This is a genomic window from Arthrobacter sp. efr-133-R2A-120, assembly GCF_030209835.1.
In the GTDB taxonomy this organism is placed as follows: domain Bacteria; phylum Actinomycetota; class Actinomycetes; order Actinomycetales; family Micrococcaceae; genus Arthrobacter.
Genome location: NZ_JARVRF010000024.1, coordinates 1 through 57671, shown reverse-complemented (window position 1 = coordinate 57671; position 57671 = coordinate 1). Strand labels below are relative to the sequence as shown.

The window sequence follows — 57671 nt, the reverse complement described above, 5'->3', positions numbered from 1 at the left end:
CGCTGACGGCTTCTGTCGACTCCACCGGGGGCGGAGCGGCAGGCAGCGTCTACATGAAACTCATCCTCACCAACTCCGGTACGCAACCCTGTGTCCTCAATGGCTTCCCGGGCGTCTCACTCACGTCCGGACCCACGGGCGATCCGATCGGCGCCGCCGCCGCGCGCGACGACACCCAGCCTGTGACGGAAGTGGTCCTTGCTCCGGGGAAGGCCGGTTTCGCCCAACTCCGCTACACCCAGGCCGGCAACTACCCCGAATGCACCCAGGCACCTGCCGCGGGCTTCCGGGTCTACCCACCGGAGGACACTGCCTCGCTGTTCATCCCGCAGCAACGCACGGCCTGCAGCAACACCAATATCAACCTCCTGAGCGTCCAGGCGTTCCAGGCGGGGTAGGCGGTCTAGCCCTGAACCTTATTGTGTCGGTGCGGTGAGGCATGATGGAGGAATGCAGGAGCAGAAGCTACCGGGCGGTCCTGGCCGTACGGCCATGGACCGCTTCAGCCGTGCCACGCGCGAGTGGTTCCTCGGTGCTTTCTCCGCGCCCACACCTGCCCAGGACGGTGCATGGAAGGCCATTTCTTCGGGATCGCACGCCCTCGTGGTGGCGCCCACCGGTTCCGGCAAGACGCTCGCGGCATTCCTGTGGGCGCTGGACCGGCTCTTGTCCGTGTCCCCTATTGTTTCGGCTGACGCTATTCCGGGGCTTGAGGGCCCGACTGCACGTGCCAAGGCTCCCAAGCGCAAGACCCGAGTCCTGTACATCTCACCCCTCAAGGCACTCGGTGTGGACGTTGAACGGAACCTCCGCTCGCCGCTGATCGGCATCACGCAGACCGCCAAACGGCTCGGGCTGCCGGCCCCCGTGGTGAGCGTCGGCGTCCGCTCCGGAGATACGACGACGGCGGACCGCCGCGCGCTGCTCAGCCACCCGCCCGACATCCTCATCACCACGCCCGAGTCCTTGTTCCTCATGCTGACGTCCAAAGCCCGGGAGACGCTCAGCGAGGTGGACACCGTAATCGTCGACGAGGTCCACGCAGTTGCAGGCACCAAGCGTGGCGCGCACCTCGCGGTGTCATTGGAACGGCTTGATGCGTTGCTGCCGAAACCCGCCCAGCGGATCGGCCTCTCGGCCACCGTGGAGCCGCGCGAGCTCGTCGCACAGTTCCTCGCCGGTTCGGCACCCGTGGAAATCGTCGCACCGCCGTCGCACAAGAACTGGAACCTCAGCGTCAGCGTTCCTGTGGAGGACATGTCGGACCTGGCGGGAGCTGCGGGTGCCTTCGACTCCGGGCCGGCCTCCGGATTGCAACCTCAAGCGTCCATTTGGCCGCATGTTGAGGAGAAGATCGTTGATCTTGTCCTGTCGAAGCAATCCACCATTGTCTTTGCCAACTCCCGGCGCCTCGCGGAGCGACTCACAGCCCGGCTGAACGAGATCTACGCGGAACGCCAACTCATGGCGGTGGATTTGTTCTCTGTCCCGGCGGATTCGGTGGTGGACTCGGGGTTGCCGTCCTCGGGGCTGCCGTCCTCGACGGCGACCCCCGCGCACATGATGGCCCAAGCTGGAAGCACGAGCGGCGCCGATCCGGTCCTGGCCCGCGCGCATCACGGTTCCGTATCCAAGGACCAGCGGGCACTCATCGAGGACGACCTCAAGTCCGGCCGGCTGCGGTGCGTTGTAGCCACGTCTTCCCTGGAACTGGGCATCGATATGGGCGCGGTGGACCTTGTTGTCCAGGTCGAGTCGCCGCCGTCGGTGGCGAGCGGGCTGCAACGGGTTGGCCGCGCGGGACACCAAGTGGGTGAGATTTCCGAAGGCGTACTCTTCCCCAAGCATCGGGCAGACCTCGTCCACACCGCGATCACCGTGGAGCGCATGCTGAGCGGCAAGATCGAACGCCTCCATGTTCCAGCCAATCCCTTGGACATCCTGGCCCAACAAACGGTCGCCGCCACCGCGCTGGGAAGCATCGATGTCGAGGAATGGTTCGCCACCGTGCGCCGCTCCGCTCCTTTCGCCACTTTGCCCCGCTCAGCTTTCGAAGCCACCCTGGACCTCCTGGCCGGACGGTATCCTTCGGACGAATTCGCCGAACTCCGGCCGCGCATCATCTGGGACCGGAACGCGGGCACCATCGAAGGCCGGCCGGGAGCACAGCGCCTTGCCGTGACCTCAGGCGGCACCATCCCGGACCGCGGGCTCTTCGGCGTGTACATCATCGGCACCGAGAGCGAGGGTTCCGGCTCCGGTTCTGGTTCCGGCCAGGCCGGTGGGGCGTCCGCACAGGAGCCCAGTCCGGCGTCGCGCGCTGCCAAAGGCGGCCGGCGCGTCGGCGAGCTCGACGAAGAAATGGTCTACGAATCACGCGTCGGAGACGTTTTCGCCCTGGGGGCGACCAGCTGGAAAATCGAGGACATCACCCACGACCGTGTCCTCGTCTCGCCCGCCTTCGGCCAGCCCGGAAAACTCCCCTTCTGGAAGGGCGATTCCCTGGGCCGGCCGGTGGATCTCGGCCGCGCCCTCGGAGCATTCGTGCGCGAGCTCTCCGCTTCCGATCAAGGTCCAGCGCTGGAACGCTGCAAGGCCAGCGGGCTGGACGACTACGCCGCCGGCAACCTGCTCCAGTATCTGGGCGAACAGAAGCAGGCCACGGAAGTGGTCCCCAATGACCGGACGCTCGTGGTCGAACGGTTCCATGACGAACTCGGCGACTGGCGCGTGGTGCTGCACAGCCCCTTCGGCATGCCGGTCCACGCACCGTGGGCACTCGCCGTCGGGCAGCGCCTTCAGCAGCGCTACGGCCTGGACGGTTCCGCTATGGCCGCCGACGACGGCATCGTGCTGCGGGTGCCGATGATGGAAGACGAGCCTCCGGGGGCTGAGCTTTTCCTGTTCGATCCGGAGGAACTTGAGCAGATCGTGACGGCGGAGGTTGGCGGAAGTGCCTTGTTCGCCTCCCGCTTCCGCGAGTGTGCCGCGCGCGCTTTGTTGTTGCCGCGGCAGAATCCTGCGAAAAGGCAGCCGCTCTGGCAGCAACGGCAACGCTCGGCGCAATTGCTGGATGTTGCCAAGAAATACCCTTCCTTCCCTATCGTCCTCGAAACCGTGCGCGAATGTTTGCAGGATGTCTACGACCTCCCCGCGTTGAAAGACATTGCCGCCTCGATCGAACGCCGGGAACTGCGCTTGGTACAGACCACCACGCAGCAGCCATCCCCGTTCGCCAAGTCGCTGCTCTTTGGCTACGTGGCCCAATACCTGTACGAGGGCGATTCCCCGCTCGCCGAACGCAGGGCCGCGGCTTTGGCCCTCGACTCCACGCTCCTGAACGAGCTCCTGGGCAGGGTGGAACTGCGCGAACTCCTGGACGCCAAGGTCATTGAGGCCACCGAGCTCGAACTCCAGCGGCTGGCGCCGGATCGGCAAGTCCGCGGCATGGAGGGAGTCGCGGACTTGCTGCGCCTGCTGGGCCCCTTGAGCGTCGAAGAAGTGGCTGCCCGATTGCAGCCCGAAGGGGTGGAAGCCTCCCCGGTTGGTTCCCCGGATTTGCCCGCGTTGCATCCGGCGGCCGCATCGCATCTGGCCGCCCTGCGTAAGGCCAACCGTGCCCTCACCGTGACCCTCAGCGGCGTTGAACGATTCGCGGCCATCGAGGATGCGGCCCGGCTCCGGGATGCCATCGGCGTTCCGCTGCCCATGGGGGTGCCGCTCGCCTTCATCGAACCCGTCCACGATCCACTCGGGGATCTGGTCTCCCGTTATGCGCGAACCCACGGGCCGTTCACGGCCGAGGAAGCTGCTGCGAGGCTGGGACTGGGTGTCGCCGTCGTGGGCACCGCGCTGAAACGCCTGGCGGCGGACGGCCGTGTAGTTGAAGGCGAGTTCCGGCCGCACCCGAGTGCGCCGGACGCGGTTCCCGATGGGGCGGCGGAGCTGTCGGAGGCGCCGGACCTCCCCGCTGTCCCGCTCCACGGAGTCCCATTCGGCAGCGAATGGTGCGATTCCGAAGTGCTACGCAAGCTCCGGCGTCGTTCGCTGGCTGCGCTGCGCGCCGAAGTGGAGCCGGTGGACGCTGCTGCGTATGGCCGGTTCCTGCCCGCCTGGCAAAACGTGTCCGTGCCTTCTGCCGGCCGTTCCCGGGGTGCCCCGGCACTGCGCGGGCTGGACGGCATCATGACCGCCGTCGATCAGCTCTCCGGCGTCCCCGTTCCGGCGTCAGCCTGGGAGCCTTTGGTGCTGGCCAGCCGGATCTCCGACTATCAACCGGCCATGTTGGACGAGCTCATGGCCGCAGGCGAAGTCTTGTGGTCCGGAGCCGGCTCGCTACCCGGGAACGACGGCTGGATCAGCCTCCACGTGGCCGAAGCCGCGGAACTGACGCTCAACCCGGACCCTGATTTCGAGCCCGGCGATGCCCAGCTCCGCCTTCTGGAATACCTGCAGGGCGGCGGGGGCGCCTATTTCTTCCGGCAACTCACCGAGGTCGCCGGCGGCATGGATGCTGTCCTCAGCGACGACGCCGTGGTCGCCGCCCTATGGGATCTCGTCTGGGCCGGCCGCATCACAGGCGACACTTTCGCCCCCGTCCGTGCGATGATCGCAGGCGGCCGCACGGCACACAAGCAGCCCGCCCGCCCGCCGCGGGCCAGGTCCCTGCGCATGAGCAGGCTCGGCCGCTCGCACGGCACGGGCTTGATGGGATCGCCAGGACTCACTGGCGGACGCTACGGCTCGGTCACCGGAACGGCTCCCACTCCCCCGCTCGCCGTTGGACGCTGGTCGGCATTGCCGGCTCCTGAGATCGACCCTACGATCCATGCACGCGGCACCGCCGAACTCCTCCTCGACAGGTACGGCGTCGTGACCCGCGGCTCCGTCATGGTCGAGAACATCGTGGGCGGATTCGGGTTGATGTACAAGGTTCTCGCGCGCCTCGAAGAAGCCGGGCGGTGCCGCCGCGGCTACTTCATCGAGCACCTCGGAGCCGCCCAGTTTGCCGTGCCGGCGACTGTGGACCGTTTGCGTTCCTTCACGGAAGATGCCCAACTCGCCAAGACCGAGCCTGTCGCCTTGGCCCTGGCCTCGACGGATCCCGCCAACCCGTACGGGGCGGCCCTCCCCTGGCCCGCGTTGGCAGTCGACGCCGGATCGGGTCACCGTCCGGGGCGGAAAGCAGGGGCCCTGGTGGTGATGGTCGACGGGGCATTGGTTTTGTACGTCGAACGCGGTGGGAAGACCTTGCTCACTTTCAGCCATGACGACGCCGCTCTGGCGGCTGCCGCTGCGGCGCTCGTAGGCGTGGTGCGGCGGGGAGCAGTGGACAAATTGATCATGGAAAAGGTCAATGGCCATGACCTCCTGGACACCCCCGTGGCATTTGCCCTTGCGGCTGCCGGGGCGTATTCCACGCCGAAGGGTTTGAGGATCCGTGCCTGAGGGCGACTCGATCTGGCGGGCTGCCGCGGAGCTGCACGGTGCCCTTGCTGGGCAGACGCTGGTCTCCTCGGACTTCCGCGTGCCTAGGTTTGCCACGCTGAACCTGGCCGGATGGACCGTGTCCGAGGTGGTGCCACGCGGTAAGCACTTGCTCATGCGTTTGCTGGAGCCGGCGGCTTCGCCGGACGCAGCCGGTTCGGCGGCGGCTTCGCCGGACGAGGCCGGTTCGGCGGCGGCTGGTTCGGCGGCGGCCGGTTCGGCGGCGGCCGGACGGCCCCGGCGCGCCTTGACCATCCATTCGCACTTGAAAATGGAGGGAAGCTGGCAGGTCTATGCCCCCGGCGGCCGCTGGAGGAAACCCGGCCACACGGTCAGGTGCGTCCTCCGCACAGCGACGGCCGACGTCGTCGGCTTCTCCTTGGGAATCCTGGAAGTAATCCCAACCCCGGACGAAAACCGGGTAGTGGGGCACCTTGGCCCGGACCTGCTCGGGCCGGATTGGGACGCTGACGAGGCGGTCCGTCGGCTGCGGGCCGCCCCGGACACGCCGATCGGCGTCGCACTGTTGGACCAGCGGAACCTCGCCGGCATCGGCAATATCTACCGTTGCGAGGCGTGTTTCCTGGCTGGGGTGCATCCGGCCGCGCCGGTGTCGGCTGTGAAGGATCTGGCGGCGATGCTGACGGAGGCCAAGGGCCTGCTCGAGGCCAACTTAGGACCGGGGCGAAGGATGACGCGTGGCACCGCGTTCCCTGGGGTCCGGGGGATTCCCCGCTCTGGCTATTGGGTGTATGGCCGCGAGCACCAGCCGTGCCTTCGCTGCGGTACGCCCATTCGCCGCGGGCTGCTGGGACCGGCGTCGGGGTTGGAAGACCGGACCACCTACTTCTGCCCGAAGTGCCAGCCCGCCCTTTGATGCTGCCCGATTCCCTGGCGACACTGGAATTCCCCAGCGACGCCGGAATTCGGGTGCGTAGGGAATTTCGCCCGTCGCCAGGAAGAATCCGCGTCACGGAGCGGCTGGCACCGCTTCGGGGGCAGCCTTGGGAGCCTTGACCGGAACCGTGAACAGGGGCAGCAACAGTTGCACGACTGGTCCAATGGCCAAGGCGTAGACCACGGTTCCCACGCCGACAGATCCACCCAGCAGCCAACCCACACCAAGCACAACAACCTCGATCAACGTGCGGGACAAGCGCACGGACCAGCCCGTGCGGCGGGCAAGTCCCGTCATGAGTCCGTCCCGGGCACCCGGGCCAAGTCGTGCGCCGATGTAGCACGCGGAGGCGATGCCGTTGAGGACTACGGCGCCGGCGAGCATGGCGATCTGGCCACCCAGGTGCGAGAACGCGGGGATCAGCGCCAGGCCGATGTCCGCAAAGACACCCACCAGTACGGCGTTAGCGAGGGTTCCGAAACCGGGCATCTGCCGCAGCGGGATCCAGAGGAGCAGGACCAGGAAGCTGACAACAACCACGACCGTGCCGATGCTCCACCCGATCTTTCCCGCGACGCCCTGGTGGAAGACATCCCAGGGATCCAGGCCAAGGCCGGCCCGGATGAACATGGCCAGGGAGATCCCATACATTGCGAGGCCGATCAGGAGCTGGGTGATTCTGCGGGTCATCATGAAACCATGCTCCCTAAAACTGGCATTGCTTTCCATAGCCAGTTTGCGATACTGGTCTTATGCCCGGATCCCTGAACCCTACAGCCATGGCGCGTCTCCTCGGTCCATGGAACACTGGCGCCGCTCCCGCTTATCGCGAGCTTGCCGACGTCGTACGCCTTTTGGTGATGGACGGGCGCATCCCGCTCGACGTCGCACTGCCCAGCGAGCGCGCGCTTGCCGTCACCCTGGGGGTCAGCCGGACCACCGTCACCGCCGCGTACGCCAGCCTGCGCGAGCAAGGATTCCTCAGCGGCGGCCAGGGCAGCAGGGGTCGGACGGGCATTCCGCACCGGACGGTTCCCGTCAGCGGACCGGGACTGGCCGTCCCGGATGGGATTCTTGACCTCGCCTATGCTTCACTGCCGGCCACAGGCGAAGTGGTGCACCGGGCTTTCGCTGATGCGTTGATTGACCTCCCGGCACTGCTCCCCGGTTTTGGCTACGACGCGGTCGGCCTCCCGCCCCTCCGGGAAGCCATCGCGGACCGCTACACGGCAGCCGGCATTCCCACAACGGCCGCGCAGATACTGGTGACTTCGGGGGCCCAGCACGCGCTGAACATCATCTTGAAGACCCTCGCCGGTCGGCAACAGAAAGTCCTCGTGGAGCATCCCAGCTACCCCAACGCGCTCGACGCAATCCGCGCTTCCGGCTCCCGCACGGTTCCGGTGCCGATGCCGCCCGCAGCGGATCCGACGTCGGGCGGTGGCGTCGAGCCTGCCGCAGAGCCGACGTCGGGCGGCTGGGATATCGACGGCATGGTCGCCGCGATGCGCCACCAACGCCCGGCAATGGCCTACCTCGTGCCAGACTTCCACAACCCCACTGGGCGGATCATGTCCAACCTTCAGCGCCGCCGGCTGGTCCGCGAGGCGGCAGGGACGGGCACTGTCCTGGTGGTGGATGAAACGCTGCGCGAGCTGAACCTCGACGACGTCAGCACCTCGCCGCTCGCGGCGTTCAGTCCGGCGGTGGTGACCATCGGTTCGCTCAGCAAATCGCATTGGGCCGGACTCAGGACCGGATGGATCCGTGCTGAAGAGGACCTGATCAGCCGCTTTGTGCAGACCCGGACAACGATGGATCTGGGCGGGCCCATCGTCGAGCAATTGGCTGCGGCTCGACTGCTCCGGGCCTTCACCGAACCTCTGGACGCCAGGCTCGCGGAGCTGCGGCGGAACCGGGAAGCGCTGCTCGGACTACTGGCCGAGCACCTGCCCGATTGGCATGTGGAACGTCCGCGCGGCGGGCTGACGGCGTGGTGCAGGTTGCCCACACCGTCGAGTACGGCGCTCACCGTCGTCGCCCCGGACTTCGGCGTGCGCCTGGCGGCAGGGCCGCGCTTCGGCGTCGGGGGCGCTTTCGAGCACTTCATGCGCGTCCCGTACACCCTCGCACCGGCCCAGCTTGAGACGGCGGTGCTGGCACTGCGCGATGCCCAAGCCCGGATCGACGCGTCGCCGCAGCTCCGCAGGACCTTGAAGGCACCCAAGGAAGCCGCCGCCGTCGCGTAAGTCCCGCCGTCGCCGTCGCCCCTCCCCCACCCAACTGGCTCGCATTTGTTGTCGTTTCGAGCCCTCAGAACGACAACAAATGCGAGTCAGTTGGGTTGCCCGGCACCCATGCGCTGCTTGGCAGTGTTGGTGCCCGGACCGACCGGGACATGCGAGGTTGCTTTTGGCCAGGCCAAACTGCGGCATGCCGTTGTAGACCGCCTCAATTCCCGACGCCGGCACCTGATAGGTTTCGTGCCACACGCCAATGTCACCGCTTCCCGAGACTTCCTTCATGAAACGTCGCCACGGCCCCAAATGAGGCGAGTCCCTGTCCGCCGCAAATCGCCTCAGATGCTCGGGGCTCTCCCAATAGCTGAGGAGCATGGTGGTACGCCCGAACCACTGTTCGCAGCCGAGCATTCCGGACTCGGGATGTGCTGCGAGATGGCGAAGCATGGTGGGCATTGCCGATGCCACGCGCGCCACTTTGCCGATCTTCCACCAACGGTTGGCCCGCATTCCGATGAGGAAAACGGTCACCGACTCGCGCCCAGTGTCCGCCGTGAAGCGTCCCGGGAAGATTTCCTGTGCCATGTGAACCCTTCGGTCTGGGAACGGTAGCTCAAGTTCCGCTCATTGAGTTTAATAACGTTGTTACGAAACAATGTTATGAAACACTTGGAGGCATGGCAAGACCCATCGTTCATGACCAGCTCGTCCGGCAGCGGCTTCTTCAGGTGACGGCCGAACTCGTTGACCGGGATGGCCCCGCGCGGGTCACTCTCCGCGACGTTGCCGCGGCCGCCCAGACCTCAACCACGGCGGTCTACTCACTTTTCGGAGGCAAGGCGCAATTGCTGACGGCCGCCGTCGACGACGGATTCCGCTCGTTCGGCGACTCGCAACGGCTCGCCGAAAACAGTGGGCTCCGAGGCTTGGGGCTCGCCTACCGTTCCTGGGCACTGGAACACCCGGCCTTGTACCGGCTCATGTTTGGTGGCGCACTTGCCAGCTATGTGGACTGCAGCCCGACGCCGGCAGTCGCCTCGGAAGCCATGCTTCCCCTCATGGAGGCGGTGACCGCCGCGCAGAAAGCGGGGACCGTCCGCGCCGCCGAGGCCACGATGATCGCCATGTCCATCTGGGGACAGGTCCACGGACTGGTCAGCCTGGAGTTGGCGAACATGGAAGAACCCGGAACCGATTGGGAAGGGATCTACGACGCGGCGTTGGATGCCGTGGCGCGAGGCTGGCAATGACGCCCGAATTGCCGTGCGACGCGCAGACGGCCTGAGGACTCCGGAATTCCGTAGTCGTCAGACCATCTGCGTGTCGGCCAGCTTTTTGCGAGTCGCAGTTCTAGGCGTACACCTTCTCCAGGAACCCACCCCAGGCCTTCGCGGTCAATTCGGAATCGCTGCTGCCGCTGAAATCGTGCACCGTCATGCCCACGGGTGCTCCGAAGGAGTTGCGGCCGAAGAAGCGGTAGAGCGTGTCGGCCGTCCGCAGGCCCAGGAAGTGCTGGTTGGAGAAGTCGAGCTCTCCGCTCAGCCGGCCCACGCCGTCGACGTCCACCTCAACCGTCGAACCCTGCGCAACGCCGTCCACGCCGAGGGCCTTCTTCAGTTGCACGAAACCGTCGGGTGTCTGCGAGGCCGCCGGGCCCTGGATATCCGTGAAGACCACGGGCTTGCCGTCAAAGTACTGAAGGTACTGGCCCAGGGTGTGCAGGTAGAACTCGGTGTGCTTGCTGGCGCCGTCGTACTGCCCCTCCCAGTTGTCCGCGAAGATGCCGCTGTGGACATAGTGCAGCTTGGCCCGGCCGCCGTCGAGCGGTTCGAGCACGTGCTCCAGCTGGTTGAACCAGCCGTCCGGCCCGTCCATCCGGATCACAAGGTGGCTGGGGTACTCGTCCACGGTTTTCACGGCCGGCCACTGATCCGTGGGAAACATCCACGCCGAGGTGTCCTGGGTGACAGCCTGCCAGACCCGTTCAGGAGTGCCGGGCAGTTCGGTGTCGGCCACGATTTCGAATTCACGGTTGTCAGTCATTGTCCTGTTCCTTTTCTGGAAAGTGCTGCGTGTTTGTCTTGAGTGCGGGATGGAGTACGACGACGAGCCGGTGCTTGCGTGCGCCGCTCGCTCTTTCGGTCGAAGCACCGGTTCCGCCGTCGTGGTATTTGTCCACAAGCCGCGTCACCGCGACGCCGAGCTCCTCGGCAAAAGCGGCGCGGTCCGACGCCGATCGGAAGGTGATTTCGCCGTCGATCGCGAAGCTCGCAAGCTTTTTCTTGGCCGCGGCCGCGCCCGCTATCAGTTTGCCCATCTCCTGGACCGTCCGGGCCGCGAGAGCCAGGAGCCAGAAGGCGGAAAAGCGGTCCGAGAAGCGTCGGGGATCCGGCGCCACGGACGCGAGTGCCACCGGCGAGATCAGGTACGACGCCGCCGTCGCGCGCAAAACGCGTTCGGTGACGTTGCCCTTCTTCCGTTCCTCCACGAGCTCGACGAGTCCATGCCGTTCGAGGGCCTTGAGGTGGTAGTTGACCTTCTGACGTGGCAGGCCCACCTTAACGGCCAGCTGCGTGGCGGAACCGGGCTCGGCCAGTTCCTGCAGGATGCGGGTGCGGATCGGGTCCAGCGACGCTTCCGCCGCGGCGGGATCCTCGATCACTTCGATGTCCAACATGCCTCTATTCTGCCTACCGACAACTTTTATTGTCAATAACTTTTTTCTCGTCGGAAAGTTGCTCGCGCCGTCTTGCGGGACGTCGTACCGGCCTGTACCGCAGCGGTCAACCAAGGAGTACCCTGCGGGTATCACTGTCCGCGAGGTGCAAGATGAGGTTCAATAGTCCGCCCGCTGAGTCCGGAGCCGATCGGCCACTCAGGCGTCGCAAAGGGCGGATCCGGGCTTGGGCGTTGCGGCGTCCGGCCCTCGCTGCCTTGTCCATCGTCGCGGTCATCGCACTTGTGGGTGCTGCCGTCTTTTTCGGCGCCTTTTGGTCCCGGACGTTGGTGGCGGCCGGCACTGGGGCCGGGGCCGGCGCCGCGGCAGGGGCTCGCGCCGGCGCCGGCGCCGCTGCGGCCTCGGCTGCGGCCGGCACGTCCGCGGTGGATACAGGGATTTCGAAGATCCAACATGTCATCGTCATCATGCAGGAGAACCGTTCGTTCGACAGCTACTTTGGCACCTTCCCCGGAGCGGCCGGGATACCGATGCAGAACGGTGCCCCCGCGGTGTGCGTTCCCGATCCGGCCAGCGGATCCTGCGTGAAACCGTACTACGACCCCTCTGACCGGAACTCCGGTGGCCCGCACAGCCAGAGCAATGCCACGGCGGACATCGACGGCGGGAAAATGGACGGCTTCATCGCCCAGGCCGAGAAAGCCTCGAACAACTGTGCACCGAACGCCCCAGCCTGCGCGGGCGGCAACCAAAGCGACGTGATGGGCTACCACGACGCGCGTGATCTGCCCAACTACTGGGCGTATGCCAGGGACTTCACCTTGCAGGACCACATGTTCGAACCCAACGCCTCCTGGAGCCTGCCCGAGCACCTATACATGGTCTCGGAATGGTCGGCCAAATGCAGCCGCGCGGGCGATCCACAATCCTGCGTAAACGCCCTCCAGAATCCGGGCAGTCCGCCGGACTTTACCACCTCGATCCAGTCCACCCTCATCGGCAAATGCCGGGCCGGCCTGCAGAACAAGGCCTGCCAGGATGCACTCGCTGCTGCCGGGATCACACCGGACATTGCCATGCAACTGCACACACTCATCACGCAAAACTGTGCCGGCTCCGATTCCTACACGACTTGCCAGGCCGCGATCGACAAAGCAACCTTCCCCGAAGCGCTCAAGCAAAAGCTGCTGGCCGCCGCCAATCTGCTTGCTCCGCCTGACTACGCTTGGACCGATCTGACCTACCTGTTGCACAAACAGAACGTGCCCTGGGCGTACTACGTCTTCAACGGCACCGAGCCCGACTGCCAAGATGACGCGGCCATATCCTGCGCTCCCGTAGCCCAGAACGCGAAGACACCGGGCATTTGGAATCCGCTACCGTACTTCGACACCGTGAAGCAGGACGGCCAGCTAGGCAACATCCAGTCCCTCACCAACTTCTATACCGCCGCCAAGAAGGGCACGCTGCCTGCCGTGAGCTGGATCGACCCCACCGGATCCGTGAGCGAGCACCCCCCGGCGTTGATCAGCACCGGGCAGGCCTACGTCACGGGCCTCATCAATGCCGTTATGTCGGGCCCGGACTGGAATAGCACCGCCATTTTCCTCTCGTGGGATGACTGGGGCGGTTTCTACGACCACGTCACCCCGCCCACCGTGGACCAAAACGGCTACGGACTCCGTGTCCCTGGAATCGTCATCAGCCCCTACGCCAAACAGGGCAACATCGACCACCAGATCCTCAGCCACGACGCCTACGCCAAGTTCATCGAAGACGACTTCCTCCACGGCCAACGCCTCGACCCGGCCACCGACGGGCGGCCAGATCCCCGGCCGGATGTCCGCGAGAACAACCCCCAGCTCGGCAACTTGGTGAACGACTTCAACTTCAACCAGCAGCCCATCAAGCCCGTCATTTTGCCAGGCGGCACAACGTACTGAGCGTGCGGGGGTGCCACCTACAGGCGATGGGGCGCCAGACACGACGGGCCTTGAGGCAGCCCTCGGTAGAATGGACCGGTGATGCAATCCCCCCTTCCCGTGCGCGACGGCGTCAACGCCACCCGTCTGCGCCTTCCGGACGAGGGGCCGTGGGACACCGCGATGGACTACATGATGCACCGCTGGGGCCATATCGACCCCCAGGGCATCGAGGACAGGTTCGACGCCGGTGAAATCGTCGGCGAGGGCGGGGCGCCCCTTGACCGCCGCACCCCCCTCGAAGAACACACCTTCATTTGGTACTATCGCACCCTCCCACCTGAGACCCGGCTGCCGGTGGAGATCAACATCCTTCACCAGGACGAGCACCTCCTGGTCGTCGACAAGCCCCACTTCCTGCCCACCACTCCGGGCGGAGCCTACATCCAGGAATCCGCGCTCGTCCGGCTCCGGAACCAGCTGGACCTGCCGGACCTCATCCCGATGCACCGGCTCGACCGAATGACCGCCGGCGTATTGCTGCTCTCCACCAACCCCGAGACCCGCGGCAAGTACCAGGTGCTCTTCGAAAAACGGCAGGTGCAAAAGGAGTACGAGTGCGTCTCCGCGGCGGCACCCGCCGCAGGCTTTCCCGCCGTCGAATTCCCCGCCGTCGTGCGCAATCGCATGACAAAATCCCGCAGCTACCTCCTCGCCGAGGTGATCGACGGCGAACCCAACGCAGAAACCCGCATTGAGCTGCTGAGAACGTTCGACGGCGGCGCTCACGACGGCGGCGCCGCCCGCCGAGCGCTGTACCGACTTGAGCCCCACACCGGCAAGACCCACCAGCTTCGCGTGCACATGGCTTCGCTCGGGCTGGGAATCGTGAACGACGCGTTCTACCCCGAACTCCTGGACAAGGCCCCGGACGACTACTCCAAGCCGCTGCAATTGCTCGCTCGCGGCATCCGCTTCGTTGACCCCATCAGCAAACAGTCCGTGGAGTATCGGAGCCGCCTCGAGCTAAGCGAAGCCCACCCCGCCTGACGCCCCCTCCAAACCCTCGCTCACCTGTGGCGCCCTTTCCCCAAACCCTCGCTCACCAAAATGAGGAACATGTTCAGCTTGGGGTCACATCTGAGCGAGCGTCCGGCCAAACACCCACATACGTGAGCGAGCGTCCCCCCCAAACACCCACATACCTGAGCGAGCGTCGGTATCCAGCGCGGGGCGGGGAAACAGCGGCTCGGTTCCACGTTGCCCGCCGGATCGGGCGTATATGCTCAGTCTTGCCGGCCCGATGACCGCGGGCGGAGTTCGGTCTCGCGAAAAGGAACCACATGGCCCACGCTGAAAACGAAGTCTCGATCAACCGCTCCGCAAACGACGTCTACGCCTTCTTGGCGAACGGGTTGAACAATACGCTGTGGCGTCCGGCAGTTAAAACCGTCGCCCTCGCAAGCGGGGAAGCAGGCAACCAGGGGGCCGTGTACTCCCAGACGATGGCAGGCCCCGGTGGCCGCACGATCGCCGGCGACTACGAGATCACCGCGGCCCAGCCGGGCAAGCGACTCGATTTCCAGGTCATTGCCGGCCCGGCCCGCCCAACAGGATCCTTCACGCTGAACGACAACGACGGCGGCACAACCGTACGCTTTACCTTGGATCTCCAACCCAAGGGCTTCATGAAGCTCATGGGGTCGATGATCACCAAGACCATGGAGGTGGAAGTCGGACAGCTCGGACAGCTGAAGTCCGTGCTTGAGGCGCAGTCCGCCTAACCCCGCGGGCGAAAGTGCGCGCCACTGTTCCTAAGCCCCGAACACGCTCCGGAACACGTCCGTCGTCTCCGCACTGAACAGAACAAATTCGACGAGTTCCAGACCACTGGAGTGTTCGGCGTCGAACCCGCTGACGACGTCGAGCGCTACTGTGGCGACCTCGCGCGCGTCCCAGCCGTAGACCCCCGCACTGATTGCGGGGAACGCAACAGAACGCGCCCCGAGGGAAGCGGCCACCTTCAAGCTCTGGCGGAAACACGAAGCCAGCAGTTCCGGATCGTTCTGGCCTGCATGCCGGTTGGGGCCAACGGTGTGGATCACCCATCGGGCAGGCAATTTGAAGCCGGGGGTGGCCACGGCTTGGCCCACCGGCAGTCCGTGCGGGTATCGCTCTCGCACCTCCATGCACGCGTTCAGGAGCTCCCGGCCGGCCGCGCGGTGGATCGCGCCGTCCACTCCGCCGCCGCCCATCAAAGACGAGTTGGCAGCGTTGACGATCGCGTCGACGTCGCGCGTGGTGATGTCACCCTGCAGGATTTCGAGCCGCATGGCGCCAGTCTTGCACGACACTCCGTCGGATGCACCAAAGTGGGGTAATTTGTGCCCATGGACATCACCACCGCCGATGGTTGGGGAGCCGCGATCTACGCCTGGATCATCCCCATGGTGGTCGGCGACGCGATCTTCCCGCCCATCCCGTCCGAGATGCTGGTGATCACGGGTGGCGCGCTGGCCGCTGAGGGTCGGGTCAACCTGTTGCTGGTGGGTCTGTTGGCCGCCGGCGGGTCGTGGTTGGGCGACATGATAGTTTTCCAGCTCTTCAAGCGCCGCTTGGGCCACGTCCTTGACCGCTGGGCCTGGGGCCGCAAAGTCCATCAGGGCATCCACCGGGCCATCGCCAGGGCCGGGCGCTCCTCCACCTACGGCGCGATTATCGGTGCCCGGTTCATCCCTGGTGGGCGGCTTGCTGCGTCGGCCGCTTCCGGGATCGCCGAGGTTTCCTCCCGCGGCTTCAGTCTCTGCGCCGGCTTGGGCGGCCTGTTGTGGGCCACGTGGCAAACCGGGTTGGGTTACTTTGCGGGCTCGACGACGAAGCTTCCGTTCTGGGCGAGCTCACTGATCGGCGTCGGCGTGGGGTTGGTGATCGGCGTCGTGGTGGGCGTGATCGTCACGCGTCGCCGGGGCGACCGTTCGCCGGTGGACGAGCCGGGCGAGCCGCCGCACCTTTAGGCGCGTCCCGGCGTCGGGCTCAAACCGGCGACCATTTCCCCCGTTTGCGGCGCAGCACGTAAAGGTTCCCTGTGAGCGCTACGCGTTCGACGGCGTCGCGCATCATGGCTGCCGACGCGCGGGCCTCGTTGTTCTCGCCCGGGTAGTCGCGCGGCTCCACCAGGAAGCGGAGGCTGATTTGGGCGACGCCACCAACAATGTCGAGCTGATTGGATTCGACATGATGACGCGTTTCCAGGGCCTCAACGGCAGCAGCCATCACCGACTCCGGCGGATTGCCCGGCTTGAGCCCGGTGATCTTCAACTTGGTCTGGAACGACGGCACCCCTCCACCCTAAACGCTCGCTCACCTGTGGCGCTCCCCCCGGAAACGCCGGCTCACATGATGTGAGCGAGCGTCGGGAAAAAGACCCATATAGGTGAGCGAGGGTCGGAGGGGCCCAACGCTCGCTCACAAACAAGCCCTCCCGGCCGCACGCTCGCTCACATGATGTGAGCGAGCGTGCGCCAAAAGACCCACATAAGTGAGCGAGGGTCGGAGGGAAGGGAAGTACGGGCTATCCAGTGTTGCGGAGGCCGGCGGCCACGCCGTTGACGGTGATGAGCATGGCCCTCTGAAGGCGTTCGTCGATCTCGGCACCGGAAATGGAAGCTTCACGGACGCGGCGCAACAACTCCACCTGCAGGTAGCTGATGGGGTCGAGGTATTGGTCGCGGATTTCGAGGGAACGCTTGAGCGTCGGCTGGGCTTCCAGGAGCTCGGTTTCGCCGCTCAGGAGTTCCACTTCGGCAACCGTGAGGTCGTACTCAGCCCGGATTGCCTTGAACAAGTGATGCAACTCTTCAGGAACCAAGGAGGACACATAATGCCCTGCGATGTCCATGTCCGTCTTGGCCAAGGTCATCTCCACGTTGGAAATCACGGACTGGAAGAAGTGCCAGCGCTTCATCATCTCTGCAAGCTCGGCGGTGTTGCCTGCCTCGCGAGCTGCCTTCAGCCCTGAGCCCACGCCGAACCACCCCGGAACGATCTGCCGCGACTGCGTCCAACCAAAGACCCACGGAATGGCTCGCAACCCACCCAGTCCGGCACCGGAGTCCGGGCGTTTGGAGGGCCGCGAGCCGATGTTCAGGGATCCGAGTTGCTCCACAGGCGTCGAGGCAAGGAAGTACGCCGGCAGGTCCGGATCGTCGATCAGTGAACGGTACTGGGCAAACGCGGCGTCGGAAATGATCTCCATGACGTGTCCGTAGCGCTCACGCTCGTCGTCGGAGGTGCGCGGGGTGCGGTGCAGCGCGGACCCCTGCATCACGGCGGCCAGGGACAGCTCAAGGTTTTCGCGGGCGAGTTCCGGCAGGGAGTACTTGTCCGAGATGACTTCGCCCTGTTCGGTGAACTTGATCGCGCCTTCAAGCACGCCGTTCGGCTGGGCCATGATGGCGTCGTAGGTGGGCCCGCCACCACGGCCCACGGAACCGCCGCGGCCATGGAACAGCCGGACGTTCACGCCGTGCTTGGCGGCGACGTCGCGCAGCTTGCGCTGGGTCTTGTGGATCTCCCATTGGCTGGTCATGACGCCGGATTCCTTGTTGGAGTCCGAGTAGCCCAGCATGATCTCCTGGACATCGCCACGCAGCCGTACGAGCTCGCGGTAGGAGGGATCGGAGAGCAGCAAGTCAACGATTTCGGCCGAGGCCCGCAGCTCTTCGACGGTCTCCAGGAGCGGGGCGAAACCGATCTTGGCATACGGAGCCGCGCCGAACAGCTCGATCAGCCCTGCTTCGCGGGCCAGCACCGCGGCAGCCAGGACATCGTCCGCGCCGCGCGTCATGGAGATGATGTAGGTCTCGACGACGTCGGGCCCGTATGTCTGGAGGGCGTGGCGGATGCTGCGGAAGACGTCGTAGGTGCGGTCGCCGTCGCCGTCGAGCTTGATGGGGTGGCCGGACAGCGGGCGGCGCGAAGCCAGCTCCGCGCTCAGCCGCTCGAAGCGTTCGGCTCGGCTCAACTCGCCGTAGGGGGTCCCGACGCCGATCCGGTCCACCAACTGCCCGACGGCGTCGTGGTGGTAGTCGGCATGCTCGCGAATGTCGAGGGTCGCCAAGTGCAGCCCGAAGGAAGCGATCGCGCGGCGGACCCGGGCCAGGGCGCCGTCGGCCACGAGCACAGCCGAGTGCTTCCGCAGCGAGGCTTCCAGCAGTTCCAGTTCAGCCAACAACTCCGAGGTGGAGGCGTAGTCGCGGCCGGGTTCGTGGTGGCTGGATGCGGACACGCGGCGGCCCGTGTTGATGAGCTTGGCCTTGATGCAGGTCAGCTTGAGGCGGTAGGGCTCCTGCGCGTTCAGCTCCAGGATGCGCTTGTCCAGGCCAGGCAGGTTCTTGAGGTCGACGGCAATCGAGTCAAGCAGGTCCCCTTCCGCGTCCACCAGGGCGGTGGAGTTGGAGAGGATGGAAATCAGTTCGTCGATCATCGAGATGCTGATCCGCACGGCGTGCTGGTTCTGCAGCTGCAGGATTTCGCGGGTGACGGACGCAGTGACGTTCGGGTTGCCGTCGCGGTCTCCGCCGATCCAGGAACCGAAGCGGATGGGGGCGTTGTGCGCCGGCAGCACGACGCCGTGCTCCCCTAGCAGCTCGGAAAGGTCCGTAAGCATTTCCGGCATGGCATCGGTCAGGATGCTGCTCAGGTAGTAGATGGCGTTGCGGGCCTCGTCCACAGGAGTGGGGCGGACTTGGCGCAGTTCGTCGGTCTGCCACATCTGGTCGATGATCTCGGCGAGCTGGCGGTCCTGTCGACGTCGGGCGGCCGTGCCCTCAACAGTAGATTCGGCCAGGACGTCCGAGAGCTTGCGGATCTTGTCCAGCACCGAACGGCGAGAGGCTTCAGTGGGGTGCGCGGTGAAAATAGGACGAACGTCGAGCTCATTGACGACGTCCTGCAGGGCCTGGGTACCGGCCTCGTCGGCGATCTCGGCGACGGCTTTGGCCAACCAGCCGTCCTTTTCCTGGCGGGTGCGCAGTCCGCGGACGCGGTGCACTTGCTCGGCGGCGTTGGCGAGGTGGAAATAGAAGGCGAAGGCGCGGACTAGCTCGGTGGCTTCCTCAAGGGGCAATGAGGCGAGCAACTCACGGACCTGGGCGACGACGTCGTGCGCGCTCCACGGGCCTGTGGCGTCGGCGCCGCCGCGGGCGGCTTCCTTGGATTCCTTGGTGAGCAGGCGCACCTGCTCGACGAGCTGAAGCAGTTCGGGGCCATGCTGGCGGACCAACGACTCTCCGAGAAGCGTGGAGACGCGGCGGACATCGGCCCGCAGTTCCGCGGCAAGGTCGGTGCTGAGATGTGCAGTGTCAACCATGAAAAATACCTTCTGGCGTTGGGTGTGGCCCGTACACTGCGCTGGATACTGTGAGCCGGATTACTAATATTTCCAAAGGAATCCTACCCGCAGCCCTTACACGGGTGGCAATCCGTCTCAAATGTTGTCGCAGGTTCCGCCTGCGCGCCCTGGCCGCCTCGGGCCGCCCAACTGACTAGCAGTTGTTGTCGTTATGAGCCGTCAAAACGACATCTACTGCTAGTTAGTTGGGTTCCGGGAATGGTGGCGACGGGTGCATGGTTAAGCCAACGAACACCGCCCTACCCGCTGGAGGAACCATGAGCGCAACAGCCCCCGCAAGCAACGCCCAGCTGGAACGCTGGCAGCGTTTCCGCACCGGCCGCAACACAGCGCTCGCAGCGGACCACGGCTGGCTGAGCCTCACCTCCTTCCAATGGCTCGAATCCGCACCTGCCGCCGTCGAGCTCGTCCCCGGGCTTTGGTCTACGGACGGCACGACGGCGACACTCACCGCGAGCGCGGCGGACGGACTCACGCTCGTGGAGACGGGAGCTCCCGTGGACGGCACGATTTCGGCCACCCTCCAGGACGAGGAATCGCTCATGTGGGTGCAGTTCGGCGGCGCGGATGGCACGGAGGTTGTGGTGGAACTGGCCATGCGCGCGGACAAGTACGCCATCCGCACGAGGGACAACTCCTCGCCGGTGTTGACGGAGTTCGACGCCGTTCCCACCTTTGAATACAACCCGGACTGGGTGCTTGAAGGCCGCTTCGAGGCGTACCCCGAGCCCGTGGATGTGCCGATCGGGACAGCCAATCCTTTGGTGGATGGGGTGCACCGATCGGTAGGCGAGGTGGTTTTCCGGGCGCCCGGACTTCCCCACGAGATCCGCCTGCACGCCGAGGCCGAGAAGCTCGGAGCCCTCACCGTGACCTTCCACGACGAGACGAACGGCAACACCACGGACGAATGGCGCAAGCTGGCCGTCTCGCGCCCCCGGCCCGACGGTTCCGTGGTCCTCGACTTCAACCGCGCCATCAACTACCCGAGCGCTTTCACCCCGTATGGCACATGCCCCATGCCTGTAGCGGGAAATTCGATCGACGTCGCGGTCGAGGCCGGGGAGAAACTGCCGGCCGGCCGGATCGTCTAAACGCAGGGCGTTACATCTCCCCCCGACCCAAGGTACACTCTTCTTGGAAAGCGCTTACCAAGCGCCCTGAAACGACACCGACGTCAGCTACCCCGCCTTCCGGGGACAGATGAGGAGAGCCATGGGCACCCTGTCCACGCCCGTCCCGGCAGAATACAAACAGCCCGGCCATGCGCCCAGCAGGGTGGCCCTTATAGGAGTCCACGGCTTCGGCGCGCACCACCTTCAGAACCTCGAAAGGCTCCAGGCCAACGGCGTCGTCCGCCTTGTTGCCGTCGCGGATCCGAATCCGCCTGCACCCGGCGCCCTCCCGCCCGGAACCGAGGTATTCAGCACCTTGGACGAACTCCTGGCGGGAACCTCCGCGCTGGACCTGGTCATTGTGGCCACCCCTATCCAGACGCACGCGCAACTCGCCCTCACGACGCTCCCCCACGCCGATTTGTACCTCGAGAAGCCTCCAGTGGCTTCCCTCGCCGACTTCAATCAGCTGCAGGAAGCCGCCACCGCGGCCGGCAGAAGCGTCCAGGTCGGCTTCCAAAGCCTCGGATCCCGGGCCCTCCCGGCCATTGAGGAACTGCTTGCGGCGGGAGAGATCGGCACGCTCCTGGGCATCTCGGCCACCGGGCGTTGGGTGCGTGACCGCGCCTATTACAAACGCTCGCGCTGGGCGGGCAGACGCAGCCTGGACGGCATCGACGTCGTGGACGGAGTGGCAACCAACCCCTTGGCACACGCGATCGCCACCGCCCTGAGGATCGCCGGGGCGCGGACGGTGGACGATCTTGTCTCGGTGGAAACCGACTTGTACAGAGCCAACGACATCGAATCCGACGACACCTCGGTGATCCGGATCCGCACCGCTGCGGGCCTGCCCATCACGTGTGCGCTCACTCTCTGCGCCGGCGAGTCCGTGGAACCGTACATCACCCTGCAGGGCAGCGAAGGCACGGCGGTGTTCCACTACACCGAAGACCGCCTCACGGTCAGCTCTGCCGCCGGGGAGCGCGAAACGGTATACGGCCGGGTAGACCTCACTGAAGACCTGCTGGAACATGGTCACCAGCAGCGCTCGACGCCGGGCCCCGCGGCGCCGCTGATCAGTCCCCTCGCGGACAGCGGCGCCTTCATGCAGGTCCTCGAGGCGATCCGCACCGCAGAGTCTCCGGCGCTGATCCCTGGGCGATACGTCACTTGGGAGGGCGACGGTGACGCCGCCCGTGCCGTGGTCGACGGAATCGAAGACGCCCTGGAACGCGCGACGGCGGCGCACGCCACCTTCAGCGAACTCGGCTTGCCTTGGGCGCGGCCGGCCGTCGACGCAGGAAACACGGTTTTGAGCATGCCCGACGGCGGTGGGGTGCCCGACGGCGGGGAGCCGGGCGGCGCTGCTAACGAAACCGGGCCGGGTGGCGCCGTCGTCTTGGCAACCCTACAGAGCGGCGCCGGTCTGGCCGCGAGGCTCTCCCCGCGGCCCTATCTGCACCCGGTCCGCACACTCGCCGGAGTCACCGTCACCGATCACCTCCCCGCGGACCATCCCTGGCACCTTGGCGCGGGATTCGCCTTGCAAGATGTGAACGGGACCAATTTCTGGGGCGGCAAAACGTACGTCCGAGCTGCCGGCCGTTACGAAGAACGCCAAGACCATGGGCGCATCGTTGAAGTCTCCGCAACTCACGCGCCCAGCTTGCTGGAGCAGGAATTGAGCTGGCAGGCACCGGACGGCGCCGAACTTCTCCGCGAACGCCGCACCACCCGCTCCCGGCAGCTCGACCACCGCACATGGCAACTGGAGCTAAGAACCGAACTGACCGCCGTCGTCGACTCCTCACTGGGCGGCCCCGGCTCAAACGGCGCCCTCGGAAGCGGCTACGGCGGTTTCTTCTGGCGCTTGCCTGCGTGCGCCGGGGCAGAAGTCTTCACAGCGGAAAGTCGTGGGGAGCCCGAAGTCCACGGCTCGGCGTCACCGTGGCTGGCCTGGGCAGCGGACTTTCCTGATGGCCCTGCCACCCTGGTGTTCGCAGCTCCGGCTGCGGCGCAGGATCCCTGGTTCGTCCGGATGGCGGATTACCCCGCAGTGGGTTCGGCCCTCGCCTGGGACCGGTCAGTGGAGCTTGCAGCAGGCGACTCCCTGGTCCGCACCTTCACGGTGTGGATCGTCGACGGCAGGCTGTCTCCGGGCGAGGTTGCAAAACTGGTGGCCGGGCGGGTCTCCGCCACGGGATAGGCACACTGAAAGGGCGGGGCACGCAATGTGCCCCGCCCTTCAGACCGCCGCCGTGCCGTTAGGCGTACGGCAGCACGAGTTCCGCGTAGCGCTGCTTCATGGTTTCCAGGACCGAATCGCCGTCGGCGTCCCAGATGTCCCGGTTGAAGATCTCCACTTCGATGTCGCCCGTGTAGCCGGCGTCGCGCACCCAGGCGCCGATCGTCGCGAAGTCGATCACGCCGTCGCCCATCATGCCGCGCGAGAGCAGCGCGTCGGCGGCGATGGGGACGTTGAAATCGCACACCTGGTAGGAAGCGATCCGGTTTTCCCGGCCGGCCCGCTGGATCTGCTTCTTCAGCTCCGGATCCCACCACACATGGAAGGTGTCGACGGCGACGCCGACCGCCCTCGTGTCGTAGGGTGCGGCGAGGTCGAGCGCCTGGCCGAGGGTCGAGATGAGAGCCCGGTCCGCTGCGTACATCGGGTGCAGGGGTTCGAGCACGAGCCGGACCCCGTGTTCGACGGCGAAGGGCACCAGGTCCTCAAGGCGGTCGGCCACGCGCTGGCGGGCCGCGACGACGTCCTTCTCTCCCGGGGCGAGTCCGCCGACCACCAGGAACAGCTCCTGCGTATCCAGCGCGACGGCTTCGAGGACGGCTGCACGGTTATCCGCCAAAGCGGCTGCCTGCCCTTCGGCGTCGGCCGCTGTGAGGAAGCCGCCGCGGCAGAGGGACGAGACACGAAGTCCGGCGTCCTTGATCAGCTTGGCCGCTTTGTCCAGACCAGTGTCGGCGACGATGTCCCGCCACGGCCCGATCGCCGGGATCCCGGCACGGACGCAACCGTCCACAGCCTCGGTGAGCGTCCATTTCTTGGTGGTGGCGCTGTTCAGTGACAATCTGGAAAAGTCGGACAATCGCAAAAAGTCGCTCATGCGCCCACTCCATTGATGCGGAGGTAGTCGGACATGCGGAAGGCGGCCAGCGCCGGATCGCTCAGGAGCCCGGCTTGGTCGGCGAGTTCGAAGGTGCGTGCAAGGTGGACCACGGAGCGGCCGGAATGCAGCCCCCCGACCATCTGGAAGCCGGGCTGCTTGCCGTTGAGCCAGGACATGAACGCGATCCCGGTCTTGTAGTAGAACGTGGGGGCGCTGAAGATGTGCTTGCCCAGTTCGCGGGTGGAGTCCAGGATGGCACGCGCGTGCGCGGCGTCGCCGGCGTCGTACTTCTGCAGCGCGACCGAAGCGGCAGGATAGATCGCGGCGAAGATGCCCAACAACGCGTCCGAGTGGTGGGCGCCGTCGCCGTCGATCAGTTCCGGGTAGTTGAAATCGTCGCCGGTGTACAGGCGGACACCCTCCGGAAGGGCTGCGCGCAGGGCAACTTCATGCGAAGCGTCGAGCAGCGAGACCTTCACTCCGTCCACTTTGTCCGCGTGGTCCCGGATCAGGCCAAGGAAGGTTTCCGTTGCTTCGGCGACGTCGTCCGATCCCCAATAGCCGGCCAGGGCGGGGTCGAACATGGTCCCGAGCCAGTGCAGGATGACGGGCTGGTCAACCTCGCTGAGAAGCGAGGAGTAGACCTGCAGATAGTCCTCAGGGGTCGTCGCCACCTTGGCCAGCGCCCGCGACGCCATGATGATGACCTTGGGTCCCGCTTCGCCCACGACGGCGATCTGCTCGCGGTACGCGTCCAGCACGGCCTTGATTCCGGCGGGCCCCTCGGGGACGGAGTCCAGGTCCAGCTGGTCGGTTCCGGCACCGCAGGAGACGAGGTCCCTGACGGTTTTCCCGGCGGTAGCCGCGTTGCCGGATACCACCACGGAAGCCGCTTCGACGCCGGTTCGTTTGATGAGCTGCTGGGTGGCGGCCCAGTCCAGGCCCATGCCGCGCTGTGCCGTGTCCATGGCGTCGGCAACACCCAGGCCGTAGGACCACAGCTCGTGCCGGTACGCCATGGTGGCGGCCCAGTCCAAGCGCACGGGGGCGCCAGGGGTGTTGTCGGCCGTCGCTTCGGGGATCACGTGCGCCGCGGCGTAGGCGCGCCGGGACGTCAAAGGCGCTGTCGGCCTGGCCCACGACGTGGCCGGCTGCACCTTGTAGAGGCGGGTTCCGCCGTCGTGGTTTGGAAGAAGGAGGGAAGTCATCAGAGCACGATCTCCGGGATGTCGATGGTGCGGCGCTCGTCCGAGGACTGCAGGCCGAGTTCGGCGAGCTGCACGCCGCGGGCGGCGGAAAGCAGGCCGAAGCGGTGTTCCCGGCCGGCGACGACGTCGCGCAGGAATTCTTCCCACTGCAACTTGAAGCCGTTGTCCAGATCGGCGTTCGCGGGAACTTCCTGCCACTGGCTGCGGAAGGACTCGGTGACGGGCAGGTCCGGGTTCCAGACGGGCTTGGGTGTGTGGGCGCGCTGCTGCGCGACGCACTTGTTCAAGCCCGCGACGGCGGAGCCGTGCGTGCCGTCGACCTGGAACTCCACGAGTTCGTCGCGGTAGACGCGGACGGCCCAGGAGGAGTTGATCTGCCCGACGACGTCGTCCCCGCCCGGGGTCTCAAGCTCGAAGATGCCGTAAGAGGCGTCGTCGGCAGTGGCCTTGTATTCCTTGCCCTGTTCGTCCCAACGGGTCGGGATGTGGGTGGCGGTCTTGGCGTTGACGCTCTTGACCTTGCCGATGATGCCTTCAAGGACATAGTTCCAGTGGCAGAACATGTCCGTTGTCATGCCGCCGCCGTCCTCCTTGCGGTAGTTCCACGACGGACGCTGCGCTGCCTGGACGTCGCCTTCGAACACCCAATAGCCGAATTCTCCGCGGATCGAGAGGATGCGGCCGAAGAAGCCTTCGTCCACGAGGCGGCGCAGCTTGACCAGGCCCGGCAGGTACAGCTTGTCGTGCACCACACCGGCCGTGACGCCGGATTCCTTGCCGATGCGGGCCAGCTCGATGGCTTCCTCGAGTGTCTCCGCCGTCGGCTTTTCGGTGAAGATGTGCTTTCCGGCGCGCATGGCCTTCTTCAGCGTCGCCGCGCGGAGGCTCGTCATCGACGCATCGAAAACGACGTCGACGGTGGGGTCGTTGATGACCGCGTCGAGGTCGGTGGACCACTCGGAGACCTTGTGGAGTTCGGCCAGTTCCCGGATCTTCGCCTCGTTGCGGCCGACCAGGATCGGTTCGACCTGGACGCGGGTCCCGTCTGCCAAGGTGAAGCCCCCGGCGTCGCGGATGGGGAGGATGGAACGCAGCAAGTGCTGGCGGTAACCCATCCGCCCGGTGATGCCGTTCATGGCGATTCGGATCGTCTTTGTTTCGTAGCCCATGAGTCCTTCTTCAGGTGGAAAGTAATGAGGTGGGAAAGCGCATTCCCAATGCATTCATGATGACACGCCACCACGGGTCTGGCAATCGCTTTCCCAAGGCCAGTTAGGACTGCAATAATCGGATGTCGCTGGAAGTGCCCGAGACTGAGGCTTTGAAGAGGAGTTGTCCGTGACTGCAAGCACGCTGTCCGAAGTGGCCAAACTGGCCGGCGTCTCCCCCGCCACCGCCTCCCGGGTGCTCAATGGTTCCGCGAGGACGCCCGCCCCGGAAATCGCCGAGCGCGTCCGGCAGGCGGCCGACACCCTGGGCTACATCGCGAACGCCCAGGCCCAGGCGTTGGCGAAATCCAGCACGGGGCTCATTGGCCTGATCGTCCATGACATCGCGGACCCATATTTTTCCGCCATAGCGCAAGGCGTCCAGGCCGCAGCACGGCAAGAGCGCCGCATGGTGCTGCTCGCCACCACCAACGGCACACCCGCTGAAGAGAAGGAAGCCGTCGCCGCTTTCGCTGCACGGCGGGCCGAGTCGATCGTCATCGCAGGATCGCGTTCAACACGCTCCGAAGACGCCCGCGCGAACACCGAGCTAGCCGCCGAACTGGACCGCTACTGCCGCAACGGCGGGCGCGTGGGCGTCGTCGGGCAAGCGATTCTGGGCGTGGCCGAAACGGACAACTACCGCACGATCGCCGTCCCGAACGAACAACTTGCGCGGGATCTGGCGCGGGATCTGGCGCGCACCCACAAAGGGCCGTTCGTCATTGTGGCCGGTCCAGAGGGGCTGACCACTTCGGATGAGCGCGTCACGGGATTCCAACGAGGCTTGTCCGACGCCGGGCAGCCAGCCGCGGATGTTGTGCACGTCCCGTTCAACCGGAACGGCGGCTTCGACGCCGGTATTGAGCTTGCCTGGCGGATCAAGGCCTCCGGCCAGCCGGTACCGGAACCGCGCTTGTGCATCTTCGCGACCAACGATGTCATGGCCATCGGGGTTGCAGCCGCGTTGAGGGACCAGGGGCTCAGGATCCCCCACGACGCCAGCCTCGCAGGATTCGACGACATCCAATGGCTCCGGGACTTCCGGCCGGCGCTCTCCACCGTGAGCCTGCCGCTGGAGGAAATCGGACGGCTGGCAACCATTGCGACCCTTTCCGACGACGGCGGTCCGGCGGCCGTCGCGGGCAGCGTCACCCTCCGCAGGAGCACGGGTTCGTCCTAGTTCCTGGGGTTCGCGGCGGCTCCACATAGGAAGCAGGTTCGCGGTGGGCCGAGAGTCCCCCGCCATTGTGACCTGCACAACAACTTAACCTTGACAGCGGGGCCGCGCGGGTGTCTTATGGAAAGCGCTTACCAGATGGGAAAGCGCATACCAAGCGGAAGTTCAGTCCGATCCTTGCGATGGCGCCGCCCTCCTACTGGAAACCACACCCAAAGACGGGAAGGCCCTTCCAGTGGCCCCAACGACTTGTCCAAAGGAGGACAATATGAAGATCGACGCGAGTAGGCAGCGAAGTTCAATCGAACCGCGACAGTCCAGCACCACGAGGAAAGCGGCAGCCAGCGGCTGGATCGGCAGCGCCCTCGAGTACTACGACTGGTTCATCTATGCACAGGCCGCTGCATTGGTCTTTCCCGGCGTTTTCTTCCCCGCCGGAAATCCGACCGTGGCGCTGATCGCTTCGCTTGGCACGTACGCCGTGGGCTACATTGCCCGCCCGATTGGTGCATTCGTCCTCGGACAGTGGGGCGACAAGCATGGCCGGAAGAACGTTTTGGTCCTGGCCATGCTGATGATGGGCGCGTCGACCTTCGCCGTCGCACTGTTGCCCACTTACGGTCAAGTCGGCCTTCTGGCACCCGTCTTGCTGGTTGCCGTCCGGCTCATCCAGGGCTTTGCCGTGGCCGGCGAACTGAGCGGCGCCAGCGCCATGATCGTGGAGCATGCGCCTTTCGGCCGTCGGGGGTTCTACGCAAGCTTCGCGCTCCAGGGCACCCAGGCCGGACAGATTATCGCCGCCGCGGTCTTTCTTCCGCTCTCTGCCATGCTCTCCAGTGAATCGTTCAAATCCTGGGGCTGGCGCATTCCGTTCCTCCTCAGCGCCCTCGTGGTGTTCGCCGGGTACATGATCCGCCGCCGGGTTGAAGAAACCCCCATCTTCACCGAAGAAAAGGCGCACCAAGAGATCCCGAAGATGCCGATCGTCCGCGTGCTGCGGGAAAGCGGTCTCGACGTGCTGCGCGCAGTCTGCATGACCCTGGTCAACGTCGTCGGAGTCACCGTGGCAGTCTTCGGTGCGGCATACGCTACCCAGCCGGGATACGGCGTCGGCATGAGCACCACCGTCTACCTCTGGATCCCGGTCCTGGCCAACGTCGTCGCACTGGCCCTCATCCCGTTGTTCGGAGATCTGTCGGACCGGTTCGGCCGCCGGCCATTGATGATCTTCGGCTCGTTGAGCTCCGGCGTGCTGGCTTACGCGTACCTGTACGCAGTCAGCCAGAACAATGTACTGCTCACGATCATCCTCTCGATCCTCATGTGGGGCACGCTCTATCAGGTCTGGAATGCAACGTTCGCCAGCTATTTCCAGGAGCTCTTCCCCGCCCGCACCCGCGTCACGGGATTCGCCATCTCGCAGAACATCGGCCTCGTCATCACCGCGTTCCTTCCGAGTATCTTCACGGCGATCGCCCCACCGGGGTCCGCGAATGTACCGCTCATCATCGGGTCCATCTGCTTCGGAATCTGTATCATCGGCGCTGTGGCCGCCTGGTCGGCGCGGGAAACGTACCGCATCCCCCTCAATCAGCTGGGCACGCCGGACGCGACGCCGGTTCCCCGCGAAGAATACCGCCAGCTCCGGGCCGGCACCCGGTAAGCCGCGCGATTTGCAACGACTTTGCGCTCATCGAATGAAACGATTCATGAAGTTTGGAGAATCCACATGCGCGTCTGTTTCCGCTCCTCGGTCAAACCCAGCCGGATTCCCGAGTACCGGCGCCGCCATGCGGCTGTGTGGCCGGAGATGCTCCGTGAACTCAAGGCAGCCGGCTGGAACAACTATTCGTTGTTCCTGGCCGACGACGGGCTGCTGGTGGGCTACGTGGAATGCGACGATTTCGATGCGGCGCGGGCCCGTATGGCGCTGACTGATGTGAATGCCCGCTGGCAGGCGGAAATGGCACTGCTATTCGAAGACGACGCACGGGCACCCGACCAAGGATTCGTCCAGCTCACGGAAATCTTCAATCTCGAGGACCAATTGTCCGGGGGTTGAGGCCCCAGGCTCAGACCGGGGCTTGTTTCCCATCGCCGCGCTTCAAGCTCCGGTACGGGAAACAAGCTCCGGTATGGCTCGCTCGGCAGCGCGCCCGGCCCGGACCGGCGCCGCGGTCCCGGTCTCAGCGAGGTCCCGCGCGCCCCCTCAAACGATCGCGGAAACGCCTGTCACGGCCCGGCCCACGATGAGCGAGTTGATCTCGAACGATCCTTCGTAGGTGTAGATCGCCTCGGCATCGGCAAAGATTTTAGCCATCCGGTAATCGGTCACGATGCCGTTCCCGCCCAGGATGGACCGGCCCATCGCCACCGTTTCGCGCATCCGGGCGCTGCAGTAAGCCTTGGCCAGGGCCACCTGGGACATTTGGGCTCCGCCGTGCCGCACTCCCTTGCTGTCCGTGTAGATGTCCTCCTGCAGCTGTGCGATGCGCACCATCATGCCCATGCTGGCCACGGCATTTCCGAGCATGTCCACCAATTGCTGCTGGATGAGCTGGAACTTCGCGAGCGGGCGGCCGAACTGCTGCCGTTCGAGCGCGTACTTCCGGGCGACGTCGAACGCCGCCAACTGCTGCCCTACGGCCTGCCAAGCGACCATGAGCCTCGATCCACGCAGCAGGTGGTTGGTGTCGGCGAAGCTGTTGATTCCGGAAAAACGATCCGCCTCCGCGATCCGGACGTCCTTGAGGACAATGTCGGCGTTTTGGACGGTGCGGAGGGCGATCTTGTTCTCGATCTTGGTGCGGGTCACCCCGGGCAGCGTGCCGTCCACAATGAAGCCGCGAATAGCGCCGTCGACTTCGTCCCGCGCCCAGACCAGTACATGGTCGCAAAACGTCCCGTTGCCGATCCAACGCTTGGCGCCGTTCAGCACCCAGTAGTCGCCGCCGTCGTCGGCTCCTCCGCTGACCCGGCGGGCCACCGTCTGCAGGCCACCGGCCACGTCGGAACCGTGATCCGGTTCCGTGAGCGCAAAAGCTCCGGTGGTCCGCAGATTGGAGGCGTCGTCCAGGTAGCGGTCCTGCTGGTCCTTGGAGCCGAACTCGTAGAGCGCCTCGATGAAAAGGTCGTGGTGGACCATGAAGAACGTGGCAATGGAGGTGTCCACGCGGGTCATTTCCGCGATCACGAGCCCTGCGAACAGGTTGCTGTAACCGCGGTGCGTGGGGGTGCTCAAGCGAAGGGCCGCAAGCTTGGGCAGGATGTGCGCAGGGAACTCGGCCTTGTCCCACCAGTCCTTGGCATATGGGGCAATTTCCGTGGCCAGGAATTCCCGGAGTTCGTTGAGCTTACGCTGTTCCTGGACGCTGAGGAGAGATTCGAAGTCGAAAAAGTCCGCCCCAGGCAAGTCGGGCAGAGAACCGGCCGAATGTTCGAAGGCGGCCGCCAGCTTGTGCGTCTGGCTCACTTGGGTGCCATCCGGATAGCGCCGTCGAGGCGGATGGTTTCGCCGTTGAGCATGGCGTTTTCCACAATGTGCGCCACAAGGTTGGCGTACTCGGCGGGACGGCCAAGTCGGGCGGGGTGCGGTACCTGCTGGCCCAGGGAAAGCTGGGCGTCCTCGGGCAAGCCGGCCAACATGGGGGTTTCGAAGATGCCCGGCGCGATGGCCATGACACGTACTAGCGAGCGCGCAAATTCACGGGCCAAGGGCAACGTCATCGCGGCCACAGCACCCTTGGATGCGGCATACGCAGGCTGCCCGATCTGCCCATCGAAAGCCGCCACGGAGGCCGTGTTGATGATGACGCCGCGTTCCTCGCCACCAAGCTCTGTAGACGCAGGCTCGTTCCGGGCCATTGCGGCCGCAGACAGGCGGATCACGTTGAAGGTGCCCACGAGGTTGATCTGGATGACCCTGTTGAAGTTCTCCAGCGGCAGCACGCCGTCTTTGCCGAGCACTTTGCCCGGGGTTGCTACGCCGGCGCAGTTGACCAGGATCCGGAAGGGACCCAGCGCAATGGCGGCGTCGACGGCGGCCTGCACTTGTTCTTCGTTCGTGACGTCGGCGGGGACGAACACGGCCCTTCCGTCGGCTCCCGAGGCATTGAGCTCGGCAACGAGGGACTCGCCGGGAGAGGAGTGGAGGTCAAGCAGCACTACCGACGCTCCGGCGTCGAGCAATCGCCTTGCGGTTGCGGCCCCCAAACCCGAAGCCCCGCCGGTTATCAACGCAACTGCGCCCTTGATGTCCATCCATCCTCCTCGATGCAGAACCAAAATCCGTTAATGAATGTTAACTGAATCACTTTGATTGTGCACTGCCGGAGGGCCTGCGGCCAAGCGGGCCCGCGTTAGGCTGTCACCATGTCCGCCCCCGATGCCCAGCCCGGCACCGCCGGAACTCCGGACTGGGCCGCACGAGCCGACCACGCCGCGCGTTCGGTCACCCGGCATTTCGGACGGCGCCTCCTCTTCCTCCCCGGAACGCACCTCGCGGCGTCGGTCCGGCCCTCCAACCATTCTCCGTTTCAGCCGTGGAACTACTGGTGGCAGGCGCACTACGTCGATTGCCTCGTTGACGCGGGATTGCGCGAGCTGGGCTCGGGATCAAGGTTCGACGGCGGTGATCGCCCGAGCGCCGGCGAGCTCGCTTCACGCGTGGTCGCCAGCATCCGGCTGCGCAACTTGCTGCGCTACGTCAACAGCTACTACGACGACATGGCGTGGCTCGCCCTCGCCGTCCTGCGCTTGGATTCCTTGGCCGGGCGGGCGCAGAAGCCTGGCCGACGACGCAACGCCCGGTTGCAGAAACGCCTCTCTCCGCAGTTCGAATCGGCCTCCACGGACGACATGGGCGGCGGCACCTTCTGGAGCACCAAGCGTGATTTCAAGAACGCCCCGGCCACTGCGCCGGTGGCCTTGTATTTCGCCCGGACCGGGAAGCGGGAGCGGGCCCAAGGGCTCCTGGACTGGCTCGACGCCACACTCTTCGAATCCACCCGCGGCCTATACCTCGATGGCGCCTGGATCAAGGAAGGCAAGCTCGTCCTCGCTGAACAAGTCTACACCTACAACCAAGGCCCGGTGCTCGGCGCCTTGTTGGAGTTGGGTGGAGAAGCGAACCTGGCACCCGCGGCCGCGTTGGTGGGCTCGGTGGCTGAGCATCTGACCGTCCGTGAGCCTGACACTCAGGGGAGGCTCGTTCTTGGCGGCGAGGGCGCCGGCGACGGCGGACTCTTTGCCGGGATCCTCGTCCGCTACCTCGCCCTCGCCGCCGGAGACGTGCGGCTGCCCGCGGCCACCCGCGCCACCGCCCGCCAGATGGTGCTCGATACCGCAGAGGCGCTGTGGGCGGGGCGGATGGTGCGTACACACGCTGCCAAAGGGACTTCCGGAAAGTACGACGACGACGGCTGGCTCGTCTTCTCGACGGAACCGCAGCGTCCGGCGGCCGAGACGTATCCGGTGGGCACCGCCGTCGAACTCTCCACCCAACTGCAGGCATGGATGGTGCTGGAAGCCGCCGCGCGCATCCAGTAATTGTCAGTGCCGGGGCCTAGTCTGGAGCTGTGAACCCGATCCCGAGTCCGATACCCGTCACTGTGGTCGGTGGGCAGCCGGAATGGTGGCAGATCGTTGGCGCGCTCAGCCCGCTCGCTGTCCTTGTAGCGGCGATCGTTGCCGCGATCGTGGGCCTCCTGTCCCTGCGGCAGAAGGCGCGGGCGGATGACAGGTCCGAGTGGTGGCGCCGCGCTCAATGGGCCCTCGACGCGTCCCTGTCCCGTAGCCGCTCCGAGGCCGAAATGGGCCAAAAGGCCATCGAAATTCTGGGCCACAGCGAACTCGCGTCGCGGGAGGAACTCGCGCTCCTCAAAGTAGGCACCGACGACGCGCTCATGGCAGCCGCCACGGCGTCCGAAACCCGCGCTGTCGTCCCCTCGCAGCGTCCCGCCTCGGTGAGTGCCGAGGACCGCAAGGTGCAGATCGCCGCTGCCAAGGCCAGGGTCTTGCTCGACAAGCGGCTCGGTGAGGACACTCCAGGCTGGATCGTCGCTCTGTCCGCCGAGAAGCCTGAATAGGTCCTACTCTGCTACCGCGGGCTTTTTCTTCTGCGGATACGGCGTCTCCTGCCGCGCCAACATCTCAACAAAGCCAGCGATCTTCCTGGCCCGCGTTTCCGCCTTCTTCACCGAGTTGGTGCGGTAGATCAGGGAATAGCGATTGACCGCGGTCAGCACATCGAACATCGCTTGGGCCTCGGGAACGGCGGCGATGGCGGCAGCGAGGTCCTCCGGGACTTCCGCGTCCGATTGGCCCACATAGGCAGCTTCCCAACGCCCGTCCGCCTTGGCGCCGTCGACGGCGGCCCATCCGGCCGGAGTCATCTTGCCCTCGGCTTCCAAACGGGCAATGTGCCCCACGTTCCGCTTGGACCATGGGCTTTTGGGGCCGCGGCGGGTCATGCGTTGGAAGACGCTCTCGTCGTCGCGCCTTCTGCCTTGGCCGTCGATCCAGCCGAAACAAAGAGCCTCATCCAAGGCAGCGGCGTAATCGAGTTCCGTCACGTTGCCGCCCTTCTTGTGCAGCACGAGCCACACGCCCGGGCTATGGGCGCCGTTCTTTTCGAGCCAGGACCGCCACTCGGCAGCATCTTTGACGATCAGTTCTTCAAGTTCAACAGCCATGGCCCCATTCTGGTGCCAGCTAGGCTGTGGCGAAAGCCCACCGACTACATGCCCAACCCTCGCTCACCTATATGGACCCTTACCCCGACGCTCGCTCACCTATACGGCCCTACCCCGACGCTCGCTCACATATATCGGCCTTTCCGGAAACGCTCGCTCAGATCATCTGAGCGAGGGATGCCGATTTTGCCCATATAGGTGAGCGAGCGTCGCCCGATTGGACACCAGAAGTGAGCGAGCGTTCCCGGTTTGGGCTCGACGCAATCCTGGCTGTCTGATTCGTACGGCATGGAACGGCATGGGATGGGGTAGAACTTAACCATGAGTGTTCGTACCCCTGACCCGTACTCCGGCTGGCTTTCCGATGAAGACCTCTTCGAAGCCCGCGGCCGCCTCCCCATGGTTTACGTGGAGGCGGTTCCCGTGCGTCTCGATCCGCTCGGATTCGTCAACGAGGTAGGTACCCTTCTGCAGGGCGACGCCGACGGCACCATGGTCCGTTCCTTCGTGTCCGGCCGCGTCCTGTACCGCGAAACGATCCGGGCCGCGCTCTTGCGGCACATGGAAAAGGACCTCGGGCCGCTGGCCTTCCCGCAGTTGCCCGTCAGTCCCGTGCCGTTCACCGTGGCCGAATACTTCCCGGCGCCGTCGCAGACCGGCTTCACGGACGACCGCCAACACGCCGTGTCCCTCGTTTACGTCATCCCAGTCACAGGCGAGTGCGAACCTCGCCAGGACGCCCTCGAGCTGACGTGGATGACTCCTCAGGAGATCCTCAGCGACGACGTGCAGCAGGAATTCAGCGGTGGCCGCGGCAATCTGGTGCGCCAGGCTCTGGCTTTCGCAGGCGTCGGACAGTAGCAGCAGCGCTGGCAGAAGCGGCGGCTAGTAGCCACCTCCCCGATTTGCCCGGTGGGGTTTTATAGACTGTTGGGCGGACCCCAAGAGAACCAAAGGACTTCCGATGACTCACAGCCCGGCCGACCAGCAGTACCGTGAAAAGCAGGCTGGGTCCCTGCAAATCGGGGACTACCTCTTCCTCCCTGGGGATGGTCCCGCGGAGCAAATCACGCACATCGGGCTCGAACGCGACGATTTCGGCGTGCCCGCGCTCATCCTGGTGACCACACTCGACGGCGGGAGCGTGCGGATCGCTATCGGATCCAGCGTCCCGGTGGGCGAAGCGGCCGCCATCCCGGACGACGTCGACACGCCGCTCGCCGAAGGTCCGGCCCCGCTGCCAGAGCCGCACACGATCGACGCGCCCGACGCCGGTATCCCCGACGCCGGTGACGCGCCCGACGCCGGTACCTCCGACGCCCGTGACGCCCCCGCGGAGGCCGTTCCCGCCGTCGTCGTACCTCCTTTGCCCGCGGTGGCACCCAGCGTGAGCGGACCGAGCGCGCCGGGTCCCGCGCAGCTCGCGCTGATCCCGGAGCCGACGGACTCGCCCGAGAACATCGTGGCGGCCGCCGCCGAAACGCACCCTGGCAGGAATGGGGTCGCGGTGCTGAGCGAACGCCTCGTGAAGGGCATCAATACGAAGTCGGGAAGCTGCCTTCGGGATCTGAGCGACCTTGCCCACGATCTTTTCATCGAGCTGCGCGATCCCGACCACGCCCTCGCGGTGGCCGATATCCTCAACGTGCTCCCCTACGACGGAAACCGGGACCGGTGGATGTCGGTTGAACGTTCCCTCGCGCTTTCCAGCTTCATTTGCCGTGAGCTCGGCCAAACGAAACGCGCCGAAGTCTACGATCAGCTCCTTCAGGCGCCGGACACTGTGGAGACAGACCCGTTCAAGGCCCGGATCGCCGCCAAAGTCCGGCAGCGCGGGCTCAACGAACCGAACCTGTACGACAAGGAAATCTTCCGCTCCATCGACAACGGCAACCGCGACGCCGAGCGCGAATGGCGGCTGCTTCGGCTCGAAGCCCTGCTGTTCCTGCGCGCGCACGGCGGTTCAAACACCATCGGCCTCGGGGAACTCGATCACCGGATCGCGAACGAACTCGAGGCAGTGCGGGCTTAGGCGCTCTCCGAGGATTCCGCAAGACCTGTCGCGTTCGCTCCAACGGCGGTAGATTCGGGCCATGACGAACAATCTGAGCGTTGTTGTAAATGCCGACGCGCAGCAAGTTTGGACTTCGCTGCGCGAACCGTCGCTCGTGGCTCAGTGGCACGGCTGGGAGGCCGATGAGCTTGGCGACGAAATCAACCAGATCTACTTCACCACCAACGTGGTCGAGGGCCCCGACCACACCAGCCTCACCGTGAACGGCGGGGACGTCTTCGAGCTCACCCCGGTCAGCGGAGGCACCGAGGTACGCGTGACGCGGGCAGCCTTGGACCACGATTCCGAATGGGCCGCGTGGGACGAGGACATCACCCAAGGCTGGCTGACGTTCCTGCACCAACTCCGCTTCGCCCTCGAACATCATCCACACGGGCACCGGCGCACGCATTTCGTTTCCCTGCCGGGCGGCCGCGGCTCAGGCATCCAGAAACTCGGCCTGGCCGAGGTCCCGGCTCCCGGGCAGGAATACTCGCTGACGCTGCCCACGGGCGAGGCCCTCTCCGGCAAGGTCTGGTTCCGGAGCAACCATCAGGTGGGCCTCACCGTGCACAGTTATGCGGAGCATGGTGATGGGCTGCTGATTGTGGCTGACCAGCCGGTGATTCCGGAGAAAAGGCCCGACGGCGGCACTATCGTCATCGCTTCTACCTACGACCTAGGGGCGGCCAGCCTGGACTCGATTCGCTCCCACTGGGACGGCTGGAAGGCTGAGAACTACCCCACAGAGGTGCATTCGCACTGACGATTCATGCTCCGGGGCTGGCAGACTGTAACGGTGCCAGCCGATTCCTCCCTGCCTCAATCCGGGTCTAGCCCCGAGTCCGATCCGTCCACGCTCGCAACTGCCCAGCAGTCCGCGTTTTCCTTCGAGGTGGGTGCGCGGCTCAGCGAAACGCGCCGGCCGTCGTCGGGCTTCTTGAACGCCGACGGCGGCAGCCGTCACGGCGGCGACAAGCGGGGCGAGTTCCTGGGCAGAACCGGCACCATCACCACGCCGCACGGCCAGATCCAGACGCCTGCATTCATCGCTGTCGGGACGAAAGCCACTGTTAAAGCCGTGCTGCCCGAATCCATGAAGGCGCTCGGCGCGCAGGCTTTGCTGGCCAACGCGTACCACCTGTACCTGCAGCCGGGACCGGAGATCCTGGACGCGGCGGGAGGGCTCGGCGCGTTCATGAACTGGGACGGGCCCACGTTCACCGACTCGGGCGGATTCCAGGTTATGAGCCTCGGCTCGGGGTTCAAGAAGGTCATCGACATGACCTCCGTGGACACGTCCGGTCCGGACGACGCCGTGGCCCCGGGCAAGGAGCGGCTGGCCCATGTGGACGAGGACGGCGTCTGGTTCAAGTCGCACTTGAACGGGGACCGGCACCGCTTCTCGCCCGAAATCTCGATGCGGGTGCAGCACCAGATCGGCGCCGACATCATGTTCGCCTTCGACGAGCTGACCACCCTGCAGAACTCCCGTGGCTACCAAGAGGAATCCCTGGAGCGGACGCGTCGCTGGGCCGAGCGTTGTGTGGTGGAGCATGAGCGGCTGACAGCCTCCCGGGTGGGCAAGCCGTACCAAGCCCTGTTCGGCGTCATCCAGGGGGCGCAGTACGAGGATCTTCGCCGCAAGGCTTGCCGGGACCTTGGCGGCATGCCGTTTGACGGTTTCGGCATCGGCGGCGCCTTGGAGAAGGAGAACCTCGGCACCATTGTGCGTTGGTGCAACGAGGAACTTCCCGAGAACAAGCCCCGGCACCTCCTTGGCATCTCCGAGCCGGACGACATCTTCACGGCCATCGAAAACGGCGCCGACACCTTCGACTGCGTCTCCCCCACCCGGGTGGCCCGCAACTCGGCATTTTACACTCCGTCCGGCCGGTACAACCTGTCCGGAGCACGCTACAAGGCGGATTTCGGGCCGCTGCAGGATGGTTGCGACTGCTATACCTGCGCCAACTATTCCCGGGCGTACATCCACCACCTGTACAAGGCCCACGAGATGGTCTCGGCCACGCTCATCTCCATCCACAACGAGCGCTTCGTGGTGAAGATGGTGGACGATACCCGCTTGGCCATCGAATCCGGGGACTTCTTCGAGTTCAAGGCCGAGACGCTGGGACGGTACTACTCGTAGGGTCTCGGCGGTCCCCGCCTCCCGCCGAGCTCGCGCCAAGGGGCGCCTCAGGGACGGTCCGCGGTCGTCACGCCGATCACCAGGAGCACCACGTTGAGCACGACGGCGGGCGTCACCAGGACTTCCGGGGCGTTGAAGAGCATGCCCAAGGCCAAGGGCACCAGGGCGAAGAGGCACAGCACGTAGCCCCGGATCCTGGTTCCGAGCATGGCGGGTCCACTCCGACCGAGCTGCATGAGGTACACCAGCTTGGTCAGGTCTTCCTGCTGGCGGAATGCGCGTCGAAGCATCCCCGCGCCCAAACCGCCTCCCGCCGCCGCACCCAGGACGAGGAGTTCCACCCGGAATCCGCCTGCCAGCACGAAGAATCCGGCAGCCGCCGTCGTCCATAACCCCATCAGCACCACCGGAAGTGCGACGTGGACCCAGCGCGAAGCTGTCCTGGAAATCGGAAGGAGGGCGTCGAGACTCGGGGCCATGCGCAATTGCCAAAGCGGCCCGGCCGCCGCAGTGGAGGAGAATATCGCAGCGGCAAGCAGCACCGGAAGCAGGATGACGGGCGAATCGAACGTCCGGACCAGCCCAGTCAAGGGAACGACGGCGAGACCCAGGCCCCAGCGCCACAGCCGCCCGGGCTGCCGGGCGAGCACGGTTGCCTCCGCATGGAAGAGCGCGCCCGCGGCGGTGCTGGGCGTCCCCGGGAGCTTGACCCGGCTGCGTTTGCCGCCGCTGGACAGCGAGGCGCTGAGCTCCCCCGTGTCCATCAGCGTCAGCGCAGCCTGGACATGTCCCCTCGCGGACCCGGCCTTGAGCAGCGAAGTCGTGCGGACGCTGGACAGCTTGTTGCGCATGCCGAGCGCCGCGGCAACCAAAGCGACAGCAGGGGCGACCGCGAAGATCCAGTTCCCCTGCAGTGTCCCGAACAGCATCGCGCCGAGGGCCGCCGAGGCGATCGCCAGCAGCCAGTTCATCGGTCTGCCTTGCCCGGCCGATGCCCGTGAACGCGTCTGGGCGAACGCGGCCAACGCGAGAATAGCCGTACCGGTCAGCGCCCCTGCCAAGACGCGCCCGGCAAACACCATTGCGGTCGAGCCGCTGATGACTGCTATCGGAATGGTGGTGAGGGCTCCGACGACGGCGGCAGCCCAGACTGCGCGGCGCAATCCTCGGGCTAGAAGCGGCTCGCGGTCGATAGCCAGTGAGTACCACCAGTGCCGCTGATTCGCCGTGATGGCCAGTGGCCCGAGCCTGCCCGCCACCCAATAGGCCGCGAGAGCCAAGAGCCCGAACCCAACAAGTAGACCGTACTCAACAGGGACGACGCCGTAACTGGCCGAAATCAGGTGGCCGCCGAAGCCATGCGCTGCTGCGGCAGTGAGCCCGTTGAGGAGGCCTGTCGCGTAGATCAGGCCGACGCCGAACGTCAGGAACTGGATGTACAGTTCGTTGAGCCTGGAAAGCAAGGACTGGCCGCGTGGGCGGATGACCTTTCGCGTGGCACTCTCGGGGTCGAAGTCCACGAACTCCGGCTGCGCTACGGCAGCAGTGGACATGCTCACCGGCGAATCCTCGCCACAGCCTCGTCCGTACTTACCACGCGCGCACCGCCGTCGTCGACTATTACCGCCCGGGTACACGCCGTTTGGGCGACATCCGCATCGTGCGTGACCATGACGACGGCGGCACTCTTCTTGGCAGTCTTGGCGATCCGCTGCGCCAGGAGGCCGCGCATGCGGGTATCGAGCCGCTGCTCCGGTTCGTCCAGGACCAGCAGCTCGAAGGGGCGGATGAATGCCGAGGCCAGGAGGAGCTTCCGGCGCTGTCCCGAGGAAAGCTGATCGGGAAATGCATCGGCCACGGTTTGAAGCTCGAAAAAGCCAATCTCTTCCTCCACAGCCGCATCGGGGTTGGTGAGGCCATGCCCACGGGCCACCAAGGAAAGGTGCTCGCGAACGGTGAGTGAATCGAAGTAGGCATCCTCATCCAGCAGCACCGAGACCTTGCTGCGAAAGAGGGCCGAGCGGTCGTCCGGCATCAAGCCAAGCACGTGCGCATCGCCCTCTATGGCTGCCTGCGCGCCAATCATCGTGCGCAGCAGTGTGGACTTGCCGGCACCGTTTTCGCCCACCATCCCGAGCACCTGCCCGGGGAAAACCTCGACGTCGAGCGGTCCGCACACTGCATGCTCTCCATAGCCTGCAACAAGATTCTCGGCCGTCAGCACGGCGTTTCCCAGCTTCATCCTCTGAAACTACCGGACTTCCCTGCAGTTCCCCTGAGCCGACGGACGACGCTCGCTCACCTAAATGCCCTCCCGACCCGACGCGCGCTCACATATGCGGCCCGCCTCCCGGATTACCTGCTCAGGCCCAGTAGCTAGGCTCGCGCTTCTTGATCCAGCCAATGACCAAGGACGTCACGGGCACGAGGATGTATTGGACACCGACCTTGTACACGAAGCCAACCAGCACGTAATTGACGAAGCTTCCGAAGTCCGTAATGCCAATGACCGAGGCCGCGATGCTGCAGAAGATGAGCGTGTCCACGAATTCGCCCACCCCGGATGAACCCATGAGCCGGGCCCAGAGGGTTCTCTCACCCGAACGGGCCTTCATCTTGACCAGGATCAAGGAGTTGATCGTTTGGCCGGCCAGGAACGCGAGAAGTGAAGCAAGGACGATCTGGGGAACCGGTCCCAGTGCGCCTTCGATGGCAGCCTGCTTGGCATTGCCGTAATCGTCATTGAAACCGGGGAGCGCGATGATGATCCAGTAGCAGAGCGACGCGAATGCTGACAGTGCGAACGAGGTGATGATTGCTTTACGGGCAACCTTGAATCCATAAATCTCGCTCATCACATCGCCAAGAATGTAGGCAAGCGGAAAGAGGAAGAATCCGCCATCGGTGATGATCGGACCGAAGACGACGCCTTTGGCAGCGCCAATGTTGGACAGGATCAGGACGACAGCCATGCATGCCAGCATGATGCCAAAGTATGGAGAGCCAATTGACGCGAAACGAGGCGCGGGTTTACTCAGGGTCTGGGATTCTGATGCTGACGTCATCGCTTGTCCGTTCGTAGTGGTTCGCGCAGGCGGCCGGAGTTAGCACGGCGCCCCGCTGTATTAGCACTGGTGGTGGACCCGCCTGCAAAACCGCGGTGCCTCCCCCATTCTCGCATCGAGGAATCGCGAATGGTCGGGCAAACTCGCCACCGTCCATAACGTTCCATCAGATCAAGTGAGCGAGCGTCCGGCCAAAACCCCATATATGTGAGCGAGCGTCCGGCCAAAACCCGACATATGTGAGCGAGGGTCGGAGTCGGCCCGAACCTCGCTTCGATGCCCTCTGGCAGGGGCGATGCGCGCTGGGGCAAGCTGGGTCCAAGACCCGCTGAACGGCGGGGCACGGAGCGGAGCGAAGGAAGCGCATGGCAGAGCACTTTGACACGGTGGACGACTACATCGCGGCGCAGCCCGGCGACGTGCAAACCATCCTTCACGAGATCCGACGGCGGGCCCTGACAGCAGTGCCCGGAGCCGCGGACCGGATCAGTTACGGTATCCCCACCATCACGCTCGACGGGCACTACGTGGTGTATTTCGCGGCGTGGAAGCACCACGTCTCCGTCTATCCAGTGCCCGACGGCGGCGAGGACTTCGAGCGCGAAATCGCCCTTTTCCGGTCGGCCAAGGGGACGTTGAAATTCCCTCTGGGGAAGCCCATTCCGTACGAGCTCATCGAAAAGGTGGCGACGCTGCTGGCTGAGCGCGAGCGGCAGCGGGGGTACTGACAATCGGGCTGCGCGGGGGTACGGTACAGCCATGCGCCGCGATGAGCTCGAGCACGCCATCCGGGCCGCTACGGATATCATCCACGGCGACCGGGTGATCGTGATCGGTAGCCAGTCAATTCTGGGATCCTTCACGGAGGACCAACTACCTGGGGCCATCACCATGTCCGATGCCGTCGACATTGCCCCGTTTTCCGATGACGACGCCGGGACGCTTGCGGACAGCATCGATTCCGCGCTCGGTGAGTGGTCGCCTTTCCACAAGGAGTTCGGGTTCTACGTCCAGGCTGTCGAGAGGGAGACTGCGGTGCTACCGGCCGACTGGGAGTACCGGCTCGTTGGCGTGCGCAACGAGGCGACCCGGAACAGCACTGGGCTTTGCCTGGATCCCTACGATCTGTGCGCGGCCAAGCTCATCGCAGCACGGCCCAAGGATCATGCGTTCGTTCTGGCGCTCATCGAGACATCCCTCATCGACCGTGTCCGGCTCGTGGACAGAATCAGGCTGATAGACCCATCCGAGCCTCGCCGCGATGCGGCTTTGTCCTGGGCCATGTCCGTCTGAGCTGAAGGAGCAAGGTAAATGACCAAGGTAGTCGCACTCATGTCGATGTCCCTCGATGGCTACGTGGCCGATCTTGAGGACGGCGTCGAGGAGGTCTTCGACTGGTACTTCGCAGGTGACGTCGACGTCCCGACCCACAATCCGGGCTTCACGTTCCACGTCTCGGCAGCGAGCGCGGAACATCTGCGGGCTTTGATGCGCGAGGTGGGGGCGATGCTCACCGGGCGGCGCACCTCGGACCGCGCCGAGGCCTGGGGCGGGAAGCACCCGTTCGGCGTGCCTGCATTCGTGGTGACGCACCGGATGCCCGAGGGGTGGCCCCGTTCCGACTCCGCGGTGCATTTCGTCACCGACGGACTGGAAAGCGCCGTCGCCAAGGCAAAGGCCGCGGCTGGAGACAAGATCGTCGGCATGCACGGGCCAGACACCATTCGGCAGTGCCTCGACGCCGGCCTGCTTGACGAGATCCGCGTCGACTTGGTTCCGCTGCTGCTCGGATCCGGTATCCGGATGTTCGATCGCGTTGGGAACGCGCCGCTCACCTTGGGTAACCCGACCGTCGTCGAGGGCGTGGGGGTCACGCACTTGAGCTATCCGGTCCTAAAGTAGTCCGCGTCACGCCGCCACAAAACTACCCCGAGTGCGCCTCGAGGAACGCGTACACCTCGGTCTCGTCGACGCCGGGGAACGCACCCGGCGGCATGGCGGCCAGGAGGTGCGAGTGGGCGCGGGCGGACGGCCAGGCGTTGCCTGCCCAGGAATTAGCCAACGACGCCGGCGGGCGCTTGCAGCAGTTCGGGTCCGGGCACGTCGAAGTAGCCCGCGCCGTCGTCTCCCTCCCGCGGAACCACTTCACGTGCTGGTACGGCACGCCGATGCTGAGCGAGAACTCGCCCGCGGCCGAGCGTTCGGTGCGCGCCGTGCACCAATAGGTGCCGGAGACGGTGTCGGTGTACTGGCTGTAGGCGCTGAACTTGTCCGGAACGTCGAACACGGCACGCGAGGTCCATGCCTTGCACGCCGGTTGGCCCTCAATGGCGCCGGTATGGTCCTGGGGGAAGGCCACGCCGTCGTTCTCGTAGGCCTTGTAGATGATTCCGCTCTGGTGCGTCTTCTGGAAGTGCGTGGTGATGCCCAGGTGCTTCGTCGCGAGGTTGGTGAAGCGGTGTGCCGCGGTTTCGTAGGAGACTGCAAAGGCGTCGCGGATGTCCTCTACCGCGATCTCCTTTGCGGCTTTCGCCTTTTGGAGGAACTCCAGGGTTGCGTTCTCGGGCAGGAGGAGAGCCGCGGCGAAGTAGTTCGTCGCGACCCGCTGCGCCAGGAAGTCGCCGTAGTTCTTGGGCGTCTCGTGGCCCAGGACGTAGTGGCCCAGGGCCTGCAGGAGGACCGAACGGGGATCGTGGTCCTGCCGTTGGCTCTGCGTGAGATAAATTCGGTGATTCTTTAGATCGGTCACTGAACGGGTGGAATGGGGCAGGTCGCCCACGTGGTGGAGCGTGAATCCGAGGTGGTCCGCGATGTCCGCAATGACGTGCTGGCTCAAGGGACCGGTCGTGTATCCAACGCCTTTGAGGACCTTCTGCGCCTCGGCTTCGTACTCTGGAAAATAGTTGCCGCGCTCGCGCATCATGGCACGCAGTTCGCCGTTCGCGCGGCGAGCCTCTTCCGGCGTCGCGACCTGCTCGTTGAGCTTGCGTTCAAGCTCCTGCAGGAGGCCCACTTGCGACTCGAGAACATCGAGCGGAAGCCGCGAGCTGACGCGGATTTTAGGCAGGTTCAGCGACTCGTACAGGGGCCCGCGCTGGTACCGTTCGAGCTCGATTTCCAAGGCCGCGCGGCGGCTGGGCGGTTCCGCGCCGAGCAGCTGGTCGATGCCGACATTCAGTGCCGCCGCGAGCTGCTTCAGCAGCCCCAGTTTAGGCTCGCGCTTGCCGTTCTCAATGAGGCTCAACTGGCTGGGGGCGGTCCCGACGGCGGCACTCACGTCGTCGAGGGTCAGCCCGGCCTGCTTGCGCAGATACCGCACGCGGCGGCCCAGGCTGATGACGTCCAGTTCGGCGGTGGAAGCGGACGACGACGGCGGCGGTACTTCGCGGTTCCAGCTCACAGGTGACATTTCTTGAGGATACGCGAAGAAGTGCATTTCTTTCCATGCTTTTTATCTAGCAAGTCCCTTGGAAGTGCTGAAAAGTAAGAACTACGGAAACCCCGGTCGGCCTGGACTGCAATGGCGCAGCGAAGGTCGGCCGGGGCGACATACACAGCAACACGCCACAGTAGCGTCAAAGGAGACAGAACAATGACCGCAGCATTTGAACCAGGGCAGCCCACCTCCGCTCAGCAGCAGGCCGCCGCACTGGAGCTCGAATGGGCTGCCAACCCGCGTTGGGAAGGCGTCACCCGCGATTACTCGGCCACCGACGTCGTCCGCCTCCGCGGCCGCGTCTCCGAGGAACACACCCTGGCCAGGCGCGGCTCCGAGAAGCTGTGGAAGCAACTCACGGAAGAGGTAAAGACCGGCGGTTACACCAACGCCCTCGGCGCGCTGACCGGCAACCAGGCCGTGCAGCAGGTCAAGGCCGGGCTGCGGGCCATCTACCTTTCCGGCTGGCAGGTAGCCGCCGACGCCAACAACTCCGGCCACACCTACCCGGACCAGTCGCTCTACCCGGCGAACTCGGTCCCCACCGTGGTCCGCCGCATCAACAACGCCCTGCTCCGCGCCGACCAGATCGAATTCTCCGAAGGCATCCAGACCGTCGAGGACTGGCTGGTCCCGATCGTCGCCGACGCCGAAGCCGGTTTCGGCGGCCCGCTGAACGCCTACGAACTCATGAAATCCATGATCCAGGCCGGCGCCGCGGGCGTGCACTGGGAAGACCAGCTGGCGTCCGAGAAGAAGTGCGGCCACCTCGGCGGCAAGGTGCTCATCCCCACCCAGCAGCACGTCCGGACCCTGAACGCCGCCCGTCTCGCGGCCGACGTCGCGGGCACCCCTTCGGTGATCATCGCCCGTACCGATGCCGAGGCAGCAACCCTGATCACGTCCGACGTCGACGAGCGCGACCAGGAATTCATCACCGGTGAACGCACGGCTGAGGGCTTCTACAAGGTCCGCAACGGCATCGAACCCTGCATCGCCCGCGCCAAGGCCTACGCCCCCTATTCGGACCTCATCTGGATGGAAACGGGCACCCCGGACCTCGAGCTGGCCCGCAAGTTCGCCGAGTCCGTCAAGTCCGAGTTCCCGGACCAGATGCTCTCCTACAACTGCTCCCCGTCGTTCAACTGGCGCAAGCACCTGGACGACGCCACGATCGCGAAGTTCCAGCGTGAACTCGGCGCGATGGGCTTCACGTTCCAGTTCATCACCCTGGCCGGCTTCCACGCCCTGAACTACTCGATGTTCGACCTCGCCCACGGCTACGCCCGTGAAGGCATGAGCGCCTACGTCGAACTCCAGGAAAAGGAATTCGCCTCCGAGTCCCGCGGCTACACCGCAACCAAGCACCAGCGCGAAGTCGGCACCGGCTACTTCGACGACATCGCAACTGCGCTCAACCCGAACGCATCCACCCTGGCCCTGGTGGGATCCACCGAAGAAGGCCAGTTCCACTAATCCCCAGCCGCTCCCTCCGCTCGCAAGCTCGCGAGGGAACCCGGCGGCAGTGGGCCCATCCCGACGGCAGCACTCGCCTACGGCCTACGGACCGGCAATGCTCTGCCTGCTATCCCCATGCCCATCCCATGACCTCGTAGAACTCGGTCGGGGATGGGCACAGGGCCCCTTTACGCAGGCTGCCGCAATACCGGCCCTCCGGCCTTGAGCGTAAGGCGCCTTCCGGCAACCGGGCAAGGTGATCCGGAAGCGTGCGTAAAAGGGGCCCTGTCCCCGCCCCGGCCGAGCTTTGCGAGGCCTCTTCGGGCGGGGATGGGGAATAGCACGCGGAGGATTGCCTTGGTCGGCACGCAACCCGGCCCCGAACCCAGCCAAACCAACAGCCCGCCGTCGAACATTGCTTCTCTGAGGAGAGATTGAAATGAACAGCTTCACCGACAATTACACGATCAACGGCATCACGCTGACCGCCCAGCCCATTCACCGGCAGAACGAGGTCCTTACTCCGGATGCCATTGAGTTCGTGGCAACCCTGCACCGGGCTACGGCGGAGCGTCGCCAGGAGCTGATGCAGGCTCGGCACGCCCGCCGCGGCCAGATCGCGAGCGGCCAGGACCCGCGGTTCCTCCCGGAGACGGCGGAAATCCGGAATGATCCGAACTGGCGGGTCGCTCCCCCGGCGCCGGGCCTGGAGGACCGACGTGTGGAGATCACCGGGCCGGTTGACCGGAAGATGACCATCAACGCGTTGAACTCGGGTGCCAAGGTGTGGCTGGCCGACATGGAAGATTCCTCCACCCCTACCTGGCGGAACGTCATCCAGGGCCAGTTGAACCTCACCGATGCCCTGGAACGCCGGATCGACTTCACCTCACCGGAAGGCAAGGAATACAAGCTCCGTGCCGCCGAGGAGCTGCCCACCATCGTGGTCCGGCCCCGCGGCTGGCACCTGCCGGAGAAGCACATGCTCATCGACGGGAAGCCCGTTGCCGGTGGCGTGGTCGACTTCGGCCTGTTCTTCTTCCACAACGCCCGCCGCCTGCTGGCCCAGGGCAAGGGCCCGTACTTCTACCTGCCCAAGATCGAGAACCACCTCGAGGCCCGCCTCTGGAACGACATCTTCATCCAGGCCCAGGACCTGCTCGGCATCCCGCAGGGCACCATCCGCGCCACGGTGCTGATCGAGACCATCACCGCGGCGTTCGAAATGGAGGAAATCCTGTACGAGCTGCGCGATCACGCCTCGGGCCTAAACGCCGGCCGCTGGGACTACATCTTCTCCGTCATCAAGAACTTCCGCACCCGCGGCCCCCGCTTCGTGCTGCCGGACCGCGCCCAGGTCTCCATGATCCAGCCGTTCATGCGCTCCTACACCGAGCAGCTGGTCCGGGCCTGCCACCGCCGCGGCGCCATGGCGATCGGCGGCATGGCCGCAGCCGTTCCCAACCGCAAGGACGAGGCCGCCAACACGGCAGCGTTCGAAAAGGTCCGCGCGGACAAAACCCGCGAAGCCGGCGACGGTTTCGACGGTTCCTGGGTCGCGCACCCGGACCTGGTCCCGGTGTGCCGGGAAGTGTTCGACGGCGTACTCGGGGACCGTCCGAACCAGCTGGACCGCTCACGCGAGGACGTCACCCCTGACGACCGTGCCCTGATCGACGTCGCCTCCACCACGGGCACCATCACCGAAACCGGCATCCGGAACAACATCGAAGTAGGCATCCGCTACATCGAGTCCTGGCTGCGCGGCAACGGTGCCGTGGCCATCCACAACCTCATGGAAGACGCGGCAACGGCGGAGATCTCCCGTTCACAGCTGTGGCAATGGATCTACTCCCACGCCATCACCGACACCGGCGAAGTCATCACCCGCGAGTGGATCAACGACCTCCTGGACGAAGAGTTCGCACGCCTCGAACGCTTCGACGACGACCGCTTCAACGACGCCCGCAGCATCTTCGAAGAAGTCACCCTGGCCGAGGAGTTCCCCACCTTCCTGACCATCCCGGCCTACGCCCGCTACCTCACCGAAGCCCGCGAGGAAGCGACCAAGGAAGAACTCGTCTCCGCCTGAATCCGTAGATAAAAGCTCCCGCCGCTGGGCTGTCTGCACTCTTCGCAACAAGTGACCCCGATGGTCGGGGAGGCAGCCCAGCGACGGAACCCCTTCATCAACACGCGCGAACTGGCGGCAGATGACCCCAAAACGCTTGGGAACGGTCATCTGCTGCCAGTTCGCGCGGGGTTAAGGGACGACGACGTTCGCGCGGGGCTAGCGTTGCCGGGCCACCCAGCGCACCGAGAGGGTGGTACAGACGCAGAACGCGGCGACCGAGCCAAGGATTACCAGGAGCGGCACGGTCCAGCTGCCGGAGACGCTGTGCACGTAGCCGATGACGGTTGGAGCCAAGGCCGCGAAGCAGTAACCGACCCCTTGCACGACGGCGGACATCTTCCCTGCCGAGGCTTGGTCGCGGGCGAACTTGATGATGGCGATGAAGATGACCGTGATGCCGCCACCCTGCGCGACTCCGCCGAGGGATGACCACAGCCACCACCAGCCCGGGGCCAGCAACAAGCCCAACGGCACTGTGAGCCACAAGGCACCCAAGGTGGCCGCTACCGCCGTCGTACTGGCGAAACGGGCGAGCAGCGGGACGCCGAGGCCACCGACAATCGCGAGAATCTGGAAGAGCGACGATCCCGCGCCGGCTTGTGCGGTGCCCATGCCCAGTTCGTCGGCCAGGAAGCTCGGAAGCCACGCGGTCACGCCGTAGTACGAGAATGCCTGGCCGGCGAAACCGAGCGTCAGTCCAACGGTCAGCCAGCCAACGCCGGAGGCCTTGCCGGCCCGCGAACCATCGGCGGCCGGCACCGCAGCCGGAATGAACGCGCTGTGGGCACCGACGGCTGGGATCCAGAACAGGATGGCCGCCAGCGCCAGGAGGGCACTCGCCGCGAGGGCAAGGCGCCAGCCCACGAGTTCCGCGAGCGGGGCCGTGGCGACCGAGGTCAGGAAGGACCCGATGTTCAGCGCCGCCGTGTACACACCCATCGCGGTTGCCTGGCGTCGCGGGGCGAAGTCGCGGCGGATGATGAGTGGCACGGCGATGTTGCCGATAGTGATGGCGAGGCCGATAAGGGCAGTACCCACCATGACCGGAATGCCGCCGCCGCTGGAGCGGATCACGACGCCGGCCAGCACACCCGCAAGCGTGAGCATCACCGCGAATTCGGCGCCGAACCTGCGTCCGGCCATTGAGGCGAGCGGGGCGGCGAGCGAGAAGCAGAGCACTGGAATGCCCGTCAGCAGCCCGAGTTCCACGGGCGAGAATCCAAGATCCCGTTTCAGGGAATCCACCACCGGCGCAACCGCGACGAAGGGTCCTCGCATGTTGAGGGCGATGAGGCCGATGCACGCGAGGATCAGCCAGCCTCGAGGGACCTTGGCGAGCAATTGGCCGGTCATGGGGCGCACTGAAGGGCGGGGAAAGTAGGCATCACCTTCATTGCTATCACGGCGTGCCGCAGCGGAACGGCATAAGTCGCCCGTCAGCCGGTTGCTTGGAGCGTGGCCTCAATCACTGCCGGAGACAAAACGTGCTGGGTGACCATCTGGCTCGCACCGAGGATCGCGGCCTGGTCTCCCGCCATCGAGATGCCGATTCGCAAGTGCGAGGTGGCCAATGGAAGGGAGCGCCGGTAGACGACTTCGCGGATGCCGGCCACGAGGTGCTCGCCCGCCTCCCCCACGCTGCCGCCGATCACGATCATGGAGGGGTTAAGCAGATTGACCACCGTCGCCAGGACATCGCCGACGTCGCGTCCGGCCTGCCGGAGTGCCTGGATTGCTTGGAGGTTTCCCTCGGCCACGAGCCGCAGCACGTCGCCGCCGTTGCTGGCCGCGAGCCCTTGGGCGTGCAGTTGGCGGGCGACGGCGGGTCCCGAGGCGAGTGCCTCAAGGCAACCGTAGTTCCCGCAGCGGCAGAGGACGTCGTCGCCGCGGGGAACCCGGACGTGGCCGAGGTCCCCGGCGGTGCCGTTTGCGCCGCGCTGCAGCTCGCCGCTGCTGATGATGCCCGCGCCGATGCCCGTGGCGATTTTGATGAAGAGCAAATTGTCGTGGTCCGGCCAATACGCTGTGCGTTCGCCCAAGGCCATGATGTTGACGTCGTTGTCCACCAGGACGGGAACCGGCAGCGAACGCTGCATGTATCGAACCACGTCGAATCCGTCCCAGCCGGGCATGATCGGCGGCTTGATCGGCCTGCCGGTGTCGTGTTCCACCGGGCCGGGCAGCCCGATGCCGATCCCGGCAAGGTCGTCAAGGCTGCGGCCGGCTTCGGTGAGGAGCTCCCGTCCTTCCGCCACAACCCTGCCAAGCACGATCTCGGGACCGTCGGCGACTTCCTGCGCGAGGCGGTGCTCGGCCAAGACTGTTCCGCCGAGATCGGTGACCGCGACGATCACGTGCGTCGCTCCGACGTCGACCGCCAAGACAACGCGGGCGGCGGGGTTGAAGGCGAAGCGCGACGGCGGCCTGCCGCCGCTGGAACTCGCCTCACCGGCGGGGCCCACGAGTCCGGAGTTCATGAGGGCGTCGATGCGCGAGGCGACGGTGGAACGGGCCAGTCCGGTGGTGATGGCGAGTTCGGCGCGGGTTCGTGCCTGGCCGTCGCGAAGAAGCTGAAACAGATCTCCTGCACGCGAAAGGCTCCCGGCGTCCTGTACGGAGCCGTCCTTGCCCGGGGCTTTTTCGGGTGCTGAAGTCATGCATCAGTGATAGCACGATTGCTTATGGCTGTCACGCAGCAAAAAGATTGTCGAATGATTTTCAACTTTTGCTTGCTCATCGACAAAAGTCGTCGTAGGTTGTTTGTGAGAAGGGTCACGCAGCCCACCAGGCCGTGCTGAAACTCAGAGACTCCGTTTACGAAGAGGTAACTGATCTTGTCCAGCCACTCACAGGCAACATCGTTAGGATCACCACAGCCCCTCGGCGTCGGCATTCTTGGCGCCGGCCCGGTCACCCAAGCAATCCACCTTCCTTCCCTGGCCCGGCTCCGGAACATCCTGGAAGTCCGCCACATCATGGACGTCGACGCAGTGGTCGCCGAATCGGTCGCAGCACGCGTCGGCGCCAACCACAGCACCAGCATGGACGCGCTCCTGGGCGATCCCGACGTCGACATCGTCGCGATCTGCAGCCCCCACCAGTTCCACGCGGACCAAGTCATCGCCGCGTGCCGCGCGGGAAAGAAGGCCGTCCTCTGCGAAAAGCCCTTCGCCATGAGCGGTGAGGAGGCGGCCCGGATTTCGGCGGTCAGCGAGGAAACGGGCGTGCCGATCATCGTGGGCGCCATGCACACCTTCGATCCAGGCTGGCTCGCAGCGGAAGGCAATTGGGGCGATCTCCCTGAGAACGTCCACACCATCCGTTCTTCCATCGTTCTCCCGCCCAATGCCCGTTTCGAAGACTTCGCCACCGAAATCATCACCCGGCCCGCAGGCGGCACCCCTGACTACAGCGACATCGAGGTCATCAAGAACGCCCTCCGCGGCGGCATCATGGGACTCGCCATCCACGACCTTCCCCTCGTCCGCCGCTTCACGCCGGATTTCGAAGACCTCGAGGTGCTGCAGGCACGCCACGTGCGCCCCTTCGGTTACGTGATCTCCCTTCGTTCCGGAAAACAGGGGGCAGGTGACCGGATCATCGAACTCAGGGCAGCCATGAACAAAACCTGGAAGCCGGAATGGGTCTTCGAAGCGATCTCGGACGACGCAGCCCTTCGCATGGACTTCACTCCTTCCTATGTACAGGCGGGTTCCGCCGTCGCAACCATCACCCGCGGCAGCACAAGCACCACTTACGGACCGTTCGAGCACAACGGCTACGAGGGCGAATGGCGCGAACTCGCCCAACTGGCCCTCGGAACCAAGCAACCGCCGTCAGCCGAAAGCCTCATCAATGACCTCACCTTCGCGATAGCCATTGCCGACGCCACTGTGGATGTCGCCGCGGCGGAGCACGCAAACAGCCATGCAGGAGCCCACTCATGAGCACCCATTACACGGTCACTGCCACCCCGCAGGCGGAAGAGAGCGGCTCCGTGGCACTCGCGGTTGCTTCGCTTCCGGCGAGCTACGGTCCGGTAGCGGCCGGGGAGGCCGCACGGATCTCCGCCCTCGACGGCGCCGCGGGCTGGACCGCCGAGGCAATCAAGGCGATCGACGGCGGAGCGTCGGGCATCGTCGTCGTCAACCCGGTCCCGGAAAACACGGCCGCCCTGCTCAACGCCGCCGAAGCACGCGGCGTCGCGGTGGTCCTAGACCAGCGCTGGGCATCCAACCCAGGTCTCGCTGGAGCCGAAGACGCCGTCCGCACGGTAGCCGGCCGCGCCGCCATGCTAGACACGGTCGCGACGGCCGCGGCAGGCGCGGATCCGGAACGGCTGCTCACCGAGCACCTCGCCGCCGTCGTGCGCGTCACCGGGCAACTGGACGCGCTTCGCGTCCTGCACCGCGGAACGCACGGCTACACGGTTTCCGCCCGCCTCGCCAACGGAGCTCCGGTTTCGCTCCAAGGCGTGCTGAGCAACTCCCGGCCCGCCGGCGTCGACTTCCGCCTCTATACCGACGACGGCGCTGTCAGCATTGCGGTCCCGGAACCGCTTGCCGCCTGGCCGGCAGAAGTCCGCGCTACCGGGCCCCAAGGGGAAATCCTCCTGCCAACGGTTTACGAATCCGCCCACCGCACCACCTGGCGCCGGCTCAAGGAACACCTCGACGCCGGTACCCTCCCCTCCGATCTGGTTGGCTTTGCGCGGCTGACGGAATCCATCGCGCACCTCTCCTGAACCTGCACCTCTCCTTCAACACGCAACCAGCACAATCGAGCAAAACAGAGCATCAAAGCATCATTAGCCTTCTCGACGACGAGCCGGACCGCATCAAACGCGAAGACCACGCAGCGGTCCCGAAAGGAATCATCATGAATGTTCAGTCCGAAGCCAGCCGCAATTTCTCCCGCAGGGGTTTCCTCGGCCTCACGGCGGCAGCAGCGGCTGTCCCCCTGCTCGCAGCTTGCGGTGGCGGCTCCAGCTCGAGCTCCGCTGGCGGCGCGATCAAGTTCTGGGACATGCCGTGGGCCACCCCGGCCTATAACGACGCCGCGAAGAAGATCACCGAGGGCTTCTCGGGGGCCAACAGCAAGGCCAGCTACCAGATCATCCAGTGGAACAACTTCTACCAGACGTTCTCCTCGGCCATTGCGTCCAAGACCGGTCCGGCGGTGTCCACCGGTGGTGGCTTCCAGGCGTTCCAGTTCGAGCAGCAGGGCCAGATCGCCTACGCGGACAAAGTCATCGATGCGCTCAAGAAGAACGGCCAGTTCGACGACTTCCTGCCCGGCGTGTTGGAGCCGTTCAAGTCGGACAAGGGCTACGTTGCTGTCCCGTGGCAGCTGGACATGCGCCCCCTGTGGTACCGCAAGTCCCTATTCGACCAGGCCGGTGTAGCGGTTCCGACCGACTGGCCCAGCCTGCTCGAGGCCGGCAAGAAGCTCAAGGGCATCGGTGCCGTCGGGTTCGCGACAGGCTCCGGAGCCGGCAACAACATCGGCAACCACTTGATGATCATGATGATGATCAACAACGGCGGTGGCGTCTTCACCAAGGACGGCCAGCTGGACGTCATGAACGACCGCAACGTGGAAGCCACCGAGTTCCTGCTCGAACTGGTCTCCAACGGCATCATCGACCCTGCGGCCGTCAGCTACACCTCGGACAACCTCGACGCGCAGTGGAAGAACAAGAAGGCCGCTTTCGGAATGTACGTGCTCGGCGTCCCGCAGCGCGTAGGCGACACCTCCGGGGATCTCCTGGTGGCCAGCCCGATGGCCGGTCCGCACGGCGACAAGGCCACACTGGTGTTCCCGAACAACATCATGATGTACAAGAACACCCCTTCCCAGGATGCTTCCGAGGCATTCCTGACCTACTACATGGGACAGCTCAAATCCCTGTGGCAGCAGAAGCTCATGAACGCGCTCCCGGTCTTCAAGTCCATCACCGAACTTCCCGAGTTTGCCAGCGATCCCAACAACGTCAAGATCGTCAAGGAATACCAGCCCATCGCGAAGACCTTCGCCGCGCAGGGAACGTCCCTCAACGCCAACCTCGCTGTCCTTGACGGCGGCCAGGCACTCAACCAGTTCACCCAGACCATCCTCACAGGCAAGACCGACGCCAAGTCGGCACTCACGGCCTTCCAGACCGGTCTCCAGTCAGTCCTCAAGAAGTAAAGCGGCCTGCCATGTCATCAACCACCGCACAATCGGGCCTGGCCCGGGCCCGCCGGGGCCTCGCCCCCGGCGGCCCGGGTGGCGGGTCACAACACCGCAGCGGCGGCCTGAACCGCAAGAGCAAACTGTCGGGCCAGACCAAACGGACCTTTTTCTGGCTCCTGCTGCCGTCCATCGTCCTGCTCGTCCTGATCAACGGCTACCCGCTGATCTACGCCGGCGTCCAGGCAACGCACGACGGCTCCCTGATCGACACCGGGAACTTTGTCGGCGTCGACAACTTCGCCACCGTACTGTCTTCGCCCGCCTTCTGGAAAGCCGCACAGTTCACGCTGTGGTTCACGATCGTCGGTGTCTTCGGATCCTGGCTGGTGGGCCTTGGCCTGGCCCTGCTCCTGCGCACCAAGATCCCGGCGGGCGGCACCTTCAAGGTCCTGCTCCTCCTGCCCTGGGTGGTGCCGATCGTGGTGTCCTCCACCGCCTGGAATTGGCTCGTCGCCACCCCGGAAAGCCTCATCCCCTCCATCTTCCGCAACCTCGGACTGGGCACGCCGCTGTTCCTCGCCGACCCGCACCTCGCCGCCGTCATGGTCATGGTTTTCAAGGTCTGGGTCAGCTTCCCCTTCATGATGATGATGATCTCCGCCGCCCTGGCCTCCGTGGACACCACCGTCTACGAAGCGGCCAGTATGGACGGCGCCAGCAAGTGGCAGCAGTTCACCCAGATCACCTTGCCGATGATCGCCCGCTCCACCTACATCAGCTGGATCCTGATGACGATCTTCTGCGTCAACGACTTCCCCACCATCTACCTGCTCACCGGCGGCGGCCCGGTCGATGCCACCACCTCCCTCGTGGTCCTGGCCTACCGCAGCGTCTTCCAGGACTTCCAGACCGGTCCCGGCGTCGCCATCGCCTTCCTCATGACCCTCACCCTCGTCGTCGTGTCGGTCTTCCTGTACCGCCAGATCCGAAAGTCGAGCGTCGAATAATGAGCGCAGTACTCCACGCCCACCCCGAATCCGGACCCGCGCTCGGCGTCGCGGGACCCGAGAAAACCCGCCGCGCCCTCTCCGAAGCCGGACTGCGCGGACGCTGGTGGCGGTTCGTCCTGATCCTTGCCATCACCGCGATCGTCCTCGTCCCGATCATGGTCACGGTGGTCCTGGCCCTCACACCGGGCCCGAACAGCACCGCCACCGGCCTGACCCTGGAAAACATCACGGGCGTCTTCTCCAAGACCCTCGCCGGCACTTGGCTGACTAACAGCCTCGTCACTACGCTTTCCACGGTGATCGTCTCTGTCGCCGTCGCCGCACCCGCCGGCTACGTCCTCTCGCGCGGCCGCTCCAAAGCCGTCTCCGGCTACTCCCTGCTGCTGTTCGTCATGCAGTCCCTGCCGATCATCACCTCCGTGGTCCCGCTGTTCATCCTCTTCGCAGGCATGGGACTCGTGGACAACCTGCTCGGCCTGATCATCATCTACGTCGGGTCCACCATGACCGTGGCCACCTGGATGATGGCGGCCTACTTCGATTCCATCCCGGTCAGCCTCGAGGAAGCCTCCTGGATCGACGGCTGCTCCGTGTTCGGATCGTTCACGAAGGTGGTGCTGCGCAATTCCCTGCCCGGCATCCTGTCCACGGCGATCTTCGCCTTCCTCCTGGCCTGGAACGACTACCTCGTAGCGATCGTGTTCCTGCGCTCCAACGAAATCTTTACCCTGCCCGTGGGCGTGCAGTCCTTCTTCCAGCAAAACCTCACCGATTGGTCCGGCGTCATGGCACTCGCCGTCGTCATGATGCTCCCGCCCATCATCGTTTTCGCCACGCTGAACAAGTACTTCAGCGTCGGCGGCATCGGCGGATCCCTCGCCGGCCGATAATCGAACCTTTTTCACGCAACTGACAACGCAAAGGAAAACCATGTCTTACTCCATCCAGCTGTATACCCTGCGCAATGCCATGCAAGAAGACCTGCCGGGCACCATCAAGAAGGTTGCCGAGATCGGTTTCACGCAGGTTGAACCCTACAATTTCGTGGCCACCGCGAAGGAGCTCGGCGCTGCGCTGAAGGAGAACGGGCTGAGCGCCCCGACAGGGCACGCGCCGCTGTTGAGCCAGGACCAGGATGAGATCTTCGCCGCTGCGAAGGAACTGGGCATCTCCACGGTCATCGATCCGTACCTGCCTGCCGAGCACTGGCAGAACGCCGAGGACATCCAGGCAACCGCCGCCAAGCTCAACGAGGCAGCCAAGAAGGGCGCCGAATACGGCATCCGCGTCGGCTACCACAACCACGCCTGGGAACTCGAGTCCACCATCGAGGGCCAGACTGCGCTGGAGTACTTCGAAGGCCTCCTTGACCCGGAACTGGTCCTGGAAGTCGACACCTACTGGGCAGCTGTTGGAGGCCAGGATCCCGTGGAACTGCTCGCCCGCCTCGGTGACCGCGTGAAGTTCATCCACATCAAGGACGGCCCCGGCACCACCGACACCAAGGCCCAGCAGCCTGCCGGCCAGGGCACCATCCCGGTGCTCGACGTCGTTGCTGCCGCCAAGTCCCTGGAAGTGGGCGTCGTGGAGTTCGACGACTACGCCGGAGACATCTTTGAAGGCATCGCCCAGAGCCTCGCCTTCCTTCAGGACAACGCAGCACAGGACGTGAACGCATGAGCGCCGCAACGCACCAGTCCACCCCGTCCACCCGCCGGGGACCCGTAGGGGTCGCGGTCATCGGCGCGGGCAACATCAGCAAGGCGTACCTGGACAACCTGACGGTGTTCCCGGACCTGAAGGTCCACGTCATCGCGGATTTGTTCGGGGACGCGGCGGAGGCCCGGGCGAAGGAATACGGCATCGCCGAGTTCGGTTCGCCGGAGCTGGCGCTGAACCATCCCGACGTCGAGATCATCGTGAACCTGACCATCCCGGCAGCCCACGTCGAGGTGGCCACGGCTGCGGTGAACGCGGGCAAGCACGTCTGGACCGAGAAGCCGTTCTCCCTGGACCGCGAGT

The 57671-nt window shown here is 65.2% G+C and carries 50 protein-coding genes and 1 pseudogene (1 of these 51 running past the window's edge); 32 read left to right on the top strand and 19 right to left on the bottom strand.

Features of this window, described 5'->3' with window-relative positions:
- The 3 genes in view from QRN52_RS12925 to QRN52_RS12915 are tightly spaced (at most 52 nt apart) and all read left to right on the top strand, a layout consistent with a single transcriptional unit that may run on beyond the window.
- On the top strand, positions 1–398 hold the 3' portion of the coding sequence (locus tag QRN52_RS12925; RefSeq protein WP_284753133.1) for a DUF4232 domain-containing protein. The gene continues 235 nt to the left of window position 1, outside the view; only the last 398 of its 633 coding nucleotides appear in the window; the start codon falls outside the window, past its left edge; the stop codon is at positions 396–398.
- A gap of 52 nt (positions 399–450) precedes the next feature.
- Positions 451–5448 carry an ATP-dependent helicase gene (locus QRN52_RS12920; protein ID WP_284753132.1) on the top strand — a complete coding sequence of 1666 codons (4998 nt, stop codon included), beginning with the start codon at positions 451–453 and terminating at the stop codon, positions 5446–5448.
- A complete protein-coding gene (locus QRN52_RS12915; RefSeq protein ID WP_284753131.1) occupies positions 5441–6364 on the top strand; it encodes an Fpg/Nei family DNA glycosylase in 924 nt (307 codons plus the stop codon). Before QRN52_RS12920 ends, QRN52_RS12915 begins: the two co-directional genes overlap by 8 nt.
- A gap of 93 nt (positions 6365–6457) precedes the next feature.
- Here QRN52_RS12915 and yczE read toward each other — a convergent pair whose 3' ends face one another.
- The gene (gene yczE, locus QRN52_RS12910; RefSeq protein WP_284753130.1) at positions 6458–7078 is read right to left on the bottom strand and encodes a membrane protein YczE; all 621 of its coding nucleotides are present in this window, start codon (positions 7076–7078) and stop codon (positions 6458–6460) included.
- A gap of 59 nt (positions 7079–7137) precedes the next feature.
- Here yczE and yczR point away from each other — a divergent pair, with 59 nt between their 5' ends.
- Positions 7138–8634 (top strand): MocR-like transcription factor YczR, encoded by a 1497-nt coding sequence (gene yczR, locus QRN52_RS12905; protein WP_284753129.1) that lies wholly within the window; start codon positions 7138–7140, stop codon positions 8632–8634.
- 86 nt (positions 8635–8720) lie between these two features.
- Here the strand turns inward: yczR and QRN52_RS12900 are convergent.
- A pseudogene (locus QRN52_RS12900) lies at positions 8721–9210 on the bottom strand (DUF4188 domain-containing protein).
- A gap of 92 nt (positions 9211–9302) precedes the next feature.
- Here QRN52_RS12900 and QRN52_RS12895 point away from each other — a divergent pair.
- Entirely contained in the window at positions 9303–9875 is a 573-nt protein-coding gene (locus QRN52_RS12895) for a TetR-like C-terminal domain-containing protein (RefSeq protein ID WP_284753128.1), read from the top strand.
- A 100-nt stretch (positions 9876–9975) separates the two neighbouring features.
- Here the strand turns inward: QRN52_RS12895 and QRN52_RS12890 are convergent, their stop codons facing one another.
- Both QRN52_RS12890 and QRN52_RS12885 read right to left on the bottom strand, forming a co-directional pair.
- The gene (locus QRN52_RS12890) at positions 9976–10668 is read right to left on the bottom strand and encodes an SRPBCC family protein (RefSeq protein WP_284753127.1); all 693 of its coding nucleotides are present in this window, start codon (positions 10666–10668) and stop codon (positions 9976–9978) included.
- Positions 10661–11302: an ArsR/SmtB family transcription factor gene (locus QRN52_RS12885; RefSeq protein ID WP_284753126.1), complete on the bottom strand. Its 642-nt coding sequence runs from the start codon at positions 11300–11302 to the stop codon at positions 10661–10663. The genes QRN52_RS12890 and QRN52_RS12885 overlap by 8 nt, the downstream gene beginning before the upstream one ends.
- A 152-nt stretch (positions 11303–11454) precedes the next feature.
- On the opposite strand from QRN52_RS12885, the gene QRN52_RS12880 reads away from it, so the two are divergent.
- The 3 genes from QRN52_RS12880 to QRN52_RS12870 all read left to right on the top strand — a co-directional run bounded on the left by QRN52_RS12880 (position 11455) and on the right by QRN52_RS12870 (position 15008).
- Positions 11455–13245: an alkaline phosphatase family protein gene (locus QRN52_RS12880; protein WP_284753125.1), complete on the top strand. Its 1791-nt coding sequence runs from the start codon at positions 11455–11457 to the stop codon at positions 13243–13245.
- An 81-nt stretch (positions 13246–13326) separates the two neighbouring features.
- A complete protein-coding gene (locus QRN52_RS12875; protein ID WP_284753264.1) occupies positions 13327–14274 on the top strand; it encodes an RluA family pseudouridine synthase in 948 nt (315 codons plus the stop codon).
- 293 nt (positions 14275–14567) lie between these two features.
- Positions 14568–15008, top strand: coding sequence for an SRPBCC family protein (locus tag QRN52_RS12870; protein ID WP_284753124.1), 441 nt, complete (start codon positions 14568–14570; stop codon positions 15006–15008).
- 30 nt (positions 15009–15038) lie between these two features.
- On the opposite strand, the gene QRN52_RS12865 is transcribed toward QRN52_RS12870, so the two are convergent.
- Complete coding sequence (locus tag QRN52_RS12865; protein WP_284753123.1) at positions 15039–15557, bottom strand: O-acetyl-ADP-ribose deacetylase; 519 nt, start codon at positions 15555–15557, stop codon at positions 15039–15041.
- A gap of 57 nt (positions 15558–15614) precedes the next feature.
- Here QRN52_RS12865 and QRN52_RS12860 point away from each other — a divergent pair, with 57 nt between their 5' ends.
- A complete protein-coding gene (locus QRN52_RS12860) occupies positions 15615–16238 on the top strand; it encodes a DedA family protein (protein WP_284753122.1) in 624 nt (207 codons plus the stop codon).
- 19 nt (positions 16239–16257) lie between these two features.
- Here the strand turns inward: QRN52_RS12860 and QRN52_RS12855 are convergent, their stop codons facing one another.
- Both QRN52_RS12855 and ppc read right to left on the bottom strand, forming a co-directional pair.
- On the bottom strand, positions 16258–16563 hold the full coding sequence (locus QRN52_RS12855) for a hypothetical protein (RefSeq protein ID WP_284753121.1): 306 nt from the start codon (positions 16561–16563) through the stop codon (positions 16258–16260).
- Positions 16564–16795: 232 nt separating this feature from the next.
- Entirely contained in the window at positions 16796–19594 is a 2799-nt protein-coding gene (gene ppc, locus QRN52_RS12850) for a phosphoenolpyruvate carboxylase (RefSeq protein ID WP_284753119.1), read from the bottom strand.
- Between the two features lie 299 nt (positions 19595–19893).
- Between ppc and QRN52_RS12845 the strand changes: the two genes are divergently transcribed.
- Together QRN52_RS12845 and QRN52_RS12840 are read left to right on the top strand one after the other, a co-directional pair.
- Entirely contained in the window at positions 19894–20730 is an 837-nt protein-coding gene (locus tag QRN52_RS12845; RefSeq protein WP_284753117.1) for a DUF1684 domain-containing protein, read from the top strand.
- A 121-nt stretch (positions 20731–20851) separates the two neighbouring features.
- The gene (locus QRN52_RS12840; protein WP_284753114.1) at positions 20852–22960 is read left to right on the top strand and encodes a DUF6807 family protein; all 2109 of its coding nucleotides are present in this window, start codon (positions 20852–20854) and stop codon (positions 22958–22960) included.
- Positions 22961–23018: 58 nt separating this feature from the next.
- Here the strand turns inward: QRN52_RS12840 and QRN52_RS12835 are convergent, their stop codons facing one another.
- Genes QRN52_RS12835 through QRN52_RS12825 form a run of 3 tightly spaced genes read right to left on the bottom strand, consistent with a single transcriptional unit; the run spans position 23019 to position 26256 of the window.
- Entirely contained in the window at positions 23019–23858 is an 840-nt protein-coding gene (locus QRN52_RS12835; protein WP_284753262.1) for a sugar phosphate isomerase/epimerase family protein, read from the bottom strand.
- A gap of 14 nt (positions 23859–23872) precedes the next feature.
- Positions 23873–25087 (bottom strand): dihydrodipicolinate synthase family protein, encoded by a 1215-nt coding sequence (locus QRN52_RS12830; protein WP_284753113.1) that lies wholly within the window; start codon positions 25085–25087, stop codon positions 23873–23875.
- A complete protein-coding gene (locus tag QRN52_RS12825) occupies positions 25087–26256 on the bottom strand; it encodes a Gfo/Idh/MocA family protein (protein ID WP_284753111.1) in 1170 nt (389 codons plus the stop codon). Before QRN52_RS12825 ends, QRN52_RS12830 begins: the two co-directional genes overlap by 1 nt.
- 169 nt (positions 26257–26425) lie before the next feature.
- On the opposite strand from QRN52_RS12825, the gene QRN52_RS12820 reads away from it, so the two are divergent.
- From QRN52_RS12820 to QRN52_RS12810, 3 genes are all read left to right on the top strand, one after another.
- On the top strand, positions 26426–27478 hold the full coding sequence (locus QRN52_RS12820; protein WP_284753109.1) for a LacI family DNA-binding transcriptional regulator: 1053 nt from the start codon (positions 26426–26428) through the stop codon (positions 27476–27478).
- 265 nt (positions 27479–27743) lie between these two features.
- Positions 27744–29138: an MFS transporter gene (locus QRN52_RS12815; RefSeq protein WP_284753108.1), complete on the top strand. Its 1395-nt coding sequence runs from the start codon at positions 27744–27746 to the stop codon at positions 29136–29138.
- Positions 29139–29204: 66 nt separating this feature from the next.
- Positions 29205–29537 carry an L-rhamnose mutarotase gene (locus QRN52_RS12810; RefSeq protein WP_284753107.1) on the top strand — a complete coding sequence of 111 codons (333 nt, stop codon included), beginning with the start codon at positions 29205–29207 and terminating at the stop codon, positions 29535–29537.
- Positions 29538–29684: 147 nt separating this feature from the next.
- Here the strand turns inward: QRN52_RS12810 and QRN52_RS12805 are convergent, their stop codons facing one another.
- Together QRN52_RS12805 and QRN52_RS12800 are read right to left on the bottom strand one after the other, a co-directional pair.
- Positions 29685–30947 carry an acyl-CoA dehydrogenase family protein gene (locus QRN52_RS12805; RefSeq protein WP_284753105.1) on the bottom strand — a complete coding sequence of 421 codons (1263 nt, stop codon included), beginning with the start codon at positions 30945–30947 and terminating at the stop codon, positions 29685–29687.
- Positions 30944–31735 carry a 3-hydroxyacyl-CoA dehydrogenase gene (locus tag QRN52_RS12800; RefSeq protein ID WP_284753104.1) on the bottom strand — a complete coding sequence of 264 codons (792 nt, stop codon included), beginning with the start codon at positions 31733–31735 and terminating at the stop codon, positions 30944–30946. Before QRN52_RS12800 ends, QRN52_RS12805 begins: the two co-directional genes overlap by 4 nt.
- A gap of 111 nt (positions 31736–31846) precedes the next feature.
- Between QRN52_RS12800 and QRN52_RS12795 the strand changes: the two genes are divergently transcribed.
- On the top strand, positions 31847–33022 hold the full coding sequence (locus QRN52_RS12795; RefSeq protein ID WP_284753103.1) for a glycoside hydrolase family 76 protein: 1176 nt from the start codon (positions 31847–31849) through the stop codon (positions 33020–33022).
- Between the two features lie 29 nt (positions 33023–33051).
- The gene (locus QRN52_RS12790) at positions 33052–33561 is read left to right on the top strand and encodes a hypothetical protein (protein ID WP_284753102.1); all 510 of its coding nucleotides are present in this window, start codon (positions 33052–33054) and stop codon (positions 33559–33561) included.
- A 3-nt stretch (positions 33562–33564) separates the two neighbouring features.
- Here the strand turns inward: QRN52_RS12790 and QRN52_RS12785 are convergent, their stop codons facing one another.
- Positions 33565–34167, bottom strand: coding sequence for a YdeI/OmpD-associated family protein (locus QRN52_RS12785; RefSeq protein ID WP_284753101.1), 603 nt, complete (start codon positions 34165–34167; stop codon positions 33565–33567).
- A gap of 321 nt (positions 34168–34488) precedes the next feature.
- Between QRN52_RS12785 and QRN52_RS12780 the strand changes: the two genes are divergently transcribed.
- The 4 genes from QRN52_RS12780 (at position 34489) to tgt (ending at position 38372) form a co-directional block, all read left to right on the top strand.
- A complete protein-coding gene (locus tag QRN52_RS12780) occupies positions 34489–35028 on the top strand; it encodes an NUDIX hydrolase family protein (RefSeq protein WP_059388553.1) in 540 nt (179 codons plus the stop codon).
- Positions 35029–35131: 103 nt separating this feature from the next.
- A complete protein-coding gene (locus QRN52_RS12775) occupies positions 35132–36199 on the top strand; it encodes a DUF6707 family protein (protein ID WP_284753099.1) in 1068 nt (355 codons plus the stop codon).
- A 61-nt stretch (positions 36200–36260) separates the two neighbouring features.
- Positions 36261–36986: an SRPBCC family protein gene (locus QRN52_RS12770; protein WP_284753098.1), complete on the top strand. Its 726-nt coding sequence runs from the start codon at positions 36261–36263 to the stop codon at positions 36984–36986.
- A gap of 51 nt (positions 36987–37037) precedes the next feature.
- Positions 37038–38372 (top strand): tRNA guanosine(34) transglycosylase Tgt, encoded by a 1335-nt coding sequence (gene tgt, locus QRN52_RS12765; protein WP_284753261.1) that lies wholly within the window; start codon positions 37038–37040, stop codon positions 38370–38372.
- A 47-nt stretch (positions 38373–38419) separates the two neighbouring features.
- Here tgt and QRN52_RS12760 read toward each other — a convergent pair whose 3' ends face one another.
- The 3 genes from QRN52_RS12760 to QRN52_RS12750 form a co-directional block, all read right to left on the bottom strand.
- Positions 38420–39925: a DUF6297 family protein gene (locus tag QRN52_RS12760; RefSeq protein WP_284753259.1), complete on the bottom strand. Its 1506-nt coding sequence runs from the start codon at positions 39923–39925 to the stop codon at positions 38420–38422.
- A gap of 2 nt (positions 39926–39927) precedes the next feature.
- Complete coding sequence (locus tag QRN52_RS12755) at positions 39928–40614, bottom strand: ABC transporter ATP-binding protein (protein WP_284753097.1); 687 nt, start codon at positions 40612–40614, stop codon at positions 39928–39930.
- A 121-nt stretch (positions 40615–40735) separates the two neighbouring features.
- On the bottom strand, positions 40736–41437 hold the full coding sequence (locus QRN52_RS12750; RefSeq protein ID WP_078106703.1) for a queuosine precursor transporter: 702 nt from the start codon (positions 41435–41437) through the stop codon (positions 40736–40738).
- Between the two features lie 365 nt (positions 41438–41802).
- On the opposite strand from QRN52_RS12750, the gene QRN52_RS12745 reads away from it, so the two are divergent.
- Genes QRN52_RS12745 through QRN52_RS12735 form a run of 3 tightly spaced genes read left to right on the top strand, consistent with a single transcriptional unit; the run spans position 41803 to position 43339 of the window.
- A complete protein-coding gene (locus tag QRN52_RS12745; protein ID WP_284753096.1) occupies positions 41803–42165 on the top strand; it encodes an iron chaperone in 363 nt (120 codons plus the stop codon).
- A 31-nt stretch (positions 42166–42196) separates the two neighbouring features.
- On the top strand, positions 42197–42730 hold the full coding sequence (locus QRN52_RS12740; RefSeq protein WP_284753095.1) for a DUF6036 family nucleotidyltransferase: 534 nt from the start codon (positions 42197–42199) through the stop codon (positions 42728–42730).
- Positions 42731–42748: 18 nt separating this feature from the next.
- Positions 42749–43339 (top strand): dihydrofolate reductase family protein, encoded by a 591-nt coding sequence (locus QRN52_RS12735; RefSeq protein ID WP_284753094.1) that lies wholly within the window; start codon positions 42749–42751, stop codon positions 43337–43339.
- Between the two features lie 22 nt (positions 43340–43361).
- Here QRN52_RS12735 and QRN52_RS12730 read toward each other — a convergent pair whose 3' ends face one another.
- Entirely contained in the window at positions 43362–44873 is a 1512-nt protein-coding gene (locus tag QRN52_RS12730) for a helix-turn-helix domain-containing protein (protein WP_284753093.1), read from the bottom strand.
- A gap of 156 nt (positions 44874–45029) precedes the next feature.
- Between QRN52_RS12730 and aceA the strand changes: the two genes are divergently transcribed.
- Complete coding sequence (aceA, locus tag QRN52_RS12725) at positions 45030–46349, top strand: isocitrate lyase (protein WP_284753092.1); 1320 nt, start codon at positions 45030–45032, stop codon at positions 46347–46349.
- Between the two features lie 421 nt (positions 46350–46770).
- Positions 46771–48423 (top strand): malate synthase A, encoded by a 1653-nt coding sequence (aceB, locus tag QRN52_RS12720; RefSeq protein ID WP_284753091.1) that lies wholly within the window; start codon positions 46771–46773, stop codon positions 48421–48423.
- A 198-nt stretch (positions 48424–48621) separates the two neighbouring features.
- On the opposite strand, the gene QRN52_RS12715 is transcribed toward aceB, so the two are convergent.
- A complete protein-coding gene (locus QRN52_RS12715; protein ID WP_284753090.1) occupies positions 48622–49818 on the bottom strand; it encodes an MFS transporter in 1197 nt (398 codons plus the stop codon).
- Positions 49819–49901: 83 nt separating this feature from the next.
- The gene (locus QRN52_RS12710) at positions 49902–51122 is read right to left on the bottom strand and encodes an ROK family transcriptional regulator (protein WP_284753089.1); all 1221 of its coding nucleotides are present in this window, start codon (positions 51120–51122) and stop codon (positions 49902–49904) included.
- Positions 51123–51299: 177 nt separating this feature from the next.
- Between QRN52_RS12710 and QRN52_RS12705 the strand changes: the two genes are divergently transcribed.
- From QRN52_RS12705 to QRN52_RS12675, 7 genes are all read left to right on the top strand, one after another.
- On the top strand, positions 51300–52412 hold the full coding sequence (locus QRN52_RS12705) for a Gfo/Idh/MocA family protein (protein ID WP_284753088.1): 1113 nt from the start codon (positions 51300–51302) through the stop codon (positions 52410–52412).
- Positions 52409–53209, top strand: coding sequence for a hypothetical protein (locus tag QRN52_RS12700; protein ID WP_284753087.1), 801 nt, complete (start codon positions 52409–52411; stop codon positions 53207–53209). Before QRN52_RS12705 ends, QRN52_RS12700 begins: the two co-directional genes overlap by 4 nt.
- Before the next feature lie 134 nt (positions 53210–53343).
- Positions 53344–54654 carry an ABC transporter substrate-binding protein gene (locus tag QRN52_RS12695; protein WP_284753086.1) on the top strand — a complete coding sequence of 437 codons (1311 nt, stop codon included), beginning with the start codon at positions 53344–53346 and terminating at the stop codon, positions 54652–54654.
- A gap of 11 nt (positions 54655–54665) precedes the next feature.
- On the top strand, positions 54666–55646 hold the full coding sequence (locus QRN52_RS12690) for a carbohydrate ABC transporter permease (RefSeq protein WP_284753085.1): 981 nt from the start codon (positions 54666–54668) through the stop codon (positions 55644–55646).
- A complete protein-coding gene (locus QRN52_RS12685; protein ID WP_284753084.1) occupies positions 55646–56539 on the top strand; it encodes a carbohydrate ABC transporter permease in 894 nt (297 codons plus the stop codon). The genes QRN52_RS12690 and QRN52_RS12685 overlap by 1 nt, the downstream gene beginning before the upstream one ends.
- A 40-nt stretch (positions 56540–56579) precedes the next feature.
- Complete coding sequence (locus QRN52_RS12680; protein WP_284753083.1) at positions 56580–57329, top strand: sugar phosphate isomerase/epimerase family protein; 750 nt, start codon at positions 56580–56582, stop codon at positions 57327–57329.
- Positions 57326–57671 (top strand): Gfo/Idh/MocA family protein (locus QRN52_RS12675; protein ID WP_284753082.1); only part of this gene is annotated, 346 nt, incomplete at its 3' end. The genes QRN52_RS12680 and QRN52_RS12675, both read left to right, overlap by 4 nt.

Coding starts and splice junctions, on each gene's coding strand:
- QRN52_RS12920 (WP_284753132.1), top strand. CDS start 451: ATGCAGGAGCAGAAGCTACCGGGCGGTCCTGGCCGTACGGCCATGGAC.
- yczE (WP_284753130.1), bottom strand. CDS start 7,078: ATGATGACCCGCAGAATCACCCAGCTCCTGATCGGCCTCGCAATGTAT.
- yczR (WP_284753129.1), top strand. CDS start 7,138: ATGCCCGGATCCCTGAACCCTACAGCCATGGCGCGTCTCCTCGGTCCA.
- QRN52_RS12895 (WP_284753128.1), top strand. CDS start 9,303: ATGGCAAGACCCATCGTTCATGACCAGCTCGTCCGGCAGCGGCTTCTT.
- QRN52_RS12890 (WP_284753127.1), bottom strand. CDS start 10,668: ATGACTGACAACCGTGAATTCGAAATCGTGGCCGACACCGAACTGCCC.
- QRN52_RS12885 (WP_284753126.1), bottom strand. CDS start 11,302: ATGTTGGACATCGAAGTGATCGAGGATCCCGCCGCGGCGGAAGCGTCG.
- QRN52_RS12880 (WP_284753125.1), top strand. CDS start 11,455: ATGAGGTTCAATAGTCCGCCCGCTGAGTCCGGAGCCGATCGGCCACTC.
- QRN52_RS12875 (WP_284753264.1), top strand. CDS start 13,327: ATGCAATCCCCCCTTCCCGTGCGCGACGGCGTCAACGCCACCCGTCTG.
- QRN52_RS12870 (WP_284753124.1), top strand. CDS start 14,568: ATGGCCCACGCTGAAAACGAAGTCTCGATCAACCGCTCCGCAAACGAC.
- QRN52_RS12865 (WP_284753123.1), bottom strand. CDS start 15,557: ATGCGGCTCGAAATCCTGCAGGGTGACATCACCACGCGCGACGTCGAC.
- QRN52_RS12860 (WP_284753122.1), top strand. CDS start 15,615: ATGGACATCACCACCGCCGATGGTTGGGGAGCCGCGATCTACGCCTGG.
- ppc (WP_284753119.1), bottom strand. CDS start 19,594: ATGGTTGACACTGCACATCTCAGCACCGACCTTGCCGCGGAACTGCGG.
- QRN52_RS12845 (WP_284753117.1), top strand. CDS start 19,894: ATGAGCGCAACAGCCCCCGCAAGCAACGCCCAGCTGGAACGCTGGCAG.
- QRN52_RS12840 (WP_284753114.1), top strand. CDS start 20,852: ATGGGCACCCTGTCCACGCCCGTCCCGGCAGAATACAAACAGCCCGGC.
- QRN52_RS12830 (WP_284753113.1), bottom strand. CDS start 25,087: ATGACTTCCCTCCTTCTTCCAAACCACGACGGCGGAACCCGCCTCTAC.
- QRN52_RS12825 (WP_284753111.1), bottom strand. CDS start 26,256: ATGGGCTACGAAACAAAGACGATCCGAATCGCCATGAACGGCATCACC.
- QRN52_RS12815 (WP_284753108.1), top strand. CDS start 27,744: ATGAAGATCGACGCGAGTAGGCAGCGAAGTTCAATCGAACCGCGACAG.
- QRN52_RS12810 (WP_284753107.1), top strand. CDS start 29,205: ATGCGCGTCTGTTTCCGCTCCTCGGTCAAACCCAGCCGGATTCCCGAG.
- QRN52_RS12800 (WP_284753104.1), bottom strand. CDS start 31,735: ATGGACATCAAGGGCGCAGTTGCGTTGATAACCGGCGGGGCTTCGGGT.
- QRN52_RS12795 (WP_284753103.1), top strand. CDS start 31,847: ATGTCCGCCCCCGATGCCCAGCCCGGCACCGCCGGAACTCCGGACTGG.
- QRN52_RS12785 (WP_284753101.1), bottom strand. CDS start 34,167: ATGGCTGTTGAACTTGAAGAACTGATCGTCAAAGATGCTGCCGAGTGG.
- QRN52_RS12780 (WP_059388553.1), top strand. CDS start 34,489: ATGAGTGTTCGTACCCCTGACCCGTACTCCGGCTGGCTTTCCGATGAA.
- QRN52_RS12775 (WP_284753099.1), top strand. CDS start 35,132: ATGACTCACAGCCCGGCCGACCAGCAGTACCGTGAAAAGCAGGCTGGG.
- QRN52_RS12770 (WP_284753098.1), top strand. CDS start 36,261: ATGACGAACAATCTGAGCGTTGTTGTAAATGCCGACGCGCAGCAAGTT.
- QRN52_RS12760 (WP_284753259.1), bottom strand. CDS start 39,925: ATGTCCACTGCTGCCGTAGCGCAGCCGGAGTTCGTGGACTTCGACCCC.
- QRN52_RS12755 (WP_284753097.1), bottom strand. CDS start 40,614: ATGAAGCTGGGAAACGCCGTGCTGACGGCCGAGAATCTTGTTGCAGGC.
- QRN52_RS12750 (WP_078106703.1), bottom strand. CDS start 41,437: ATGACGTCAGCATCAGAATCCCAGACCCTGAGTAAACCCGCGCCTCGT.
- QRN52_RS12745 (WP_284753096.1), top strand. CDS start 41,803: ATGGCAGAGCACTTTGACACGGTGGACGACTACATCGCGGCGCAGCCC.
- QRN52_RS12740 (WP_284753095.1), top strand. CDS start 42,197: ATGCGCCGCGATGAGCTCGAGCACGCCATCCGGGCCGCTACGGATATC.
- QRN52_RS12735 (WP_284753094.1), top strand. CDS start 42,749: ATGACCAAGGTAGTCGCACTCATGTCGATGTCCCTCGATGGCTACGTG.
- QRN52_RS12730 (WP_284753093.1), bottom strand. CDS start 44,873: ATGCACTTCTTCGCGTATCCTCAAGAAATGTCACCTGTGAGCTGGAAC.
- aceA (WP_284753092.1), top strand. CDS start 45,030: ATGACCGCAGCATTTGAACCAGGGCAGCCCACCTCCGCTCAGCAGCAG.
- aceB (WP_284753091.1), top strand. CDS start 46,771: ATGAACAGCTTCACCGACAATTACACGATCAACGGCATCACGCTGACC.
- QRN52_RS12715 (WP_284753090.1), bottom strand. CDS start 49,818: ATGACCGGCCAATTGCTCGCCAAGGTCCCTCGAGGCTGGCTGATCCTC.
- QRN52_RS12710 (WP_284753089.1), bottom strand. CDS start 51,122: ATGACTTCAGCACCCGAAAAAGCCCCGGGCAAGGACGGCTCCGTACAG.
- QRN52_RS12700 (WP_284753087.1), top strand. CDS start 52,409: ATGAGCACCCATTACACGGTCACTGCCACCCCGCAGGCGGAAGAGAGC.
- QRN52_RS12695 (WP_284753086.1), top strand. CDS start 53,344: ATGAATGTTCAGTCCGAAGCCAGCCGCAATTTCTCCCGCAGGGGTTTC.
- QRN52_RS12690 (WP_284753085.1), top strand. CDS start 54,666: ATGTCATCAACCACCGCACAATCGGGCCTGGCCCGGGCCCGCCGGGGC.
- QRN52_RS12685 (WP_284753084.1), top strand. CDS start 55,646: ATGAGCGCAGTACTCCACGCCCACCCCGAATCCGGACCCGCGCTCGGC.
- QRN52_RS12680 (WP_284753083.1), top strand. CDS start 56,580: ATGTCTTACTCCATCCAGCTGTATACCCTGCGCAATGCCATGCAAGAA.